Annotated in this window: 47 protein-coding genes (2 of these 47 running past the window's edge); 31 read left to right on the top strand and 16 right to left on the bottom strand. The window is 72.2% G+C overall.

What is annotated here, in order from left to right; translation table 11 throughout:
- Positions 1-626: the 5' portion of a TetR/AcrR family transcriptional regulator gene (locus BLT97_RS15290; protein ID WP_093610313.1), read on the bottom strand. 7 nt of this gene lie to the left of the window's left edge; the window shows 626 of its 633 coding nt (coding positions 1-626); its start codon is at positions 624-626; its stop codon lies off the left edge, out of view.
- Between the two features lie 114 nt (positions 627-740).
- On the opposite strand from BLT97_RS15290, the gene BLT97_RS15285 reads away from it, so the two are divergent.
- The 3 genes from BLT97_RS15285 to BLT97_RS15270 all read left to right on the top strand — a co-directional run bounded on the left by BLT97_RS15285 (position 741) and on the right by BLT97_RS15270 (position 5,506).
- Positions 741-1,715, top strand: a complete 975-nt coding sequence (locus BLT97_RS15285) for a quinone oxidoreductase family protein (protein WP_093610311.1) — start codon at positions 741-743, stop codon at positions 1,713-1,715.
- A gap of 202 nt (positions 1,716-1,917) precedes the next feature.
- On the top strand, positions 1,918-4,851 hold the full coding sequence (locus BLT97_RS15275) for an ATP-binding protein (protein WP_093610307.1): 2,934 nt from the start codon (positions 1,918-1,920) through the stop codon (positions 4,849-4,851).
- Positions 4,852-5,005: 154 nt separating this feature from the next.
- A complete protein-coding gene (locus tag BLT97_RS15270) occupies positions 5,006-5,506 on the top strand; it encodes a hypothetical protein (protein ID WP_093610305.1) in 501 nt (166 codons plus the stop codon).
- A gap of 99 nt (positions 5,507-5,605) precedes the next feature.
- Here the strand turns inward: BLT97_RS15270 and BLT97_RS15265 are convergent, their stop codons facing one another.
- Together BLT97_RS15265 and BLT97_RS15260 are read right to left on the bottom strand one after the other, a co-directional pair.
- Positions 5,606-7,537 (bottom strand): N-acetylmuramoyl-L-alanine amidase, encoded by a 1,932-nt coding sequence (locus tag BLT97_RS15265; protein ID WP_093610303.1) that lies wholly within the window; start codon positions 7,535-7,537, stop codon positions 5,606-5,608.
- Positions 7,538-7,837: 300 nt separating this feature from the next.
- A complete protein-coding gene (locus BLT97_RS15260) occupies positions 7,838-9,022 on the bottom strand; it encodes an ROK family transcriptional regulator (RefSeq protein ID WP_093610301.1) in 1,185 nt (394 codons plus the stop codon).
- A 315-nt stretch (positions 9,023-9,337) separates the two neighbouring features.
- On the opposite strand from BLT97_RS15260, the gene BLT97_RS15255 reads away from it, so the two are divergent.
- From BLT97_RS15255 to BLT97_RS15230, 6 genes are all read left to right on the top strand, one after another.
- On the top strand, positions 9,338-10,828 hold the full coding sequence (locus BLT97_RS15255) for a sugar ABC transporter ATP-binding protein (protein ID WP_093610894.1): 1,491 nt from the start codon (positions 9,338-9,340) through the stop codon (positions 10,826-10,828).
- A complete protein-coding gene (locus BLT97_RS15250) occupies positions 10,825-11,823 on the top strand; it encodes an ABC transporter permease (protein ID WP_093610299.1) in 999 nt (332 codons plus the stop codon). Before BLT97_RS15255 ends, BLT97_RS15250 begins: the two co-directional genes overlap by 4 nt.
- Before the next feature lie 34 nt (positions 11,824-11,857).
- Entirely contained in the window at positions 11,858-12,892 is a 1,035-nt protein-coding gene (locus BLT97_RS15245) for an ABC transporter permease (protein ID WP_093610297.1), read from the top strand.
- Complete coding sequence (locus BLT97_RS15240) at positions 12,889-14,100, top strand: ABC transporter substrate-binding protein (RefSeq protein WP_093610295.1); 1,212 nt, start codon at positions 12,889-12,891, stop codon at positions 14,098-14,100. Before BLT97_RS15245 ends, BLT97_RS15240 begins: the two co-directional genes overlap by 4 nt.
- The gene (locus tag BLT97_RS15235) at positions 14,097-14,972 is read left to right on the top strand and encodes a sugar phosphate isomerase/epimerase family protein (RefSeq protein ID WP_093610293.1); all 876 of its coding nucleotides are present in this window, start codon (positions 14,097-14,099) and stop codon (positions 14,970-14,972) included. The genes BLT97_RS15240 and BLT97_RS15235 overlap by 4 nt, the downstream gene beginning before the upstream one ends.
- A gap of 70 nt (positions 14,973-15,042) precedes the next feature.
- The gene (locus BLT97_RS15230) at positions 15,043-18,246 is read left to right on the top strand and encodes a ThuA domain-containing protein (protein WP_093610291.1); all 3,204 of its coding nucleotides are present in this window, start codon (positions 15,043-15,045) and stop codon (positions 18,244-18,246) included.
- 156 nt (positions 18,247-18,402) lie between these two features.
- On the opposite strand, the gene BLT97_RS15225 is transcribed toward BLT97_RS15230, so the two are convergent.
- Positions 18,403-19,566 (bottom strand): aminoglycoside phosphotransferase family protein, encoded by a 1,164-nt coding sequence (locus BLT97_RS15225; RefSeq protein ID WP_093610289.1) that lies wholly within the window; start codon positions 19,564-19,566, stop codon positions 18,403-18,405.
- A 232-nt stretch (positions 19,567-19,798) separates the two neighbouring features.
- Between BLT97_RS15225 and BLT97_RS15220 the strand changes: the two genes are divergently transcribed.
- Positions 19,799-21,295 carry a DNA-binding protein NsdB gene (locus BLT97_RS15220; RefSeq protein WP_093610287.1) on the top strand — a complete coding sequence of 499 codons (1,497 nt, stop codon included), beginning with the start codon at positions 19,799-19,801 and terminating at the stop codon, positions 21,293-21,295.
- A gap of 236 nt (positions 21,296-21,531) precedes the next feature.
- On the opposite strand, the gene BLT97_RS15215 is transcribed toward BLT97_RS15220, so the two are convergent.
- Complete coding sequence (locus BLT97_RS15215) at positions 21,532-22,968, bottom strand: PP2C family protein-serine/threonine phosphatase (RefSeq protein WP_093610285.1); 1,437 nt, start codon at positions 22,966-22,968, stop codon at positions 21,532-21,534.
- A gap of 479 nt (positions 22,969-23,447) precedes the next feature.
- On the opposite strand from BLT97_RS15215, the gene BLT97_RS15210 reads away from it, so the two are divergent.
- Positions 23,448-24,665 (top strand): beta-ketoacyl-[acyl-carrier-protein] synthase family protein, encoded by a 1,218-nt coding sequence (locus BLT97_RS15210; protein WP_093610283.1) that lies wholly within the window; start codon positions 23,448-23,450, stop codon positions 24,663-24,665.
- A 101-nt stretch (positions 24,666-24,766) separates the two neighbouring features.
- Here BLT97_RS15210 and BLT97_RS15205 read toward each other — a convergent pair whose 3' ends face one another.
- Both BLT97_RS15205 and BLT97_RS15200 read right to left on the bottom strand, forming a co-directional pair.
- The gene (locus tag BLT97_RS15205; protein ID WP_093610281.1) at positions 24,767-25,978 is read right to left on the bottom strand and encodes a low temperature requirement protein A; all 1,212 of its coding nucleotides are present in this window, start codon (positions 25,976-25,978) and stop codon (positions 24,767-24,769) included.
- A 96-nt stretch (positions 25,979-26,074) separates the two neighbouring features.
- Positions 26,075-26,446 carry an STAS domain-containing protein gene (locus tag BLT97_RS15200; protein WP_176953774.1) on the bottom strand — a complete coding sequence of 124 codons (372 nt, stop codon included), beginning with the start codon at positions 26,444-26,446 and terminating at the stop codon, positions 26,075-26,077.
- A 254-nt stretch (positions 26,447-26,700) separates the two neighbouring features.
- Between BLT97_RS15200 and crcB the strand changes: the two genes are divergently transcribed.
- From crcB to BLT97_RS15170, 6 genes are all read left to right on the top strand, one after another.
- Complete coding sequence (crcB, locus tag BLT97_RS15195; RefSeq protein ID WP_093610277.1) at positions 26,701-27,141, top strand: fluoride efflux transporter CrcB; 441 nt, start codon at positions 26,701-26,703, stop codon at positions 27,139-27,141.
- Complete coding sequence (locus tag BLT97_RS15190; RefSeq protein ID WP_093610275.1) at positions 27,138-27,494, top strand: fluoride efflux transporter FluC; 357 nt, start codon at positions 27,138-27,140, stop codon at positions 27,492-27,494. Before crcB ends, BLT97_RS15190 begins: the two co-directional genes overlap by 4 nt.
- Before the next feature lie 78 nt (positions 27,495-27,572).
- Positions 27,573-27,878, top strand: a complete 306-nt coding sequence (locus tag BLT97_RS15185; RefSeq protein ID WP_176953773.1) for a hypothetical protein — start codon at positions 27,573-27,575, stop codon at positions 27,876-27,878.
- A 423-nt stretch (positions 27,879-28,301) separates the two neighbouring features.
- Positions 28,302-32,234, top strand: coding sequence for a Pls/PosA family non-ribosomal peptide synthetase (locus BLT97_RS15180; protein WP_093610273.1), 3,933 nt, complete (start codon positions 28,302-28,304; stop codon positions 32,232-32,234).
- A 76-nt stretch (positions 32,235-32,310) separates the two neighbouring features.
- Complete coding sequence (locus BLT97_RS15175) at positions 32,311-33,636, top strand: M1 family metallopeptidase (RefSeq protein ID WP_093610271.1); 1,326 nt, start codon at positions 32,311-32,313, stop codon at positions 33,634-33,636.
- Positions 33,637-33,739: 103 nt separating this feature from the next.
- Positions 33,740-34,606, top strand: coding sequence for a hypothetical protein (locus BLT97_RS15170; RefSeq protein ID WP_093610269.1), 867 nt, complete (start codon positions 33,740-33,742; stop codon positions 34,604-34,606).
- On the opposite strand, the gene BLT97_RS15165 is transcribed toward BLT97_RS15170, so the two are convergent.
- Positions 34,572-35,015, bottom strand: coding sequence for a MarR family winged helix-turn-helix transcriptional regulator (locus tag BLT97_RS15165; RefSeq protein ID WP_093610267.1), 444 nt, complete (start codon positions 35,013-35,015; stop codon positions 34,572-34,574). The genes BLT97_RS15170 and BLT97_RS15165 overlap by 35 nt on opposite strands.
- Positions 35,016-35,149: 134 nt before the next feature.
- On the opposite strand from BLT97_RS15165, the gene BLT97_RS15160 reads away from it, so the two are divergent.
- From BLT97_RS15160 to BLT97_RS15140, 5 genes are all read left to right on the top strand, one after another.
- Positions 35,150-35,527 carry a cupin domain-containing protein gene (locus BLT97_RS15160; RefSeq protein ID WP_176953772.1) on the top strand — a complete coding sequence of 126 codons (378 nt, stop codon included), beginning with the start codon at positions 35,150-35,152 and terminating at the stop codon, positions 35,525-35,527.
- 84 nt (positions 35,528-35,611) lie between these two features.
- Entirely contained in the window at positions 35,612-36,118 is a 507-nt protein-coding gene (locus tag BLT97_RS15155; RefSeq protein ID WP_245769343.1) for a DUF6328 family protein, read from the top strand.
- A 136-nt stretch (positions 36,119-36,254) separates the two neighbouring features.
- Positions 36,255-36,650 (top strand): TOBE domain-containing protein, encoded by a 396-nt coding sequence (locus tag BLT97_RS15150; RefSeq protein WP_093610263.1) that lies wholly within the window; start codon positions 36,255-36,257, stop codon positions 36,648-36,650.
- A 159-nt stretch (positions 36,651-36,809) separates the two neighbouring features.
- Positions 36,810-37,595: a molybdate ABC transporter substrate-binding protein gene (modA, locus tag BLT97_RS15145; protein ID WP_093610261.1), complete on the top strand. Its 786-nt coding sequence runs from the start codon at positions 36,810-36,812 to the stop codon at positions 37,593-37,595.
- A 94-nt stretch (positions 37,596-37,689) separates the two neighbouring features.
- Positions 37,690-39,621: an ABC transporter permease gene (locus tag BLT97_RS15140; protein ID WP_093610259.1), complete on the top strand. Its 1,932-nt coding sequence runs from the start codon at positions 37,690-37,692 to the stop codon at positions 39,619-39,621.
- 107 nt (positions 39,622-39,728) lie between these two features.
- On the opposite strand, the gene BLT97_RS15135 is transcribed toward BLT97_RS15140, so the two are convergent.
- Positions 39,729-40,772 carry a hypothetical protein gene (locus tag BLT97_RS15135; RefSeq protein ID WP_093610257.1) on the bottom strand — a complete coding sequence of 348 codons (1,044 nt, stop codon included), beginning with the start codon at positions 40,770-40,772 and terminating at the stop codon, positions 39,729-39,731.
- A 174-nt stretch (positions 40,773-40,946) separates the two neighbouring features.
- Positions 40,947-41,894 carry an esterase/lipase family protein gene (locus tag BLT97_RS15130; RefSeq protein ID WP_093610255.1) on the bottom strand — a complete coding sequence of 316 codons (948 nt, stop codon included), beginning with the start codon at positions 41,892-41,894 and terminating at the stop codon, positions 40,947-40,949.
- A gap of 188 nt (positions 41,895-42,082) precedes the next feature.
- Here BLT97_RS15130 and BLT97_RS15125 point away from each other — a divergent pair, with 188 nt between their 5' ends.
- Complete coding sequence (locus tag BLT97_RS15125) at positions 42,083-42,616, top strand: CchlQ (RefSeq protein ID WP_093610253.1); 534 nt, start codon at positions 42,083-42,085, stop codon at positions 42,614-42,616.
- 289 nt (positions 42,617-42,905) lie between these two features.
- Complete coding sequence (locus tag BLT97_RS15120; protein ID WP_093610251.1) at positions 42,906-43,196, top strand: hypothetical protein; 291 nt, start codon at positions 42,906-42,908, stop codon at positions 43,194-43,196.
- Between the two features lie 22 nt (positions 43,197-43,218).
- Here the strand turns inward: BLT97_RS15120 and BLT97_RS15115 are convergent, their stop codons facing one another.
- The gene (locus BLT97_RS15115; protein WP_245769342.1) at positions 43,219-43,698 is read right to left on the bottom strand and encodes a DUF2000 domain-containing protein; all 480 of its coding nucleotides are present in this window, start codon (positions 43,696-43,698) and stop codon (positions 43,219-43,221) included.
- Positions 43,699-43,747: 49 nt separating this feature from the next.
- On the opposite strand from BLT97_RS15115, the gene BLT97_RS15110 reads away from it, so the two are divergent.
- Positions 43,748-44,548 carry an AraC family transcriptional regulator gene (locus tag BLT97_RS15110; RefSeq protein ID WP_093610247.1) on the top strand — a complete coding sequence of 267 codons (801 nt, stop codon included), beginning with the start codon at positions 43,748-43,750 and terminating at the stop codon, positions 44,546-44,548.
- A gap of 49 nt (positions 44,549-44,597) precedes the next feature.
- On the opposite strand, the gene BLT97_RS15105 is transcribed toward BLT97_RS15110, so the two are convergent.
- Both BLT97_RS15105 and BLT97_RS15100 read right to left on the bottom strand, forming a co-directional pair.
- Positions 44,598-45,437: an SRPBCC family protein gene (locus tag BLT97_RS15105; RefSeq protein WP_093610245.1), complete on the bottom strand. Its 840-nt coding sequence runs from the start codon at positions 45,435-45,437 to the stop codon at positions 44,598-44,600.
- Positions 45,434-45,751, bottom strand: a complete 318-nt coding sequence (locus tag BLT97_RS15100) for an ArsR/SmtB family transcription factor (RefSeq protein WP_093610243.1) — start codon at positions 45,749-45,751, stop codon at positions 45,434-45,436. The genes BLT97_RS15105 and BLT97_RS15100 overlap by 4 nt, the downstream gene beginning before the upstream one ends.
- A gap of 150 nt (positions 45,752-45,901) precedes the next feature.
- On the opposite strand from BLT97_RS15100, the gene BLT97_RS15095 reads away from it, so the two are divergent.
- The 3 genes from BLT97_RS15095 (at position 45,902) to BLT97_RS15085 (ending at position 48,606) form a co-directional block, all read left to right on the top strand.
- Positions 45,902-47,116 (top strand): cytochrome P450, encoded by a 1,215-nt coding sequence (locus BLT97_RS15095; protein ID WP_093610241.1) that lies wholly within the window; start codon positions 45,902-45,904, stop codon positions 47,114-47,116.
- Between the two features lie 12 nt (positions 47,117-47,128).
- On the top strand, positions 47,129-47,614 hold the full coding sequence (locus tag BLT97_RS15090; protein ID WP_093610239.1) for a nitroreductase family deazaflavin-dependent oxidoreductase: 486 nt from the start codon (positions 47,129-47,131) through the stop codon (positions 47,612-47,614).
- Positions 47,615-47,703: 89 nt separating this feature from the next.
- A complete protein-coding gene (locus BLT97_RS15085; protein ID WP_093610237.1) occupies positions 47,704-48,606 on the top strand; it encodes a bifunctional helix-turn-helix transcriptional regulator/GNAT family N-acetyltransferase in 903 nt (300 codons plus the stop codon).
- Between the two features lie 93 nt (positions 48,607-48,699).
- Here the strand turns inward: BLT97_RS15085 and BLT97_RS15080 are convergent, their stop codons facing one another.
- Positions 48,700-50,301 (bottom strand): MFS transporter, encoded by a 1,602-nt coding sequence (locus BLT97_RS15080; RefSeq protein WP_093610235.1) that lies wholly within the window; start codon positions 50,299-50,301, stop codon positions 48,700-48,702.
- Between the two features lie 122 nt (positions 50,302-50,423).
- Between BLT97_RS15080 and BLT97_RS15075 the strand changes: the two genes are divergently transcribed.
- On the top strand, positions 50,424-51,038 hold the full coding sequence (locus tag BLT97_RS15075; protein WP_218137306.1) for a helix-turn-helix transcriptional regulator: 615 nt from the start codon (positions 50,424-50,426) through the stop codon (positions 51,036-51,038).
- Between the two features lie 31 nt (positions 51,039-51,069).
- On the opposite strand, the gene BLT97_RS15070 is transcribed toward BLT97_RS15075, so the two are convergent.
- Both BLT97_RS15070 and BLT97_RS15065 read right to left on the bottom strand, forming a co-directional pair.
- The gene (locus tag BLT97_RS15070; protein WP_245769341.1) at positions 51,070-53,139 is read right to left on the bottom strand and encodes an MDR family MFS transporter; all 2,070 of its coding nucleotides are present in this window, start codon (positions 53,137-53,139) and stop codon (positions 51,070-51,072) included.
- Between the two features lie 61 nt (positions 53,140-53,200).
- Positions 53,201-55,447 (bottom strand): arylsulfatase, encoded by a 2,247-nt coding sequence (locus tag BLT97_RS15065; protein ID WP_245769340.1) that lies wholly within the window; start codon positions 55,445-55,447, stop codon positions 53,201-53,203.
- 159 nt (positions 55,448-55,606) lie between these two features.
- On the opposite strand from BLT97_RS15065, the gene BLT97_RS15060 reads away from it, so the two are divergent.
- A complete protein-coding gene (locus BLT97_RS15060; protein ID WP_093610227.1) occupies positions 55,607-56,653 on the top strand; it encodes a type III polyketide synthase in 1,047 nt (348 codons plus the stop codon).
- On the top strand, positions 56,650-57,671 hold the 5' portion of the coding sequence (locus BLT97_RS15055; RefSeq protein ID WP_093610890.1) for a cytochrome P450. Its footprint extends 223 nt past the window's final position; only the first 1,022 of its 1,245 coding nucleotides appear in the window; it begins with the start codon at positions 56,650-56,652; its stop codon lies beyond the right edge, outside the window. The genes BLT97_RS15060 and BLT97_RS15055 overlap by 4 nt, the downstream gene beginning before the upstream one ends.

Genomic DNA, 57,671 nt, shown 5'->3' with positions numbered 1-57,671 from the left:
CTCGGCCGCGACTGCCGGAGGCCGAGCAACGGGAGCCACACCTCGTCGACGATCTCCACGAGCGACTCGTCCGGCACCGCGCCCATCTTCAGGAGCATGTCGTGCCGGACGAGATCGAACGGCAGGTCCAGGACGCGGGGCGAGCGGGGCGCCGCCGGCAGCTCGCCGCGCTCGACCGCGCGCCCGACGATCGTCCGGAACGGCGGCTCGCCCTGCGGGCGGAGGCGGTTGCGCAGGTCCTCGAAGCTCGAGCCCGTATCGCGGAAGTAGTCCGTCAGCTGGACCCGCAGCAGGATCACCAGGCGGCCGCGCTCGGCGTTGAGCGTACGCAGGAGGGTGAGCGCGTCCTCGCGGAGGCTGCCGGTGTCGGGGACCGGCAGCGGCCGCCAGTGCTTCGCGAGGGAAGCGAGCAGCAGGTCCTCGCGTGTGGGCCAGCGGCGATAGAGAACGGGCCGGCTCGTACCGGCGCGGGCGGCGACCGCCTCGAAGGTGAAGCCGCTGTACCCCTGCTCGACCAGCACCTCCCAGGCCGCGTCGAGGAGCGCGCCCTCGAGCGCCTGCCCGCGCCGACGCGTCGCCGTCGCGCCGGCGCGGCCGCGAGTGGTCCCGCTGCCGTCCTCACCCATGGCGCCTCACCCCTTTTAGGTGCGTTTGCGCATCTTATCCCGGAGTCGTACCGTCGAAACTAGATACAGGTCCGTATCTTAAGTTCCGTGCCCGTCGTCCAGGAGCGCAGCCCCATGAGCACCACCGCCAAGGCCACCGCCACCGTCAATGCCGCCGTCATCGAGTCCTTCGACGAGCCGCCGCACTACCGGGTCATCCCGGAGCCGCAGCCCGGACCCGGCCAGGAGGTCGTGGACGTGCTCGCCGTCGGAGTGCACCGGGCCACGAAGGGCATCGCGGCCGGCAAGCACTACACGAGCCCCACGGCGCTGCCGGCCCTCGCCGGCGCCGACGCCGTGGTGCGCCGGGCCGACGGAAGCCTCGGCTTCGTGATGGTGATGGGCGCCGGCACCCTCGCCGAGCGCATCGCCGTCGATCCGGCCGTCGTGATCCCGGTACCGTCCGAGGCGGACCCCGCGACCCTCGTGGCCACGATGAACCCGGCGCTGTCGTCCTGGGTAGCGCTCAAGGCCCGCGTGCCGGACATCACCGGCAAGTCGGTGCTGATCATCGGCGCCACCGGGAACGCGGGATCCATGGCGGTCAAGGTCGCCCGGCATCTTGGCGCCGGCCGCGTCATCGCCGCCGGACGCAACCGCGCCCGCCTCGACCAGCTCCGGTCCGAAGGCGCCGACGAGGTGATCGCACTGACCGACGACGCCGACGCCACCGCGAAGGCGTACGCCGGGGCCGCGGCCGAGGTCGACGTCGTCCTCGACTACGTCTGGGGCCCGCCCACCGAACTCGCCATGCAGGCCGTACTCTCCGCCCGTACCGAGCACACCCGGCTCCTCGACTGGGTCCAGATCGGCGGAATGGGCGGCCTGGACATCACGCTGGCCGGCCACTTCCTGCGCTCCAACGCGTTCCGCGTCCTGGGCAGCGGCTTCGGCTCGGTCGCCATGGAGGACTGCGCTTTCGACGAGCTCGCAGCCGCGATCACCGCGGGCGCGATGACGGTGCGGCCGCACCCCTTCCCGCTGGCGGAGGTCGAGGCGGCGTGGGCACACGAGGACGCGCAGGGCGAACGTACGGTCATCACGCTCTGAGCCTTGAGCGGCATCGATTTCCGATCCCTAGGGCCCGTCGCGCTCCAAGTCCCAGAGTTCGTCACACTCCGAGTCCCGGTGGAACCGAGAATCGAACTCCCGGGGCCCGCACCCCCCCGACCGGCGTACGCTGAGGTCCCTGAAGGCCACGGCGTGCACCGGCTCCCCGCGCCCGCGCACCACCGCGGCAGGGGGGTGCACCATGAGCGAGCACGGCATACCTCCGGGACGGCGCGGCCCCCTGGCCGGCGTGGCCCGGACGCGGCGCACGCTGTTCGAGCGCGAAGGCGAACTCGCCGCCGTGGACGAGGCGTTGAGCGAGCTGGCCGGACTCGAACCCGAAGGGGTCGACCCGCTCGACCGGCCGCGCGGCGCGCTGCTCGCGTTCTCCGGGCGGGCCGGGATCGGCAAGACCAGCCTCATCGCGGAAGTGCGCCGACGCGCCCTCGCCAAGGGTTGCACCGTGCTCGCCGCACGCGGCGGCGACCAGGAGCAGCACGTCGCCTTCCACGTCGCGCGCCAGCTCGTGCAGCCGCTGCTCGCCGGGGCCTCCCAAGAGGAGATCCGCTCGACACTGGGCAGTTGGTACGACATCGTCGGCCCCGCGCTCGGCCTGTGCGCCCCGGCGGAAGGCGCACCGCCCGACCCCCAGGGCCTGCGCGACGGACTCGACTGGGTGCTCACCCACCTCGCCGTGCAGCGGGCACCAATGGTGCTCGTGCTCGACGACGCGCACTGGGCCGACCGCGAGTCCCTCAGCTGGCTCGCCGCCTTCGCGCCCCGCGCGGAACAGCTGCCGCTGCTGCTCGTCGTCGCCTACCGGCCGGATGAACTCCCGGATTACGCCGAGGAGTTCAGGGGCCTGCCGGGGCGGGCCGGACAGCGGCCCATCGACCTGGAACCGCTCAGCGCGCACGCCATCGCCCGGCTCGTCCGCGCCTCCGTGGGCGCGCACGCCGACGACGCGTTCTGCCGCGAGACCTGGGCCGTCACCGCGGGCAACCCCTTCGAGGCCGTCGAGGTGACCGCCAAGGTGCGCGACCGCGGCCTCGAACCGAACGAGGCCTGCGCGCACCTGCTCCGCGACCTGGCCGCCGCGGTCAAGGGCAGCGGCCTGGTCGCCCGGCTCGAACGGCTCGGCACCTCCACCGTGCGCTTCGCCTGGGCCTGCGCCGTGCTCGGCACCGAGATCTCACCGCACCTGGCCGCCGCCGTCGCCGGACTCGGCGGCGAAGAGGCCGGGGACTGCGCGGACCGGCTGCGCGGCGCCCGTATCCTCACCGGCGCAGACACCCTCGAATTCGTGCACCCCCTGATCGCCACGGCCGTCTACCGCGCCATCCCCGGCGGCGTCCGCGTGGCCCTGCACGGGCAGGCCGCCTGGGCGGTCATCAACGAAGGACTCGGCGCCGGCGCCGCGGCCCGCCACCTCATGGAGACCCACCCCGACGGCGATACCTGGGTGGTCGACCAACTGCGCGCCGCCGCAAGGGAGGTGCAGCGCGCGGGCGCCCCCGACGCCGCCCGCCGCTACCTCGCCCGCGCCCTGCGCGAACCGCCGCCCGCCGAGGAACGGGCCGCCGTGCTCTACGAGTTGGGGTGCGCCTCCCTGCTCACCGAACCGGCCACCACCGTCAACCACCTCAGGGCCGCACTGGCCGAGCCGATCGGCGACCCCGCCCTGCGGCACGGCATCGTCTACCGGCTCTCGCAGGTGCTCGCCCACTCCGACCGCCTCGCCGAAGCCTCCGCCACCCTGGAACAGGGCACACGCCTCGCCCAGGACGCCCGCGTACGGCTGCGGATGCAGGCCGAGCAGTTCATGTGGGACGCCTTCCGGTCCGACGAACCCGACTCACCGGCCCGCTCGCGGCGCCTGGCCCGGCTCGCCGACCGGCTCACCGGCCGGGACCTGACCGAGCGCTACATCATCGGGCTGCGCGCCTGGGACGCCACGCTGCGCGCCGAACCCGCCGAGGTCGCCGTGCACCACGCCGAGCGCGCCCTCGTCGGCGGGCTCGGCTGGGCCGAGGAGGACCGCGGCTTCGAGGTGCCGGTCCTGGTGGCCCTCGCCTTCCTCTACGCCGACCGGCCGGGGCGGGCCGAGGAGCTGTTCGCCGCGGGCATCGCCGACTTCGAGCGCCAGGGCTGGCGCGGCGCCCACCTCTCGTTCGGCTACACGCTGCTCGGCTACGTCCGGCTGCGCCGCGGCCGGCTCGCCGAGGCCGAGGACTTCGCCCGGGCCGGGCTGCGGCTGGCGGAACGCGTCGGCCGGCGCACCCCCGTCCACTGGTATGCGGTGAGCATCCTGATCGAGATCCTGCTCGCCCGGGGGCGGGTCACCGAGGCCTCCCACATCGGCGAGGAGTGCGGGTTCGGACCGCCGTTCCCGGCCGCCGTCACCTTCCCCGACGCGCAGACCGTGTACGGCGAACTCCTGCTCGCCCGAGGTGAGTTGCGTGCCGCCGCAGCCGAACTCGCCGCGGCGGGACGGCGCCTGGACCCGCGCGGCATGCGCAACCCCGCCTGGTGCCCCTGGCTCCTGCACCTCGCCCGGGCCGAGGCCCACGAGGCACCCGCCCGCGCCGCCGGCCTCGCGCAGGAGGCGGTGCAGCGCGCCCGGCAGTACGGCACTGCGTCCGCCGTCGGCCAGGCCCTGCGCATCACCGCCGAGGTCGGCCCGTCCGGAGAGCGGGCCAAACTCCTCGAGGAGTCGGTGTCCCAGCTCGAACGCTCACCGGCCGGCCACGAGCTCGCCTGCTCCCTGGTCGCGCTCGGCGCGGAGCTGCGCCGTACCGGGCAGCCCGCCGACGCCGCCGACCACCTCTACCGCGGACTCGACGCGGCCGTGCAGTGCGGCGCGGACGGCCTGGTCGAGCAGGCGCGGGACGAGCTGGCCGCCATGGGGCAGCGCCCGCGCCGCCTGCACGTCACCGGGACCGACACCCTCACCGCACGCGAGCGCGCGGCCGCCGCGCTGGCCGTGCGCGGGGAGACCACCGCGGCCATCGCACAGGACCTGCGCCTGGACGAGCCCACCGTCGTCCGCCTCCTGTCGGCCGTGTACCGCAAGGTCGGCACGGACCTCGGCGGCCTGGGCACGGCCTTGGGGGAGCCGCCGGCCGACCGGACATGAGGGGCGCGTACGCACTCCGGAGATCACCTCCGCCGGACCCGCGGTGAGCGGAGCGCACGGGTTCCGGGACCGCTCCCGCCGCACCCGCCCCGGGCCTTCCGACGAGCCCGGTCCCCGGCGTCGGGAAACCCGCGCAGCCACGTACCATGGGCGCATGTCCTTCCTCCGCCGCCGCAGCGCTCCCACCCCCGCCGGGCCGGACTTCGACGTCCTCGCCATGGACCCGGGAGACTGGCCGGGCAACCTCGGCGCGGGCCTGCTGCCCGCCCCCGACGGCAGCTGCCAGGGCGTCTTCCTGCGCTATGACCTGTTCGGCGGCCGCGGCCCCGCGATGGTGATCGGGAACCTGCCCGAGGGCTCCCCGGCCCGCGAGCTGGGCGAGAAGCAGGTCCCGTTCGAGGTCGCGCAGCTGCTGCTCGCGCTGGAGAACGAGGAGGAGGTCGAGGTCCTCGAGACGGAGGACGTGCCGGTGATGCAGGGGGACAACCTGCTGATCGTGCGCCGCCTCAAGCTGTCCGAGAGCCGGATCTCCTGCGTGCAGTTCGACCGCAGCGACAATGTGCTCGTGACGATCGCGGCCTGGGACCGTCCCATCACGGACGACCTGTACGCGCTCCTGAAGCCGCTGCCGGCGGAGATGTTCCAGCAGGGCTGAGTCCGGAGGGCTCGGAGCACACCCGAGACACCGAAGGGGCCGCGGCACACGCCGCGGCCCCTTCGCATGCTGCCCATCCGCTTGCCGGTCAGGCTGCCGTCAACCGCGCGAGGACTTCACCTCCACGTCGGCCGCCCGCACGAACGCCACCCGGTGCCCGAACTGGATCTCGTAGTACTCGTCCTTGCCGCGCACCACCTTGTGCCCGGAGGTGTCGAAGACCGGCGCGAAGTAGTACTCGCCGGGCGTTTTGCCGCCCACCGCGTACTCCTGGCCGGCGAGCAGCTTGTACGGGAGCGGCGAGACCGGCTGCGGGGGGATCCCCGTGCCCTCGTACGCGGCCGCCTCCGGGTAGGCCCGGCCGTACACCGGCACTTCCGCACGCCCGGCCTTCGGCGTGATCACGGTGCCCGCCGCGTCCACGGCAGTCGGCTGCTTCTTCGGGTTCTCGAACCAGGCCTTCTGGCCCAGATACCAGATCGCCGTCCAGTCGCCCCGGCGCTCGGCGACCGCGTACTGCTGACCGGTGGAGACCCGCGAGCCGAGGTCGTTCACGCCGATCGTGGACGGGCTGCCGTCCGGCCGCAGACCGATGTCCTTGATGAGGGGCGCGTCCTTGCGCGGCTCGGTGTACAGCCGCACCGCGCTCGACCCGTGCGCCGGGCACTTCTCGCCGGCCTTGGTGCAGCCGGTGAACTCCGGGGTGTGCTCCTCGTACTCCGGCAGGATCGTCACCAGGCCGCCGCTGGGCGGGGCGCTGCGGTGGAAGGGCTTGCCGAGCAGCGTGAAGTAGTGCTGCCAGTCCCAGTACGGGCCGGGGTCGGTGTGCATCTGGCGGATGTTGGCCGTGGTCGGGCCCGGCACGGTGTCGTGGCCGAGGATGTGCTGACGGTTCAGCGGGATGTCGTACCGCTTGGCCAGGTACTTCACCAGGCGGGCCGACGACCGGTACATCGCCTCCGTGTACCAGGTGTCGGGCTGGGTCAGGAAGCCCTCGTGCTCCAGGCCGATGGACTTGCTGTTGATGTACCAGTTGCCCGCGTGCCAGCCCACGTCCTTGAGCTTCAGATGCTGGGCGATGTGCCCGTCGGTGGCGCGCAGCGAGTACTGCCAGGACACGTACGTGGGGTCCTGGACCAGCTTGAGCACCGTGTCCCAGCGGCCCTCGGTGTCGTGCACCACGATGTAGTCGATCGACTGGTCCACCGGCCGGTTCGCCTTGTCGTGGTTGCCGTAGTCGCCCTCGCCGAACTCCTCGTACGGAGCCGGGATCCACTCGCAGGACACCGTGGGCGGGCAGTCGGTCGCGCCCTCCGCCGCGCGTCGCAGACCGAGCCCTTCGAGCTGCGCGGCATCGGGCGTGGCGGCCTCGGTCGCCGCGAGCGTGACGCGGTCGCCGGAGTCCGTCGTGCGCGCGGCGCCGTCGCGGATCACGGCCATGACCTCGTTCGCGTACGAGGCGGCCGTGGCCTTGTCGTCGGCGCCGGAGTAGGCGGCGATGGCCCCGTACCAGTCCGAGGGGTCGTCGCTCAGCGGCTTGCCGGCCTTCTTCTGCGCCTCGGCGAGCAGGGCCGCACCGCCGCGCAGGTTCGCCGCAGGGTCGGTGCGCAGCTGCTCGGGGGAGATGCCGGTCAGCTCGGCCGCGCGGGTCAACGTCTTGAGCCGGTCGGGCAGTTCGGAGGCGTCGGGCAGCTTCGCCTCCGGGACGCGCGCGGGGCGGGAGGAGTCCCCACGCGCGTCCTCGTCGCCGTGGCCGTGATGCGGAGCCTCGGCCTTGAGGGCGGTGGCGGCGTCCGTGAGGTGCATCGGACCGTAGCCACCGGCCACACTCGGCGCACCGCCGTGCCCGTCCCAGCGCGACTGCAGATACGCCACGCCGAGCAGGACGCTCTGCGGGACCTGGTACTCGGCCGCCGCCGCGCCGAACGCCGACTGGAGCCGGCTCTGCGGCGCCTGCTGCCCGGACGGCGCGGCCGCCACGAGCGGAAGCAGCAGCGCGGCCGTGGCGACCGCACCCGCCTTCCTCGGCACTCGTCTGCGGACGGCAGCGGCCTGGGCGGGGTGGGGTCGTCGTCGCAAAGCAGCCTCCGGGACGGTGGGGCGCCAAGGGCGCGTGGGGCGTACGGGGCCGGGCGAGGACAGTGGTACCGCTTGCCCGACGATCCGTCAATCATGCGACAGCGCACGGGATTTCCCACGTCAGCGCGTGGTTCGGCGGTTTCCGTCCCGGTGGTCGCGCGGCCTGCGCCGCGTCAGTGGAATGGACCAATGCGCGCCGTTGAGCAGGCAGGATGACGAGCCGCCACCTCGGTGTGGCGTCTCGCTATGCGGTCAGCCGGCGACCGCTGCCAGGGCGCGGTCCACCTGATCGGGCGACAGGGCGTGTTCGATGGCGAGGATGCCCGCGCCGACCGCCGCGGCGTTCTCGCCCGTACGGCTCGGCTCGATCCGCAGCACGTGCGTGGCCAGCGGGTGCGAACGCCGGTACACCGCCTCGCGCACCCCGGCGAGCAGCTGGTCGTGCACGGCGGCGAGCGCACCGCCGACCACCACGGTGTCCGGGTTGAAGAAGTTCACCAGTCCGGCCAGGACCTCGCCGACCGCGCGTCCGGCCTCGCGGACCATCCGTACCGCGTCCCGGTTGCCGGACTTGACCAGCCGGACGACATCGCTGCCGCTCGCGGCGTCCACGCCCAGTTCGGTGAGGCGCCGCGCGAGCGCCCCGCCGCCGGCCACGGCCTCCAGGCAGCCGGAGTTCCCGCACCGGCAGGGCTCGGTGTCGTCGGCCACGCGGATGTGGCCGATGTCGCCGGCGCTGCCCTGGGCCCCGCGGTGCAACCGGCTGTCGGCGATGATGCCGCAGCCGATGCCCGTGCCGACCTTGATGTACAGCAGATAGCGGGTCTCCGGGAAGGCGAGGCGCTGCTCGGCGAGTGCCATCACGTTCACGTCGTTGTCGACGAGGGCGCGCACGCCGAAGCGGTCGGCGAAGAACTCCGGGATGGGGTAGTGGTGCCAGCCGGGCATGATCGGCGGGTCGACCGGGCGGCCCGTGGTGAACTCCACCGGGCCCGGCACCCCGACGCCGATCGCCTGCAGCGTCTCCGGGGCGTGCGCGGCCTCCTTGAGCAGCGCGTGCAGCGTCTTCTCCACATGCCCGAGCACCGCCTGCGGCCCGTCCGCGATCGACAGCGGGTCCTCGCGCTGGGCGAGTGTGGCGCCGGTGAGGTCGAGCAGTGCGACCCGGCAGTGTGAGGCGCCCAAGTCGACCCCCGCGACGGCGTGTTCGCCCCGGCGCAGCTGGAGCCGGCGGGGCGGTCTGCCGCCCGTGGAGCCGCCGTCGGCGTTGTCCTCCAGGACGAACCCGTGGGCGATCAGGGCGTCCACGCGCTGCGACACCGTGGAGCGGGCCAGGCCCGTCAGGCGCGCGATGTCGGCCCTCGTCTCCACGGAGCCCGAGCGGATCAGCGCGAGCACAGCGCCCGCGGAGGCGGAGGATTCGGGGGCCGTCGGCATGGCGTCACCATAGAGGCCCTCTTCCGCTGCTTACAAGGCTGCTGGTGTTCGACCATCGACATAAGTCCCCGTCAAAAACCTTGTGCAGAACGTTACTTGGACCCTTGACAGGTAGAAGCGCGGCCAGGACATTGCTCGGCGGTGGGTTGCAGAAACCGCTATCTGTCGCATGACGCCGAGCGACCGCCGAGAACCGCGAACGACCGCCGCACGACTGCCGAACGTCCGTCACGGGTTTGCCGAAGGACTGCCGAGGGAGATCTGCATATGCCGGCCACGCGCGAGGCCCCGCCGCCGGGCGGGGGAGCGGCACCACTGCTCACGATGCGGAACGTGTCCAAGAGCTTTCTCGGCGTACGGGTGCTCCACGACGTGAGCCTCGACCTCGCCGCCGGCGAGGTGCACGCCCTCGTGGGCGAGAACGGCGCGGGCAAGTCGACCCTGATGAAAGTGCTGGCCGGCGAGCACGTGCCGGACAGCGGCACCATCGAACTCGACGGCACGACCCATGCGTTCACCCACCCGCAGCAGGCGCAGGCGGCCGGAGTGGGCATCATCCACCAGGAGTTCGCGCTCCTGGAGCACCGCACCGTGGCCGAGAACGTCTTCCTCGGCCGCGAGCCCACCCGCTACGGCATGGTCGACCGCCGGGCCATGGAACGCCGCACCGGCGAACTCCTCGCCGAGCTCGGGGAGAGCGGTGTCTCGCCGCGCGCCCATGTCCGCGACCTGTCCGTGGCCCGCCGGCAGACCGTGGAGATCGTGAAGGCGCTCGCCTCCGACGTCCGCGTCCTTGTGATGGACGAGCCGACGGCGCCGCTCGCCGAGCACGAGGCCCGGCTCCTGCACGCGCTCGTGCGGCGGCTCGCGGACCGCGGTCTCGGCATCCTCTACATCTCGCACCGCCTGCGCGAGGTCTTCGAACTCTCGCACCGCATCACGGTGTTGAAGGACGGCCGGCACGTCACCACCGTGCCGACCGCCGACACCGACACCGACACGATCGTCCGCGCCATGGTCGGACGCGAACTCGGCGCCTACTACCCGCCGCGTGCCAGGCCCGGCGAGACGGGCGGCACCGCCCTGACGCTGCGCGGCGGCGGCAACCGCCGGCTGCACGGCATCGACCTGGACCTGCGCTCCGGCGAGGTCACCGGGATCGCCGGCCTCCAGGGCTCGGGACGCACCTCGCTCGCACGGGCCCTGTTCGGCGCCGCACCCTTCACCGAGGGCGACATGACTGTCGGCGGCCGCACGCTCCGGCCCCGCAGCCCCCGCGAGGCCATCCGCGCCGGCATCGCGCTCGTCACAGAGGACCGCAAGGGCGAAGGGCTCGCACTGCGCCAGTCCGTACGCGACAACGCCCTGCTCGTCACCCGCGCCGTCCCCGGACAGCAGCACGCGAGCGCCGCGCGCGGTCTCGCCGGCCTCCTCGACCGCGTACGGCTCCAGGCCCGCGGCGGCTCCGACCAGCAGGTGCAGTTCCTGTCCGGGGGCAACCAGCAGAAGGTCGTCATCGCCAAATGGCTCGCCGCCGCCCCCAAGGTGCTGCTCTTCGACGAGCCCACCCGCGGCGTCGACGTCGGCGCCAAGGCCGCCATCCACACCCTCGTACGCGACCTGGCCAAGGAAGGCCTCGCCGTCCTGATCATCTCCTCCGAACTGCCCGAACTCATCGGCATGAGCGACCGCATCCTCGTGATGAGCGACGGCCGGCTCGCCGGTGAACTGCCCGCCGGCGCCCCGGAGGAGGACATCATGCGCCTCGCCACGGGGCCCGCAGACGAAGGGACGGCCGCCGCATGACCCCGACGGCACTCGCCCCGGCCGTGGCGCAGCCCGGCCCGAAGCCGCGCCGGGTGAAGCTCACCGATCCGGCCGTCGGCGTCTGGCTCGCGGCCGCCGTCGTGATCGTGCTCGGCTGGCTGATCGTCACGCTCGACGGCGGCAGCTTCTTCGCCCGCGCCAACATCACCACGATCCTGTCGAACTGCGTGGCACTTGGCCTGGTCGCCGTGGGCCAGAGCGCGGTGATCCTCACCGGATCGCTCGACCTGTCCGTGGCGTATCTGATCTCGCTCGGCACGCTCGTGGCCGCCGAGACCATGCAGGACGGCAGCGTGGTCACCGGCGTCCTCGCCGTCCTGGCGCTGTCCGTGGCGGTGGGCCTGGCGAACGGCCTGATCGTCACCGGGCTCAAGGTGAACGCCTTCATCGCCACCCTCGGCACGGCGTTCATCCTGCGCGGCTGGATCGAGGACAACTACACCGGGCCGGCAGGCCAAGTACCCGCCTCCTTCCGGCACTTGGGGTACGACCGCATCGGACCCGTGCCCGTCTCCGTCTTCCTGCTCGCCGCCGTCGCAGCCGCGGTGTGGTTCCTGACCCGCCGCACCCGCCTCGGCCACCACATGTACGCCACCGGCGGCGACGAACACGCGGCCCGCCTCTCCGGGGTCCGCACCCGCCGCACCGTGGTCGTCGCACACGTCATCTGCTCGCTGTGCGTGGGCGCCGCCGCGCTGTTCCTCGCCTCCCGGCTGGGCGCGGGCGCTCCCTGGGCCGGCACCGAGGCGCGCTACGACCTGGAGTCCATCGCGGCCGTGGTGCTCGGCGGCACGGCGCTCGCGGGCGGCCGCGGGGGAGTGGCGGGCACGCTCGGCGGGGTGCTGATCCTCGCCGTCCTCGACAGCGTCTTCAACCAGCTGTCCGTCGACCCCTTCTTCAAGAACGTCGTACGCGGCGTCGTGATCATCGCGGCCGTCGCCCTGTACGCCCGGCGCGGAAGGAAGACCGCATGACCAGCGAAGCGGCCCGGCGCGGAAAGGGGACGGCATGACGACCGCGACCGCAACCCCCGCCCCGTACAAGCGGATTGCCGCCGCGCTCGGCACCGGCATCCCCGTCTACGCCCTGCTCGTGGTGCTCCTGCTCGCCCTCGCGGTCACCGATCCCGGCTTCTACGAACTCGACCGCTTCCTCGCCTTCGTCAAACGCGCCGCACCGCTCGTGATCCTCGCGGCCGGCCAGTACCTGGTCATCGTCAGCGGCGAGTTCGACCTGTCCGTAGGGGCGATCGTGACCGCCGGCGTCGTGGTCGCCGCCCAGCTGTACGGCTCGTTCCCCGACGCGCACTGGCTGGTCATCAGCCTCGCCCTGGTGCTCGCCGGAGCGGTCGTGGGCCTGGCCAACGGGCTGATCACCACGGCCCTGCGCGTGCCGTCGTTCATCACCACGCTCGGCATGATGCTGATCCTCGAAGGCGCCGTCTTCTACTGGACCGGCGGCTCGCCGAAGGGCGTGCTGCCCGAGGACTTCCGCGCCCTCGGCCGCAACTCGGCCTTCGGCTGGCTCCCCTGGGCCGTCCTCGTCTGCCTCGCCGTCGGCGCGTTCGCGGTCTGGCTGATGCGCCGCGACTACGGACGCACGCTGCTCGCCACGGGAGACAGCGAGCGCACGGCGGCCCTCGCGGGTGTACGGGTGCACCGCGTCCGCGTCCTCGCCTTCGTTCTGTCCGGGGTCGCCGCCGCGCTCGCCGCGGTCCTCGTCGGCGGCTTCTCCGGGGTGTCCGCCCAGGCCGGGCGCGGCCTGGAGTTCGAGGCCATCACCGCCGTCGTGCTCGGCGGTGTGGTGCTCGGCGGCGGGCGCGGCTCCGTGGTGGCCGCGATGGCCGGCGCCTTCTCGTTGCAGGCCCTGTTCACCCTGCTCAACCTCCAAGGCGTCTCCGGCGCCCTGGAGTCCACCGTCCAGGGCGTGATCGTCATCGCCGCCGTCGGTCTCGGGGCCGCCAACTGGTCCCGTGTCCGCGGCGCCGCCGACCGCTCGCGTCTCCGCCGTCGTGCCGACTCCCCGGGAGGGACACCCTCATGACACCCCTCAGGAAGCACAGACTCCTCGCGCCGGGCGCCGCGGTGTTCGCCGCCGTCCTGCTCGCCTCCTGTTCCAGCGACGCACCGCCCGCATCCCCCGGCGCCTCCGCCTCGCAGAGCCAGGACGACAAGGCCACCGAGCAGTCCAAGTTCTTCGAACAGGACGAGTACGAGCGGCAGATCAGGCTCGCGGACGTCACCCCCGAAGGGCCGGCGGACAAGCCCTGGGAGCAGATGCTCGAGCCGGAGATGCGGGACACGGCCGAGTTCAAGAAGAAGGGCGGCCTCGCCGGCACCCATCTCTGCTTCTCCAACGCCGGTGTCTTCAACCCCTGGCGGCAGGTCGGCCTGAAGAACATGCAGGCGGAGGTGAAGCTGCACAAGGAGATCACCAAGTTCACCGTCCTGGACGCGCAGGGCAAGGACGACAAGCAGATCTCCGACATCGAGGAGCTCACCGGCAAGGGCTGCGACGCCCTGATCGTCTCGCCCAACACCACCGCCACCCTCACCCCTGCCGTCGAGGCCGCCTGCGCGAAGGTCCCGGTCATCGTCTTCGACCGCGGCGTGCAGACCGACTGCCCCGTCACCTTCATCAACCCCATCGGCGGATACGGGTACGGCTCGGTTGCCGCCGACTTCCTGGTCGAGAAGGTGAAGCCCAAGGGCAAGATCCTGGCCCTGCGCATCTCGCCCGGCGTGGACGTCCTGGAGAACCGCTGGTCGGCCGCCAAGGTCGCCTTCGACAAGAGCGAACTCGACGTCGTGGAAATCAAGTTCACCGAGGGCGACACCGCCAAGACCAAGTCGATCGTCGCCGACGCCATCTCCCGGCACGGCCAGATCGACGGCGTCTGGATGGACGCGGGCGCCACCTCCGTCGCCGCGATCGAGGCCTTCGAGGACGCGGGCGTGGACGTGCCGCCGATCACCGGCGAGGACCAGCAGGACTTCCTGAAGGCATGGAAGGACAAGAAGCTCACCGCGATCGCCCCGACCTACCCCACCTTCCAGTGGCGCACCCCCGTGATCGCCGCCCTCGACATCCTCGCCGGCAAGCAGGTGCCCAAGGAGTGGAAGCTCCCGCAGCCCACCGTCACCGAGGAGAACCTGGACGACTACCTCCAGGAGGGCATGCCGCCGCTGCACTACGCCATGTGCGGCTGCGAGGACCTGCCCGGCTTCCCGAAGGACTGGGGCGGCAAGTGACAGCTCCCGTACGGAAGATCGGCGCCAACCCGTGGATCTGGCATTCCCCGGTCGGGCAGGCGGCACTCGCCGAAGTGCTGCCCCGCCTGGCCGGGTGGGGCTTCGACTGCGTGGAACTGCCCCTGGAGCAGGCCGCGGACTGGGAGCCCGCCGCGGCCGTGAAACTCCTGGAGGCCGCCGGCCTGCGCCCGGCCGCGGTGATCGCCGTGATGCCGCCCGACCGCAACCTCGTCCGCGCGAGCGGCGAGACCGTCCGCGCCACCCAGGACTACCTGCGCCGCTGCGTGGACGCCGCGCACGCGATCAGCGCGCCGGTCGTCGCCGGGCCCGTCTACACGGCGGTCGGGCGCACCTGGCGAATGGACCGCTGCGAGCGCGAGGCGGCGTACGAGGAATGGCGCGGGAACATCGCACCCGTCGTGGAGTACGCGCAGCGCGCGGGCGTCCGCATCGGCGTCGAGCCGCTGAACCGGTACGAGACCAGCCTGTTCAACACCGTCGGGCAGACCCTCGAAGGCCTGGACGGACTGCCCGCGCAAGGCATCGGCATCGCGCTGGACACGTACCACCAGAACATCGAGGAACACTCCCTGCCCGCCGCCGTCCGCGCGGCGGCCGGGCGCATCGCCCACGTCCAGGTGTGCGCCAACGACCGGGGAGCGCCCGGCAGCGACCACCTCGACTGGAGCGGGTTCCTCGACGCCCTCGACGACGTGGACTTCCACGGGCCGCTCTGCATCGAGTCCTTCACCGCGCACAACGAGACCATCGCGGTCGCCGCCTCCGTCTGGCGCCCGCTCGCCCCGACCCAGGACACCATCGCCACCGCGGGCCTGGGCTTCCTGCGCCGGCTGCTCGCCGCGCGCTCCTGAACCCCCACACGCACCACCGCTCTGACAATCCGGCACCCCCGCAAGGCCGTTACGACAGAGAGGAACCCTCATGGGATGTCATGCGGGTGACACCCGATCGGCCGGGACGGAACCGTCCGGCACCCGGTCGCCCTCTTCGCCCGACCCCCGAAGAGCCCGCCGTCACCGCCGCGCCCGCAGAGGCCTGATCGCCGGACTCGGCGGACTGCTCCTGGTCGGGGGCGTGCTGCCCGCGACCGCCGCCGAGACGGAGGACCGCAAGGCCCCCGCCTTCCGCGCGCTCGTGTTCACCGAGGCCGTGGGCTACGTCCACGGCTCGATCCCCGACGGCATCAAGATGTTCGAGGAGGAGGCCGCCGAGCACAATTTCGAGATCGTCAAGAGCGCCGACTCCAAGATCTTCGCCGACCCGGCCCTCAACGACTTCGACGCCATCGTCATGCTCCAGAACTCCGGCATGGTCTGGGACACCGAGGCCGAGAAGGAGGGGCTCCAGAAGTTCGTACGCTCAGGCAAGGGCGTCGTCGCGATCCACAACACCCTCGACATGGGCGTCGAGAACGAGTTCCCGTGGTGGGACGAGACCATCAACGCCGGCGCCCACATGCCCTCGCACTCGCCCGGCGTGCTCCAGGGCACCGCGAAGGTGGCGGACCGCGTGCACCCCTCCACCAAGGGACTTCCCGAGCGCTGGGAGCGCCCGGAGGAGTGGTACAACTTCGACAAGAACCCCCGGGGCGACGTGCACGTCCTCGTCACCGCCGACGAGACCACGTACAACCCCGGCGGCGACGCGATGGGCGCCGACCACCCGATTTCCTGGTGCCGCGGCACCGAGGGCGGCCGCGTCTGGGCCACCGCGATGGGCCACGACAAGGCCTCGTACACCGAGGAGTTCTTCCGCGACCACGTGGTCGGCGGGCTCAAGTGGGCCGCGGGCACGGCGGCCGGCGACTGCGGCGGCACCGTCTGGAACGCGTACGAGAAGGTCACCCTCGACGACAACACCGCCGACCCGATGGAGCTGGACGTCGCCAAGGACGGCAAGGTCTACTACGCCCAGCGCAGCGGCGAGGTGAAGGTCTTCGACCCCGCGACCCACACCACCACCGAGGCCGGCAAGCTCGACGTCTACACCGGCGGCGAGGACGGCCTGGTCGGCCTCGAACTCGACCCGTCCTTCACCGAGAACCACTGGATCTACCTCTACTACGCACCCGCGGGCGCGACCGAGGACATCAACCGCCTCTCCCGCTTCACCGTCAAGGACGGCAAGCTGGACCCGGCCAGCGAGAAGAAGCTGCTCGACGTCCCCGCGTACCGCGACCGCTCCTTCCCCGAGCCCGGACACACGGGCGGCGCCGTCGAGTTCGGCCCGAACCGCACCCTGTACCTGTCCACCGGCGACGACGTCCCGCCCAACCTCGACCCCGATTGGCAGGGCTACGCGCCCATCGACTGGCGCCCCGGCAAGGGGCGCCTGGACGCGGCCCGCACCGCGGGCAACACCAACGACCTGCGCGGCAAGATCCTGCGCATCAGGCCCAAGGACACCGGCGGTTACACCATCCCGAAGGGGAACCTCTTCGCCCCCGGCACGGACAAGACCCGCCCCGAGATCTACGCCATGGGCTTCCGCAACCCCTTCCGCTTCACCGTCGACCCGAAGACCGGCTACGCCCACGTCTCCGACTACGGGCCCGACCGCGGCGCCCCCACCACCGACCGCGGACCCGAGGGCCTGGTCGAGTACAACGTCATCAAGAAGGCGGGGAACTTCGGCTGGCCGTTCTGCCACGGCAACAACCAGGCCTACGCCCCGTACAACCCGGACACCGGTGAGGTCGGCGCCAAGTTCGACTGCGCCAAGCCCACCAACCCGTCCCCGAACAACACCGGCCTGAAGGACCTGCCGCCGCTCCAGCAGCCCGAAGTCTGGTACGGATACGGTGAGTCCGAGGAATTCCCGGAGATGGGCACGGGCGGCTCCGCGCCCATGAGCGGTCCCGTCTACCGCTACAACGCCGACAGCACCTCCGAGACCAAGTTCCCGGCCTACTTCGACGGGGCGAGCTTCTTCTACGAGTGGGCGCGCAACGACGTCAAGGAGATGCGCTTCGACCGGGACGAGAAGCTGCTCAAGATCAACGACCTGTTCACCTCCATGAAGTTCGCCAAGCCCATGGACATGACCTTCGGTCCGGACGGCTCGCTCTACGTCCTCGAATGGGGTTCGGAGTTCGGCGGCGGCAACAACGACTCCGGTCTCTTCCGCATCGACTACGCGCAGGGCAAGCGCAGCCCGGTGGCCAAGGCCACGGCCTCCGCCACCAACGGGCCCGTCCCGCTGAAGGTGGACTTCTCCAGCGAGGGCACCAAGGACCCGGATGGTGACGCACTCACCTACTCCTGGGACTTCGACGGAGACGGCACCTCCGACTCCACCGAGGCGAACCCGTCCCACACCTACACCACCGCGGGCGACTTCAACGCCCAGCTGAAGGTCACCGACTCCACCGGCAAGGAGGGCTTCGCCAACATCCCCATCACTGCGGGCAACACCGCACCCGTGGTGAAGATCGAGACCCCGGTCGACGGCAAGCTGATCACCTTCGGCGACAAGATCCCGTACAAGGTCACCGTCACCGACCCGGAGGACGGTCCGATCGACTGCACCAAGGTCACCGTCAACCCGGCGCTCGGCCACGACGACCACGAGCACCCGACCACCGACATCCCGGGCTGCGAGGGCACGGTGGACACCGGGGACCTCGGCGGTCACCCCGAGGGCGCGGACCTCACCTACGTCCTCAACGCCAAGTACACGGACAAGGGAGGCAATGGCGCGAGCGCGCTGACCGGCTATGGCCGTTCCGTCATGCACCCCAAGCACAAGCAGGCCGAGTACTACGACGACCAGTCCGGCACTCGGATCGTCTCGCAGGCCGGCGCCGAGAACGGCAAGCGCATCGGTGACATCGGCAACGGCGACTGGGTGGCCTTCGAACCGATGAGCGTCGAGGGCATCGCCTCGATCAGCTACAAGGTGTCCTCGCCCTACGGCGTCGGCGCGATCGAACTGCGCGCGGACGCCCCCGACGGCAAGCTGCTCGCCACCACCCCCGTACAGAACACGGGTGGTTGGGACACCTACCAGGAGACGGTGAAGACGCCGGTGGAGGCGCTGGCCGGCACACACAAGCTGTACCTGGTCTTCACCTCGCCGCAGGCCAGTCCGTACGACCTGGACGCGGTGACCTTCCACAGCGAGTAGCCCGTACGACAGCTGCTCGGCGTTTCGTGCGGAGCAGCCCGGAGCGGTCCCGGCTCCTTTGCTTCCCCCTGATCACCAAGGGAGCCGGGACCGCAGGCAAAGGCCCCTCGATACGCCCCTGTGCGGGGGAGTAACGAGGGGCCTTCGCGCTCCCCGTCAGCGAGTGCCGACCGCCGCCCTCACGGCCCGGCGGGCCAGAGCGCAGTCGTCGTGCAGCCGCCTGAGCAGCAGCCGCTGTTCCTCGCCGGACGGCGCGGCACCAGGATGGGCCGGGCCCGGTGCCGCCGGGGTCGCCTCGCGCATCGTGCGCTGCACCGCCATCTCGTAGGTCCTTATCTCCCGGGTCAGCACCAGCATCAGGTTGACCAGGAAGGCGTCACGGGCCGCCGGGCCCGCGGACTGGGCGAGCTGGCTGATCTGACGGCGCGCGACCGGTGCGTCGGCGAGCACCGCCCACAGCGTCGCCAGGTCGTAACCCGGCAGGTACCACCCGGCGTGCTCCCAGTCGACGAGCACCGGGCCGGCGGGGGACAGGAGCATGTTGGACAACAGGGCGTCGCCGTGGCAGAACTGGCCCATCGAGCCGCTGCCCGCGGACTTGGAGATGCCGTGCAGCAGCTTCTGCAGATCGCCCAGGTCCCGGTCCGTGAGCAGACCCAGCTCGTGGTACCGGTTGATCCGCGCCGCGTAGTCCAGCGGGGCGTCGAACATCCCGGCCGGCGGCCGCCATGCGTTGAGCCGGCAGATCGCCCCGAGCGTGGCCCTGATGTCGGCACGCGGCGGCGCCTCGGCCGGATGGCGTTGCAGGGCCGCCACCCGGCCGGGCATCCGCTCGATCACCAAAGTGCCATTCTCGGGATCGGCGGCGATCAGCCGCGGCACACGGACCGGTGGCCGGTGCCTCACAAAAGATCGGTACGTGGCTATTTCATGGCGGATCCGCTCCGACCACGCCGGCGAGTGATCCACTAAGCACTTCGCGACCGCAGTCATACGTCCCGTCGTACCGACGAGCAGAACGGAGCGTCCGCTGCGGCGCAGCACCTGCACCGGGTTGAACTCCGGGCAGATCCGGTGCACCGACGCGACAGCCGTACGCAGCTGGGCGCCCTGGGGGCCGGACAAGTCGAGTCTCCCGCTGAGCGGTTGAGTGCCGAACCCCGCGGCCCCCCGAGCGCCTGGTGCGCCCGGAGCCCGCAGCGTCCGACCGGTGCCCGGCACGACGCCCGCCGGGCGGGCGGGGGCGAGGTAGGGGCCCCCGGACTGCCGGGTGGTGGACGGCCGGGGCGGGGCGGACACGGAGGACGATGCTGTGTACATGGGCGAGACAGATCCCTTCGTGCGCCGACGAGTCACTTGCGCTGCCCGGCCCGACTGCCGCTCGCACCCTGGGGAATGCGGTGCGGCCGCCGGGTCGGGGTGGCGCATTCCTACCTGACACCCGAGCGGGTGTGGCGAACCAGCGAGTGCACCCTGGCGAACCCTGGCGAATAGTCGCTCAGCAACTGACAGAGGGTTACTGTCAACTCAGCCGAGAACCTGGGGGCTTGACGTGAGCAGCGGACCAAATGCCCGACTGAGTGACCTGTTCGGCCTGGCCGGCTGGTCCAAGGGAGAGCTCGCGAGGCTGGTCAACCGGCAGGCGGCGGCCATGGGCCACCCGCAGCTGGCGACCGACACTTCGCGTGTGCGCCGCTGGATCGACATGGGAGAGATCCCGCGCGATCCGGTGCCGCGGGTACTTGCCGCATTGTTCACCGAGCGTCTTGGCCGTGTCGTGACCATCGAGGACCTCGGTCTGGTCCGGCACGGGCGCATGGGGAAACGGCAAGGCGGCCGGGAGGCGGAACACCCCGACACACTGCCGTGGGCGCCCGAGCGGACTGCTGCGGTCCTCACCGAATTCACGGGAATGGACCTCATGCTCAACCGACGCGGCTTGGTGGGCGCGGGCGCCGCGCTTGCCGCGGGCTCCGCACTCACCAGCGCCATGCACGACTGGCTGCACACCGATCCGGCCCTCTCCGCCGACGCGCCCAGATTCCACGACCCCCTGCACGCCGACCCCGCTGGGTACGACCGCTATGAGGCCGCCCCCATCGGGTCGCAGGAGATCGAGGAACTGGAGCGTTCGGTCGAGGTCTTCCGCGCCTGGGACGCGGCCCGCGGCGGCGGGCTGCAGCGCAAGGCAGTGGTGGGCCAGCTCAACGAGGTCGGCGGGATGCTCTCGTACCGCCACCCCGACCATCTCCAGCGCCGCCTGTGGGGCGTCGCTGCCAACCTGGCCGTGCTCGCGGGATGGATGTCCCACGACGTCGGCCTCGAACCGACCGCCCAGAAGTACTTCGTCATCGCGGCCCACGCGGCCCGCGAAGGCGGCGACCGGCCGCGCGCCGGCGAAGCGCTCTCGCGGGCGGCCCGCCAGATGGTGCACCTGGGCCGGCCCGACGACGCTCTCGACCTGATGAAGCTCGCCAAGTCGGGCTCGGGCGAGGAAGTCCTGCCCCGCACGAAGGCGATGCTCTACACCATCGAGGCCTGGGCACAGGCGTCCATGGGCAAGGGCCAGGCCATGCGCCGCACCCTGGGCGAGGCGGAGGACCTCTTCGTCTCGGACAAGGGCGATGTGCCGCCGCCGAGTTGGATGCAGATGTTCGACGAGGCGGACATGCACGGCATGCAGGCCCTGGCGTACCGCACCCTGGCGGACCATGACCCCTCGGCCGCCGCGGTCGCGCAACGCCACGCCAAGGAGGCACTGGAACTGCGCGCCAAGGGCCGCCAGCGCTCCCAGATCTTCGACTACATCTCCCTCGCCTCGGCCTGCTTCATCGCCGACGACCCCGAACAGGCGGACCGCTACGCACGGTTGGCGCTGATGTCCATGGGCGAGACCTCCTCGCACCGGACCTGGGACCGGCTGCGGGAGATGTACCGGCTCACTGGTCAGTACGCGGGCTATCCGAAGATCGAGGACCTCCGCGAGGAGATCCAGCTGGCGCTGCCGAAGCGGGCGAAGTCGGGGGGTGCGGGGACGGCGCGGGCCTGAAGGGCCGCTCGACTGCGGGGTGGTGTCGTCGGGGTGCCGTGACGCGGAGGTGGTGCGGCGCACGGGGGCTCAGTGCTGAGTGCCCTTGCGGCCGTGGTTCGTTACGGGTGCGTGCGGCGTTTTGCCCTGCCTGGTTTCGGCCTGGCTTCCAAAGTGGCGTACGCCTGCCCGCACTTGGTGGGGGGTCGTGTGCCGGTGCGTGCTGCGCAGATGCCGGGGCGGTGCCGGAGGTCACCTCACCCGCCGACCAGCCCCACCAACACACAGGCGTCGTCCTCCCGTTCGCCCCGCTCGCCGAACTCCTCCACCACGGCCCGGACGCAGTCCTGTGCCGTGCGGGCGGTGGCGAAGCGGGGGGCCAGGGACAGGAGCCGTGCGCGGGACGCCTCGCCGTCGCGGTGCGGAGCGAGGCCGTCGGTGTGCAGGACCAGGAGGTCGCCCGGCTCCAGCTGCTCGCTGGCCTGCTCGTAGACCGCACCGGACGTGGCGCCGAGGAGCACGCCGTCGGGGGCGTCGAGGGCGCGCCCCGTGCCGTCGCGGAACAGCAGCGGCGCGGGGTGGCCGGCCTGGGACCAGGTGAGGGTGCGGGTGTGCGGGTTGTAGCGGCAGCACACCGCGCTGCCCAGGGCCGGCTGGACCGAGGCGTCAAGGAGCTGGTTGAGCCAGCCCATCAGCTTGCCGGGCTCGGCGCCCGCCACGGCCATGCCGCGCAGCGCGCCGAGCAGCATCGCCATGCCCGACGTGACCGTCACCCCGTGGCCGGTGAGGTCGCCGACGCTGAGCAGCGTCTCGCCGTCGGGCAGGGCGAGTGCGTCGTACCAGTCGCCGCCGATCAGGGCGCTGCTCGAGGAGGGGAGGTAGTGCGCGGCGAGGTCCAGGACGTCGGGGGAGCCGTGCGGGAACCGCAGCGGGCCGCGCCAGGGAGGCAGCACGGCCTCCTGCAACTCGACCGCCAGCCGGTGCTCGGTCTGCGCGATGTGCCGCTGCCGCTGGAGCGAGTCACGGGTCTCGCGCAGGGCCAGCTGGCTGCGGCGCAGCTCGCTGACGTCACGCAGGACCGCCCACATGGAAGCGGTGCTGCCGTCGGCGTCGAGCACGGGCTCGCCCATCATGTGCAGCGTGCGCACACTGCCGTCGTCGCGCACGATCCGGAACTCGCCGTCGATGGGACGGCCGTCGATCAGGCAGTCCGTGACCATCTGCGTCAGCAGGTCGCGGTCCTCGGAGAAGACGAACGTGGGCAGCTCGTCGAGGGTGAGCGGCGGCTGCTCGGGGGAGCGGCCGAAGATCGCGTAGAGCTCGCCGGACCACACCACCTCGTCCGTCAGAAGGTTCCACTCCGCGCTGCCCACGCGGCTCAGGAGCGAGCCGCGGCCCGGCTGCGGCGCCAGCTCCGCCTCGAGGTTCTCCAGGATCTCCTGCTGGTCGAGGTCGGCCGGCCCCCCGTCGCGCAGCTGCGCCAAGTGGTCGTCCAGGTCGTCGAGTTGATGCACGGCCAGCTCGCACAGGGCGCGCTGCCAGCGGCCCTGGGGGTCGTCCTCGTCCGTCACGGCGTCCCGGCGCACCGCGTCGACCTCACCGCGGAGCCGGCGCGTCTGCTGGATCAGCGCGTCGACGGTGCCGCGCTCGGGCGGCTGTGCGGCGGGGCGGTCCGCGAAAATATGGGACGGCATCTCGTACTCCGATACAGGCGCGGTACAACCAAGTCTGACGGAAGGGCCGGTTATGACTCTTGCACAGGTCAGTGGGCCCCGTAAGGGATTTGGCAAGACACGATACGGTGGTGCTTCTGGCATATGTCAAAGTCCACCTGCCCTGCTGGCCGTTGTGATGGCCGAAAGCCAATCCCCCTGTTCCTTAAGGGAGTTGTAAGCCGCCGCTCCCGGCGGGTGGCGCGGCGCGGTTTGGTGTCGCGCATCTGGCCGGATCGGCGCCTCGGTCCCGCGTGCCCCGCACGCACCCCTTCATGCCTGGTCGGACTGGTGTACGCATTGTCGTAACCCTACAAGATCCTCTCGGCAGGCTCTGCGGCCGACAGCATCCGTAAGCGCCCCTGTTGTCTGGAAGTGTCGAGTTCAGGTGATCAAGTTCCCGGCTCCCGGGCGGGGCCGGGTCTTGTGGACCTCCTACTCACCCCGAGAAGAGGCGCGATATGTACGACGATGCGGTGGCCGTCACGGGACTCGGAGCACTGACTCCGCTGGGCATGGACGCGGCGACGACCTGGGAGGGCCTGCTCGCGGGCGATTCGGGTGTGCGGCGGATCGAGGAGGAGTGGGCGGGCGAGGTGCCCGTCTCGGTCGCGGCGCCTCTGCCGGGCGACCCGGCCGAGCTGCTCGGCCGGGTGCAGGCGCGCAAGCTCGACCGCTGCGAACAGGTCGCCCTGCTCGCCGCCCGGGAGGCCTGGCAGCACGCCGGGGCCCCGCAGGTGGAGGGGACGCGGCTCGCGGTGGTGATCGGCACCGGCACGGGCGGGGTGCTCACCACGCTCGGTCAGGACGACACGTACGAGCGCTCCGGCGCGCGCCGGCTGTCCCCGTACGCCGTCCCCATGCTGATGCCCAACGGGCCCGCGGCCTGGGTGAGCATGGAACTCGGCGCGAAGGCGGGTGCCCACACCCCGGTGAGCGCCTGCGCCTCCGGATCGGAGGCCATCGCGGCGGGCCTCGACCTGATCCGGGCCGGGCGCGCGGACGTGGTGGTGGCCGGGGGCGCGGAGGCCTGTCTGCATCCGTTCACGCTGTCCGCCTTCGCGCAGATGAAGGCGCTCTCGGTGGACGACGGCGAACCGGCGGCCGTGTCACGCCCGTTCGACGCGGGGCGCAGCGGGTTCGTGATGGGGGAGGGCGCGGGGATCGTGGTCCTGGAGCGCGCTTCCTTCGCCCGGGCCCGTGCGGCGCGGGTGCATGCATGGCTCGCGGGTGCGGGCGTCTCGTCGAGCGCCGCGCACATCACGGCGTCCGACGCGGAGGGCCAGACGCAGGCCATGCGGACGGCGCTCGCCTCGGCCGGAGTCACCGCGGCCGACATCGGCGTGGTGCAGGCCCATGCGACCTCGACTCCGTCCGGTGATGTGGTGGAGGCGGAGGCGATCGCGACCGTGGTCGGCGACGGGGCGGCCGTCACGGCCGTGAAGTCGCAGATCGGGCACCTGTGCGGCGCCTCCGGTGCGGTGGCCGCGGTCGCCGCGGTGCTCGGACTGCGCGAGGGCGCGGTGCCCGCGATCCGCAACCTGGACCACCCCGACCCCGCGGTCTCCCTCGATCTGGTGAAGGGCGGCCCGCGGAGGGGCAGTTGGGGCGCGGCGCTCACCAATGCCTTCGGGTTCGGCGGGCACAACGTGAGCCTGGTGTTCCGCGCGGCCGCGTGAGGGCAGGGGGCGCTCCCGTCTGCCGGGGGAGCGCCCGTGCCCACCGCGGCCGACTTCGTGGACGCCGTGGCGGGACGACGTGCCCGGCGCCGTCCGGGCGCTCAGGCTTCGCCGGGCGCCGCCCCCAACGCGGGCCGCGCCACCCGCGAATGCAGCGCCGCCATCCCCGCGACGGCCGCCGCGAGCAGGGCCAGCGCGACGAGCGCGGGCACCGCGGCCACCACCGGACCGCTCACCAGGCAGACCCCGCCGCCGACGAGCAGCACCAGTGACCCCTGCCCCGACACCCGGGCCAGAACAGCGGCCGAGGCGAGCAGGAACAGCCCCACGCCGCCGGACAGCGCCCACGCCACGATCCCGTGCAGGGGCTCGGACAGCTCGTAGTGCCCGGTGTCGGCTATCTGGTGCATCGCGGACTTGGCGCCGAGCGCGGTCAGGACGATGCCCGCGATGACGGGCAGGTGCAGATACGTGTACACCTCGCTCGCGAGCTTGGTGCGCTCCTCGTTCTGCACCTGGGCGAGCCGGTGTTCGGCCGGTTCGCTGACCTTGCGGAAGTACATCCACCACAGGCCGGCCGCGACCATGAGGCCGCAGACCGCCGCGGCGATCAGCGGCCACGTCAGCGGATAGCCCGCCATGCCGACGCCCATGGCCACGATGGACTCGCCCAGCGCGATGATCACGATGAGGCTGTGCCGCTCCGCGAAGTGCGCCGGCGAGGCGACCCGCCAGCCGGAGCCGCGCGTCAGGAACACCATCGCGTAGTCGAGCAGCATCGCCGCGGCCCAGATCAGGATCTGCACCGCGCCGTCGAAGGCCGCACCCACGAGGAGCAGGGCGAACGGCGGTGCCACCGAGGTGAGCGCGATGCGGCGCACGGTCGCCCGCAACCGGGCGTCGCCGGGCGCCGATATCCAGTACGAGACCAGGTGCAGCAGCCGCACGGCCCCGTAACAGAGAACGAACACCAGCGGGGCGTCCACGCCGCCCACGCGGTCGCCGTACACCTCGGGGATCGCGAACGCCACCACGAGCATCACGGCCATCACCGCGACGAGCACCGCGAAGAGGGCCCCCGCGTCCGCGCGCACCACGTTCCCGAGCCACGCGAAACAGCACCAGCACCACCACAGCAGCGCGAGGACCACGAGGGAGCCCGCGATCCGGCCCGCCGAGGTGCGGTCCGCCATCAGTGCGGTCACCTGCGTGATGGCATAGACGAAGACGAGATCGAAGAACAGCTCGGCCGGGGTGACCCGATGGTCGTCCCCGGTCGGAATCAGACGCGATGAACTGCTGCCCGCCGGCACTGGCCCCCCACTTGGCACTCGATGCGGCCCCCACCGGCCGCGCTGCGGGCACCCTACAACTCGCCGGTGACACTCCGGCCGACCGGCCGCCGGCGCTCAGGCGGGCACGGCCGGTCCGTGTCCCGCCTGGTCGTCGGGCTCCCCGTCCCAGAGGTCGAACCCGTTCTCGAGTCCCGTGATCCGCAGCACCCGCAGCGGCTGGCCGTGCGCCCGGACGAGGCGCACTGTCCCGTGCCGCCCCCGCACCCGCTGCCGTATCCCGAGCAGCAGCCGCACTCCGCCCGCGTCGAGGAAGGTCACATGGTGCAGATCCACCACGACCGCGGGTCTCGCGCTCGGGATCAACCGGGCCGCGCGCGGCGCCAGTTGCTCGTCGGCCCAGATGTCGAGTTCTCCGCTGAGCAGGAGGAAGAGGGTGCTGCCGGCCGTGCGGTGCTCCAGGCCGAACGTGAAGTCCGCGGTCCCCATGGCCACTCCCGAGGCCCCCATCCTGTGACGCGGAGTGACGAATATCCTCCGCGGGCTGCGTCGGTACGGGCGCCGGCCGTCACAAGCGGAAGCTGCGGCGGTGCGGCGCCATCCGTGTCATCCCCGCTCAGGGCGGTCCGTACCCCCAACCGTACGATGAATAACGGAGGTTGGTGGCCAGTCTGGCTTGAATCGTGATGGTGACGGTGCGTTAGTTTCCGTGCGGTGGGGAGACGGCCGGATAAGGTGCCGCAGTGCAGCACGATCCCGACACGGCCGCCGCATCCCGGCAGAAGCCGCACCAGGCCTCCGTCCTCGCGGCCGTCGCCCTCGGCGGCGGCATCGGCGCCGTCGCGCGCCACGCGGCCTCGCGCGCCTGGCCGACGGCCATGGACGCCTTCCCGTGGACCACGCTCTGCGTCAACGTCGTCGGCTGCGCGCTCATCGGCATCCTGATGGTCACGGTCACCGAGACAGGCCGGCGGGTCCCGCCCCTCGTGCGTCCCTTCCTCGGCACGGGCGTCCTCGGCGGCTTCACCACCTTCTCCACCTACGCGGTGGACGTTCAGCACCTCATCGAGCGCGGCCACCCGGCGACGGCGCTCACCTACCTCGCCGGCACGCTCGCCGCGGCCCTCGCTGCCGTGTGGCTCGCCTCCGCCGCCACCCGCAAGGCCCTGGGAGTCCCCGTATGACCTGGCTGCTCGTCCTGGCCGGCGGCATGCTCGGCGCCCCGCTGCGCTACCTCACCGACCGCGCGGTCCAAGCCCGTCACGCCACGGGCTTCCCATGGGGCACCTTCACGGCCAACATGGCGGGCTCCGTGCTGCTCGGCTTCCTCACCGGCGCCGCGCTGTCCAGCCACGCGCTGCTGTTCCTCGGCACGGGCCTGTGCGGCGCCCTCACCACGTACTCGACCTTCTCGTACGAGACGCTCGCACTCGCCCGCGGCGGCGCCGGCCTCCAGGCGGCGGCCAACGCGCTGGGCAGTGTGCTCGCGGGCCTCGGCGCGGCGTACGTCGGCCTGACGCTGGCCCAGGCCTTCTGAGCGGCCTTCGTGGCCCGGGCCCCTTGAGCTGCCCGGCATCCGCCCCAGCCGTCGATTCGCCTGCCTAAGCTGACCACCATGGCCGGGCTGCTCGCGTACGCCCTCCTGTCCGCCGGATTCGCCGCCGTGCTCGGCCTGTGCGCGCTGCTCGCCCGCCATGTCCGCAGGCGCGGGACAGGTGGCGCGGGGGTCGCGGCGGCGATGGCCGCGTACGACGAGGCCTTCCGCGTGACCGCCTACGAGGCGCACCAGGGGATCACCGCCCAGGCGGAAGGCGCAAGGCGCCGCTCCTGTGCCCGGACGACCTGGGCGATCGGGCGGCATCCCCGTATCGCGCTGGCGCCGTCACGGCCGCCACGCACCGCACCCCACGCCGCGGCATGAGAGCACTCCTGCGCAGGCTGCGCCACGCGCGCTGAGCCGCACGCGCCTGAGCTCCCCTCGTACGGCGCCGCCCTCGCCCGACCTGCGCCTCGTACGGAGCCGCCCTCACCCGACCTGCTCCTCGTACGGAGCCGGACCCGCCTGAGCTGCCCCCGTCCCGAGCCGCCCTCGCCCTGGGCCGCGCCCGAGGGCCCGCCCAGCCCCGTATCGCCGACGTGGCCGCAATCACGCCCCCCGCCCCGCATTCCGCCAGGCCCGCCCACCGGCGGCCGACTAGGATAAGCCGGTTGTTCGGCGTCAGGCCGGACAACCCCGGGCAAACCAGGGACGCATCGGCACCACCCGCCGTACGACCGGCACCGGCACCCCGCCGCGTCGGACGGCACCACCCCTGGGCAGCCGTGGCCTCGACGATGGGACCCGATGGACGTCACCCGTACGAACGCCCAGCTCACCGGCGAGGAGTTCGCCGGCTCGGAGTTCACGAGCGCGGAACTCACGCTGCTCGACGCGGAGCTGAGCGAACCGTTCGACGACCTGGCCCACTTCACCGCCGGACCGGCCGCCCCGGCCCGCACCCTCGTCGACGTCCTCGACGCCACCGTGCGCACCCACCCCGACGAGCTCGCCCTGGACGACGGCACCCGCCGCCTGACGTACCGGGCCCTGGCCGCGGAGGTGGAGCAGCTACGGCAGCGGCTCGACGAGGCGGGCGTAGGCCTGGGCGACCGCGTCGGCGTACGCGTGCCGAGCGGCACCAACGACCTGTACGTGGCGATCCTCGCCGTGCTCGCCGCGGGCGCCGCCTACGTCCCGGTGGACGCCGAGGACCCGGACGAGCGCGCCGAGTTGGTGTTCGGCGAGGCGGACGTGCGGACCGTGATCGGCGCGGGCCACACCTTCACCGTGGACAAGCCCGCCGACCACCCGGCCGCTCGCCCCGGCACCGGCGACGACGCGTGGATCATCTTCACCTCGGGTTCGACGGGCAAGCCCAAGGGCGTGGCCGTCAGCCACCGCAGCGCCGCCGCGTTCGTGGACGCCGAGGCCGCGCTGTTCCTGACCGACGACCCGATCGGCCCGGGGGACCGCGTCATGGCCGGTCTGTCCGTGGCCTTCGACGCCTCCTGCGAGGAGATGTGGCTCGCCTGGCGGTACGGCGCCTGTCTTGTGCCCGTGCCGCGCTCGCAGGTCCGCAGCGGCGCCGACCTCGGCCCGTGGCTGATCGAGCAGGAGATCACCGTCGTCTCCACGGTGCCCACGCTCGCCGCCCTGTGGGAGCCCGAGGCGCTGGCCGACGTCCGCCTGCTGATCTTCGGCGGTGAGGCCTGCCCGCCCGAGCTCGCCCAGCGCCTGGTCACCGAGGGCCGCGAGGTCTGGAACACCTACGGCCCGACGGAAGCGACCGTGGTGGCCTGCGCCGCCCTCATGACCGGCGAGGAGCCCATCCGGATCGGACTCCCGCTGAACGGCTGGGAGTTGGTGGTCGTCGATGAGCAGGGCCGCCCCGTCCCGATGGGGGAGAGCGGCCAGCTCGTGATCGGCGGCGCGGGCCTCGCGCGCTACCTCGACCCCGAGAAGGACGCCGAGAAGTACGCGCCCCTGGAGTCCATGGGCTGGCAGCGCGCGTACCGCAGCGGCGACCTCGTGAAGGCCGAGCCGGAAGGCCTGGTCTTCCTCGGCCGCGGCGACGAGCAGATCAAACTCGGCGGCCGGCGCATCGAACTCGGCGAGGTGGACGCCGCCCTTCAGGCCCTGCCCGGCATCGCCGGCGCGGCCGCCGCCGTCCGCACCGCACGCAGCGGAAACCAGCTGCTCGTCGGCTACATCGTCACGCAGGACGGCTTCGACCACGCCCGCGCCGTCGAGCGGCTGCGCGCCGAACTGCCCGCCGCCCTGGTCCCGTTGCTCGCCCCCGTCGACGACCTGCCCACCCGCACCTCCGGCAAGGTCGACCGCAACGCCCTGCCGTGGCCGCTCCCCGACGTGGAAACCCCCGGCGGCAGCGAGCAGTTGTACGGCACCGAGGCCTGGCTCGCCGAACAGTGGGCCGAGACCCTCGGCATCCCCGTCACCGGCGCCACCGACGACTTCTTCGCGATCGGCGGCAACAGCCTCGCCGCGGCCCAGCTCACCACGCGGCTGCGCGAGCGCTATCCGTCGGCCGCCGTCCTCGACATCTACGAGCGGCCCGTCCTGCGCAAACTGGCCCGGCGCCTGGAGAAGTCGGTCCAGGAGGACAGCACGGCGCGGCGCATCGAACCGCTCCCGGTCCGCGCCCAGGCCGTACAACTGCTCCTGATGATCCCGCTGTTCACGCTCGTCGGACTGCGCTGGACCGTGGCGCTGGCCGCGCTCGGCAACGCCCTTCAATGGTTCGGCCCGTACGCCTGGGCGCCGACCGCGTCCTGGTGGCTGATCGGCGCGGGCACCCTGCTCCTGTTCACCCCGCCGGGCCGCCTCGCGCTCGCCGCAGGCGGTGCCCGGCTGCTCCTGCGAGGCGTGCAGCCCGGCACGTATCCCCGCGGCGGCAGCGTCCACCTGCGGCTGTGGACCGCCGAGCGGCTGGCCGAGTGCACCGGGGCCACCTCCCTCACGGGCTCGTGGCTGGAGCGGTACGCGCGCGCCCTCGGCGCGAAGGTCGGACCCGACGTCGACCTGCACTCGCTGCCGCCGGTCACCGGGCTGCTCAAACTCGGCCGCGGCTGCGCGGTGGAGACCGAGGTGGACCTGTCGGGCCACTGGCTGGACGGCGACCGGCTGCACATCGGCACCGTCAAGGTCGGCGCTCGCGCGGTGGTCGGCACGCGCAGCATCCTGTTCCCGGGAGCCCGCGTGGGCAAGCGCGCCGAGGTCGCCCCCGGTTCGGCCGTACGCGGTCAGATCCCCACCGGGCAGCGCTGGGCGGGCTCGCCCGCCGAGAAGACCGGCAGGGCCAAGCGCGACTGGCCCGCCCAGCGGCCGCCGCGCGCCGTGCACTGGCGCGTCATGTACGGCCTGACCGGTATCGCGCTCGGTCTGCTCCCGGTCGCCGCCGCCGTGCCCGCCCTGCTCGTCGCCCGTGCCTTCCTGCCCGCCGAGGCCGCGTTCGCCGAAGCCGTACGGGGCGCCGCACTCGCGCTCGTCCCCGCGACCCTCGCCTTCGGCCTCGCGTACGCCCTCCTGATCCTGTGCGGGGTACGGCTCCTGAGCCTGGGGCTGCGCACCGGCACCCACCCCACGCACAGCCGCACCGGCTGGCAGGCGTGGACCGTCACCCAGCTGATGGACCTGTCGCGGCAGGTGCTCTTCCCGCTGTACGCGGGCCTGGTGACGCCCGTGTGGATGCGGCTGCTCGGCATGCGCATCGGCCGCGGCGCCGAGGTCTCCACCGTCCTCGCCCTGCCGAGCCTGACCACGGTCGGGGAGGGCGCGTTCCTCGCGGACGACACGCTCACCGCCCCCTACGAACTCGGCGGCGGCTGGGTGCGGATCGGGCGGGCCGAGATCGGCCGGCGCGCCTTCCTCGGCAACTCGGGCATGACCGCGCCCGGCCGCAGCGTGCCCGACGACGGGCTGGTCGGCGTCCTGTCGGCCACTCCGAAGAAGGCCAAGAAGGGCAGTTCGTACCTCGGCCTGCCGCCGGTGAAGCTGCCGCGCGCGGCCGCCGACGCCGACGACAGCCGCACCTACGCGCCGCCGCCCGGCCTGCGCCTGGCCCGCGCCCTCGTCGAACTGTGCCGGATCGTCCCGGTGCTGTGCTCGGCGGCCCTGCTCCTGCTCACCGCCGCGCTGCTCACCGCCTTTGCCTCGTACGGGCTCTGGCTCGCGGCGCTGCTCGGCGGCTGCGTCCTCATCGCCGCCGGAGTTCTGGCCTGCCTTGTGTCGGTCGGGGCCAAGTGGGCACTCGTGGGACGGCATCGCACCGGCGAGCATCCGCTGTGGTGCGGCTTCGTCTGGCGCAATGAACTCGCCGACACATTCGTCGAGATGCTGGCCGTCCCGTGGCTCGCCGGTGCGCTGCCCGGCACCCCCGTGATGAACCTGTGGCTGCGGGGCCTTGGCGCGCACATCGGCCGGGGCGTGTGGTGCGAGAGCTACTGGCTGCCGGAGACCGACCTGGTCACCCTCGAGACCGCGACCAGCGTGAACCGCGGCTGTGTGCTCCAGACGCACCTCTTCCACGATCGGATCTTGAGGACGGATACTGTGGTCCTCCGCGAGGGCGCCACCCTGGGCCCGGGCGGAATCGTGCTGCCCGGCAGCGAGGTCGGCGCCCGGAGCACCCTGGGCCCCGCGTCGCTGGTGATGGCCGGCGAGTCGCTGCCGGCGGACACCCGCTGGCTCGGCAACCCGATCGAGGCCTGGCGCCCCTGAGCCGGCTCCACGCGGAGCTGCGGGAGCAGCACCGCGGACGAGCGACGAGTGCGACAGGGAAGCGAGCACACCAGGCGTGAGCGGGCACCAGAAGACGGCGGCGGACCCCTACTTCCCGGACCACGGAGACCTCCGCTACCGGGTGCACCGCTACGAGCTGGACCTCGACTACCGCCCGGGACCCAACCGTCTGGCCGGCACGGCCCGCATCAGCGCGATCGCGGGCCGCGCCGCGTTGAGCGAGTTCCAGCTCAACCTGGGCGACTTCCGTATCGGCCGGATCCGCGTCGACGGGCGCGCCGCGCACTACGCGCACCGGGGCGGGCGGCTGCGCGTGAAGCCCGCGAAGGCGCTGCCCGCCGGCAAGGCCTTCACGGTCGAGGTGCACTACTCCGGCAATCCCAAGCCCGTGAACAGCCCGTGGGGGAGCCTCGGCTGGGAGGAGCTGACCGACGGCGCGCTCGTCGCCAGCCAGCCGGTCGGCGCCCCCTCCTGGTACCCGTGCAACGACCGGCCCGCCGACAAGGCCGCCTACCAGATCTCGGTCACCACACCCTCCGCCTATCAGGTGGTGATCGGCGGCAAGCTGCTCACCCGTACGACCAAGTCCTCCACCACCACCTGGCTGTACGAGCAGCCCGCCCCCACCCCCAGCTATCTGGTCGGCCTGTCCATCGGCAAGTACCAGACCGTGCTGCTCGGGGACCCGGGCCTGGCGGGCGTTCCGCAGACCGGGCACTTCCCGGCACATCTGCTCGCGGAGTTCTCGCGCGACTTCGCCCGCCAGCCGCAGATGATGACCCTCTTCGAGGAGCTCTTCGGCCCGTACCCCTTCGGCGAATACGCGGTGGTCGTCGCCGACGAGGAACTCGACGTGCCGGTGGAGGCCCAGGGCCTGTCGCTGTTCGGCACCAACCACGTGGACGGGGCGCGCGGTGCGGAGCGGCTCGTGGCGCACGAACTCGCCCACCAGTGGTTCGGCAACAGCGTCACCATCGCCGACTGGCGGCACATCTGGCTGAACGAAGGCCTCGCCAAGTACGCGGAATGGCTCTGGTCGGAGCGCTCGGGCGGACGTACGGCCGAGGACCTGGCCGCCGCCGCCCACCGCCTGCTCGCCGGGAAGCCCCAGGACCTCACCCTCGCCGACCCCGGCCGCAAGCTCATGTTCGACGACCGGCTCTACGAGCGCGGCGGCCTCGCCGTGCACGCGGTGCGCCGCGCCCTGGGCGACGAGGACTTCTTCCGCATGCTGCGCGCCTGGCCCACCCTGCACCGCGGCGGCGTCGTCACCACCCAGATGTTCACGGCCCACGTCGAACGCCATACGGACCGGCCGCTGGACGAGCTGTTCCGTGCATGGCTGTACGAGGGGAAGCTGCCCCGACTGCCCGCGCGCTGAGGCGAACTGCCCATGCGTTGAGGGGAACGGTCCGTACGTCCCGCACGTCACACCTCCGACACGGCACCCTGCCGTGACCGCGGGCCTTTGCGAGGGCGGATTCATGCGTACGCGACAACTCCTCGGCGCACTCACCCTGTTGCTGGCCCTCGCGGCCTGCGGGGAAGACGCCACCGTGAGCACGCCGCCGCCGAGCGGAGGCGGCGCGGAGCAGCAGCGGGCGCAGGAGGTGGCCGACGCGTGGCGCGGCTCGGACGCGGCCCGGCAGTGGCGCGAGGGGTTCTTCCCGCTCGACGAGATGATCTGGACCCCGCAGGACGCCTGGCACTCCGCGCAGGACAAGAGCGCCTACGGCGATGGGCGGTTCGAGGTGGCGGGCGCGCTGCCCGACGAGACCGGTAAAGGGGGGATCACCTGGGAAGGCGGTGCCGAGCCGCTGGACGTCGAGGTCCTTTCGGCGCGCGACACTCTGGAGCTCTTCGGCTCCTCGAAGCAGCCCGGCGAAGGGCCGCGGCTTACGGTCACCGGCGCGGAACTCGACAGCCGCGAGGTCAGGACCAGCAGGGGCCCGGCCCGAGTGCCCGTCTGGCACTTCACGTTGAAGGGCTACGACCAGCCGCTGATCCGCGCGGCACTCGCCCCGGACGCGGTCGCGAAGGCGCCGATCGGGCCGGTCCTGCACCAGTCCTACGAGCAGATGCCGCTGGAAGGCCTCAAGTCCGTGGCCCGCGAGGGGCGTTCGCTCGTGGTCCTCGCGGGCCACGGGGCGTGCGACGACGGTCCGGCGGTGCAGGTCCTGGAGACCGGTGAGAGCGTGGTGCTCTCGGCCTCCGTGCGCGGGGCGAGCGACGATCCGTGCACGGCGCAGCTGTTGGTCGAGAAGGTCACCGTACGGCTGAAGCAGCCGCTGGGGGAGAGGGTGCTGCTCGACGCGTTCAGCGGGCTCCCCGTGGAGATGGCGCCGCGCTGAGCATCGCGGCGAACACCGCGCGGGCCGCGCGCACCGCCTCGTCGCCCAGCTCGGCGACGAGGCGCTCCTCGTACGCCTGATGGAAGGCGTGTCCGGCCGCGAGCAGGCCCCGGGCCCGCTCGGTGAGCTCCACGCGCCTGGCCCGCCGGTCCTTGTCGTCCGGTACGCGCTCCACGTACCCGGCCCGCACCATCTCGTCCACCGTCTTCGCCGCGCCCTGGTGCGTGATGCCGAGCCGGCCGGCCAGCTCGCCGATCGTCAGCCGCTCGCCGGCCAGGACCTTGAAGGCGAAGCCGAAGCTCTCCTTGGCGTCGCCGTATCCCGACTCCGCCAGGTGCGCGTGGAGCTCGTCCACCATGCTCCGGAACGCGAAGCCGAGCAGCACGCCGAAGTCGTCCTGACCGTCCATGTCCCTGTGCCTTCCGCTCGATGCCGCGCCCGCGACTCCGCGTCATGAACCCAACACCCTCGCGCCAAAAGCCCCTTGACGCACACCCGTGGTTGTACAACTCTAGTTGTACAACCACAGTTGAGGAGTTGCGGATGCCCATCGTACAAGCCGTCGACGCGCCCACCTTCACCCTGGGGCAGGCCACCTTCACCGGCCTCGCCGCGCCCAGTCGCGGAGCGCGGGAGACCTGCGTCTGGCGCACGCGGGCCGAGCCCGGCGGGGCGGGTGCCGAGCACTGGTTCGACCGCGAGGAGATCCTCGTCGTGCTCTCCGGCGCGGCCGTCGCGCGCTTGGGCGGCGTGGAGACCCGGGTCGAGGCCGGGGGCGCGATCATCGTTCCCGCAGGCTGCCGCTTCGCCGTGACCGCCGAGGGTGGTGCGGCCGTCGAGATGCTGGCCGTCCTGCCGGTCGGTGCCAAGGCGCATATGGTGGAAAACGGCGAACCGTTCGTTCCGCCGATGGCCATGTAGCCCGACGCCCCCTTTGCGAGGTATCGCCTCCCCCGGGCCGGGTACTCGTGAACGCCACCGGACCCGGCGGAGGGAGTGCAGGACGTGGCGACCCAGGAAAGCGGTACGAGAGCGGAGCTGCACAACGGGCGCAATGAGACGCCGGAGGAGCGCGCCGACCGGCAGTGGGCCGAACTGCTGCAAGAGGTGCGGGTCGCGCAGACCGGCGTACAGGTCCTCTTCGGCTTCCTCCTGACCGTCGCCTTCACCCCGCGCTTCGCCGAACTCGGCGATGTCGACCGCGGCATCTACCTGGCGACGGTGCTCCTCGGCTCGCTCGCCACGGGCGCGCTGATCGGCCCGGTCTCCTTCCACCGGATCGTCTCCGGGCGGCGCATCAAGCCGCAGACCGTCACCTGGGCCTCGCGGCTCACCTTCACCGGCCTGATCCTGCTGCTCGGCACGCTGGCGGCCGCCCTGCTGCTCATCCTGCGCGTGGTGCTGCACGACGGGATCGTGCCGTGGCTCGTGGCCGGCGTGCTCGCGTGGTATCTCGCCTGCTGGTTCGTGCTGCCCCTGTGGGCCCGCTACCGGCTCACCTCGCGGGACTGACCGCGACTCGGACGCCTCGGGCCTTTGTCCGATCCTCCAGGGTGCCGTCGGGGGCTCTGGAGGAAGCTCGTATCTGCGGGGCCAGAATGCGGACCGGCCTTGCAGATGCGAGCCTGACGGGCCTACTTTGTCGCACATGCAGTCGTACACCATCGGCCAGGCCGCCCGGCTTCTCGGCGTCAGCGCCGACACCGTCCGCCGCTGGACCGACGCCGGACGCGTCACCACGCACCGCGACGAAGGCGGCCGGCGGATGATCGAGGGGCGCGACCTGGCCGCGTTCGCGGTCGAGGTCGGCCAGGGCGCGCACAGCGACGACGAGGCGCCCTACACCTCGGCGCGCAACGCGTTCCCCGGGATCGTCACCGCTGTGAAGCTCGGCGACGTGGCCGCCCAGGTCGAGATCCAGGCCGGGCCGCACCGCCTGGTCTCGCTCCTGACCCGCGAGGCAGTGGAGGAGCTCGGCCTCGAAGTCGGCATGCAGGCCACCGCCCGCGTGAAGTCGACGAACGTCCATATCGACCGCACCTGAGCCGCTCTTCATCGCCCGTCGGCCCGGCACCTTGTCCGGACCGCCGGCCCACCCGCTCACCCTCACCCCGCCGTCCGTCCCCGGCGCCCAACCGCTACCCGCCGCACCGGCCGCGTCCGCGCCGCCTGTGCCGCCCGTGCCGCCCAAGGAGTGCCACCCATGACCATCGCCCTCACCCCGCGCCGTACCGCGGCCGCGGCCCTCACCGCGGCGCTGCTCGTTCCGCTCGCCGCGTGCGGCAGCGAGGCAAGCGGCGGCACCAAGGACGAGGCCGGGAAGAAGACCGAGCTGACCGTGCTCGCCGCCGCCTCGCTCACGGACGTGTTCAAGACCGCGGGAGCGGCCTACGAGAAGGCCCACCCCGGCACCACGCTGAAGTTCTCCTTCGCCGGCTCGCAGGACCTCGCCGCCCAGGTGAAGCAGGGCGCCCCCGCCGACGCACTCGTCACCGCGGACGAGAAGACGATGGACGGGCTGAGCGACGACACCGGCTCCCCGAGCGTCATCGCCAGGAACCGCCTCGTCATCGCCACCGCCAAGGGCAACCCGAAGAACATCAAGGAGCTGAAGGACCTCGAGAAGAGCGGCCTCAAGGTGGTGCTCGCCGCCCCCGAGGTGCCCGTGGGCCGGTACAGCGAGCAGGTGCTCGAACGGCAGGGCCTCACCGTCAAGCCGGTCTCGCAGGAGCCCAACGTGCGCGCGGTGCTCAGCAAGGTCGAACTCGGCGAGGCCGACGCCGGCATCGTCTACAAGACCGACATCACGGCCGCCGACGGCAAGGCCGAGGGCATCGACATCCCCGACGACCAGAACGCCGTGGCCGCCTACCCGGCCGCCACCCTCAAGGTCTCCGAGCATGCGGACGCCGCCGCCGAGTTCGTGAAGTGGCTCAGCGGCAGCGAGGCGCAGAAGATCCTCGCGGACGCCGGCTTCCAGAAGCCGTAAGGCCCACCCGGCCGTACCCGTACGGCCGGACCACACTGCACCGCACGACCGGTCCCCGCACGAGGGGGCCGGACCGCACCCCTCGGACGACGCCATGAGCCGCCAGCACCCGTCAACTCCCCGCCGACGCGCACCCGTTGCGCTGGCAGTGCCCGCCCTGCTCGCGATCGCCTTTCTGCTGATCCCGCTGATCGGCATCCTCGTTCGCACCTCATGGGGCGAGCTCGGGGCGCATCTGAGCAGCCCGGGCGTCACCGAGGCGCTGCGGCTCTCGCTCGTGGTCTCGCTCTGGTCGCTGGTGCTCTCGCTCCTGCTCGGCGTGCCGCTCGCCTGGCTGCTGGCCCGCGTCGACTTCCGCGGCAAGGCCCTCGTCCGCTCGCTCGTCCTGCTGCCGATGGTGCTGCCGCCCACCGTGGGCGGTGTCGCGCTGCTGCTCGGGTTCGGGCGGCGAGGGCTGCTCGGACCGTGGCTCGAGGACTGGTTCGGCATCACCCTGCCCTTCCACACCTCGGGCGCGGTGGCCGCAGCGACCTTCGTGTCGATGCCGTTCCTCGTCATCAGCCTGGAGGGCGCGCTCGCCGGGCTGCGTCCTTCGTACGAGGAGACGGCCGGGTCGCTCGGCGCCTCACCGCTCAGGGTGTTCTGGACGGTGACGCTGCCGATGGTCGCACCCGGCCTGGTCGCGGGCGCCGCCCTCACCTGGGCGCGTGCGCTCGGCGAGTTCGGCGCCACCATCACCTTCGCCGGCAATCTGCCGGGCACCACCCAGACCCTGCCGCTCCAGGTGTACCTGCTGCTCCAGGACCAGCCCGAGGCGGCCACCTCCGTCTCACTGCTGCTGCTCGCCGTGGCGATGGCCGTGCTCGTGTCGCTGCGCGGACGGTTCACCGGGGCGCCGCTAGGCGGCTCGCGCCGGCGCGTGGCGGCGGAGGACACCAACGGGAGCGGTGTGGCGGAGCAGCCCGGACCGCCCGCCGTGGCCACGGCCAAGTGGCCCCTGCACGCCGAGGTCACCGGCTTCGACCAGCTCACCCTCGACGCCGGTCCCGGCACCACCATCGCCGTCGTCGGCCCCAACGGCGCCGGCAAGACCACCCTGCTGCGCGCCCTGCTCGGACTCACCCCGCGAGCGCGCGCGGACCTGCGGCTCGGCGACCTCGACGTGACCGAGCTGCCCCCGCACCAGCGGGGGGTCGCCTGGGTGCCCCAGGACGGTGCGCTCTTCCCGCACCTCAGCGCCCTCGCCAACACCGCGTACGGGCTCAGGGCCCAGGGCATGGCGCGAGGCGAGGCGAGGCGCACAGCGCAGCAGTGGCTCGACCGGCTCGGCGTCGGCCACCTCGCCCACCGCAAGCCGGGCCAGCTCTCCGGCGGTCAGGCCCAACGGGTCGCCCTGGCGCGCGCGTTGGCGCCGAGTCCGCGGCTGCTGCTGCTCGACGAGCCGCTCGCCGCCCTCGACCAGACCACCCGCGCCCACGTCCGCCACACCCTGCGCACCCACTTGGCCGGGTTCGGCGGCGTCTGCCTGATCGTCACGCACGACCCGGTCGAGGCCGTGTCGCTGGCCGACCGCGTCCTCGTCCTGGAAGACGGCCGCACCTTGCAGGACGCGCCGCCCGCCGAGGTGTCGCGGCACCCGCGCTCCCCGTGGGTGGCACGGATGCTCGGCCGCAACGCGCTTCCCGGAACGGTCGCCGAGGACGGCAGCCTCACCCTCACCGACGGCGGGCGTCTGGTCCTCGCCGACCCCGCGGAGAAGGGCACGGAGGCGCTCGCGATCATCGCGCCCGAGGCGGTGTCCCTGCACCGGGAACGGCCCGAGGGCAGCCCCCGCAACGTCTGGAGCGGCACCGTACGGGAGATCACCACCGTCGGCAGCCGCATGCGGATTCTCGTCGGGGGCGAGCAGGCGCCCGACTTGGTCGCGGAGATCACCCCGCAGGCGGCGGCCGAACTCGGCCTCGCGGACGGGGTGTCCGTTTATACGAGCGTGAAGGCGACCGAGGTCACGCTGGTCACCACCTGACCAGCGCCCACCTCGGCCGCCTCATGGAGCCGAGCCGACACCGCTGAGGTCCGGCCTCAGCGGACCGCCTCGGTATTCAACCTGCGGGCTTGCTCAGCGCCTCGCCCTCAGCCCGCCGCCTTGCGCAGCGCCTCGATGCACGCCGAGAGCGCGCCCTGCAGCTCCTCCAGGCGCTTCACCATGTCGTCCTCGTAGAACTCGCCCGCGTCGTCGAAGGTCAGCTCCTCGAAGACCTTCGTCGCCTTCGTGATGCTGGAGTAGAACTTCGTGCGCCGCTCGGCCACCCGCAGCTCCGGGTCCGCCTCGACGGTCTCCTGGATCAGCGTCTTCACCGTGCCGTACGCCTCGGCCGCCCACTCGCCGGCCTCCTCGCCCTCGTCCAGCTCGTCGAGCAGCGAGAGGTGGCGCTCGGCCTCCTGACGCAGCTCGGCGGGGGCTTCGATGACCTGCCCCGCGGGCGTCTTGACCTGGCCGCCCTCGGCGACCTGGCGGACGAACTCGATCCGGTCCGAGACCTTGGTCTCGCTGGCGACGGCCTTCTTCAGCTCCTCGCGTGCGGCCACATCGCGCGCGAGGACGCCGCGCAGCTCCTCGTCCTCCTCGAGCCGGTCGAGCAGCGCGGACCGGGCGGCCTGCGCGGTACCGGGGTCGGCGAGGATCGCGGCCCGCAGCGCGGTCGGGTTCTCGGCCACCTCCAGTGCCTTGGTGGGGCGGATGCCCTCGGCCTCGGCCGCCGCGGTGATCGCCGTGCCGCGCACGGAGGTCGCGCTGGAGCGGGAGCTGTAGTAGCTCAACCAGACGTCGGCTTCCGGGAGTTCGACGTCGACGCCCGGCTGAAGCGCCTCGAACTGCGGCACCAGGCCGTCGTCCGCCGCCACGTCCCAGGCCTTGTAGAAGCGCATCACGCGCTCGGGCGAGCAGCCGGCGAGCTCCGCGAACCGCTTGGCCGAGACCTTGTCGCTCTCGTCCGCGCCCTGGCCGCCCGGGCGCACGCTGCGCGCCACCTTCAGGGCGAAGGTCCAGCCGCCGGTCCGCGCGTACGCGCCGAACTCGCGCGCGTCCCGCGCGATGGTCTCCGGCACGGCGTCCGCGCCGGCGGAGGTCTCGGCGGTCTGTGCGGGTACTTCGGGAGCGGGGATGGCGAGCGTCACCGGTGCGTCTCCTGCGGGTCGTAAGGGTCGTACACCCGCCGTCGTGGCGGGCAAACCCGCAGCATATCGGGCGGACGGGGCGCACCACGCAGTACGCGCGGCGCGCCCCGCGAGCAGCGCGCCGGTGCCGCGCGCCGCGGTGCCGCGAGGGGCGCCCCGCCCGGCCCCCGGCTCTCAGCAGCTCGGCTTCACCGCGTGCTCCGGGTCGAGGGCGTTCAGCGCGAGCCGCAGCGCCAGCGGGTCCTCGTCGAGGTTGCTGTGCGTCGCGAAGTTCCACGGACAGACGTCCTGCATCAGGATGTTGGTGACGCCCGGGCCCTTGAGGTACTGCCCGTTGTACGGCGTCACGCCGGTGTCGTAGCGCGAGGCGATGACCGTGTACGAGACGCCCGGCAGCGTGTCGCCGCCGGCGTTGAGCTTCTGCAGGAAGGGCGAGCCGGCCATCTGGTCGCCGCAGGCCGGGCAGGTGACGTCCGAGACCACACCCCCGATCAGGTTGAGCAGGGCTGCCAGCCACGGCTGGTCCTTGAGGAGGCCGGAGACGATCGGCGACTGCGAACCGTGGTTGGAGGGACCGAGCCCGACGAGGGTGTGCACCTTCGACTGCCCGCCCTCGAACTTCATGTACTGACGCGGCATCATCCCGCCCTGCGAGTGGCCGACGACGTCCACCTTCTTCGCGCCCGTGGCCGCGAGCACCCCGTCCACGAACACACCGAACTGCCTGGCGGACTGCGCGACGGGCGCCGTGCCGCCGCCGACCAGCGACAGGACACCGCCGCCCTTGCCGTAGTCGAGCGAGAAGACGCAGTAACCGGCCGACTTGTAATGGGGCGCAGTCTTGGCCCACACATGGCCGTTGGCGAGCGTGCCGTGCGCGAGGATCAGCGGACGCGGATGGGCGGGAGTCGGTTTGCAGGACCAGTCGTTGGCGCCCGTCAGGCCCACGGTCGCGAGCTTCTTGGCCTCCGCGACCGGATCACGCTCGGCACCGGAAGCACCGGAAGCACCGGAAGCACCGGTGGCGCCCGAGGCATCGGGTGAGGCGGCAGCGGGGGAGAGGGCCGGCAGGGACAGGGCGAGTGCGGCGGCGAGGACGGTGACCATCCGGGGGAGACGCATCGGAGCTCCAGGTGCATCCAGGTGCAGGGCGGGGACAAGGTGATCACCACGCGTGGTCGGTGATCACCGCACATCTATGACCGCGCTGCCACACCAGGCCGCACTTCCGCCGCCCGCGCTGCTCCGACTGGCGGTAGATTCGACCGCCGGATCTTCGTGACGGATCCGGTACGGGGAACGGGGGACACGTGGACTGGGGCACGCTCATCGCCGCCGTCAGCGGCGGCACACTCGCCATGGCGGGCACCGTACTGGCCGACCATCTGCGCCATCGGCACGAGCAGGACCGCGGGCTGGGGGAGCGGCGCCGGGCCGTGTACCTGGACTTCATCGCCGCCGCCGAGGGCTGCCACGCGAAGCTGCGCGCCCTGCGGCCGGACGCCGAACCGGAGGTTCTGGCGCGCGAGGCGCGGGCCGCGCTCGCCGATTCGGGGATCTACGAGGCGCGCGAACGGCTCTTCATCGACGCGAGCGCCGCTTCGGCGAGCGCGGGGCAGGCCATGTTCGAGCAGCTGCGCCGCTTGCAGCGGACGGTGGGCGAGGGCGCGCGGCCCGAGTCCGCCGCGTACCACGACGCGTACCACGCGTACATCGGCTCGGTCTGGGCCTACCGGGTCGCGGTCCGCGGGGAGCTGGACGGCAAGGCGCTCGGGCCGGGGGAGTTCGGGTGGCAGCGGTGGGACGGGCGAGACCGCTGCGAGCTGTGCGGGGCCTCGGCGTAGCGGCGAATCCTTTTTGCGTTTTGTTGCGTGGATGTGCAAGTATTGCGGAGCGCTCGGTCGAGGGTGGAAACACCTCCTGAGCAGTACGGACGTACGCATGCGGCCTGATCGGCAGGCCCGCACCAGGCCCGGGAGAGGAGGCGGTCATGGATTCCAGCAGTCCGAGTCGGTATCGGCTCCGCGCAGTCCCCATCACCCCGCTCCCGGCCGGGCGGCTCCCTCTGAGCTGAGCCCTCGCACCTCCGCGTGCGCACGGCCGTGAGCCGAACGCAGTCACGGAGGTGCCGTCATGGCCGCCCTCTTCCCGCACACCATCCGTCTCAACTCCCGCTTCACGCCCGCCGCTTGGCGCCGCGCCCTCGTCCGGATCATCGACCGGCTGGCCGACGCTCCGCTCGACCAGAGCGTCGTCCAGGCGGCGCCGACGAGGAACGCGACCGCCGCGCGCCGCGGGTGCCCGCCCACGCGGAGCGCGGCGCCCGCCCGCCGCGGATTCGCCAAGCCGCGGGCCCGCTGGTACACGGTCACCGGCGCCGACGGCAGGCCGCACCTCGTGGCCGAGTGGCGCCGCGAGGACTGACGCGAGGGTCGGGCCTGCCTCCTCAAGGATGCTTGCGGGCCCCCTTGAGTGCCTTGTCCACCGCGTTGCGCGGGCCGTACACCGCGATCCCCACCAGATCGAGCTGATCGCCGGGGACCGCGCGTACGGCCGCGCGATTGGCGTCGTCGTGGCCGGTGCCGAACAGGTCCGCGGTGAACACCGCCGTCGTCAGGCCGCGCGCGAGCGCCTTGGCGTGCGCTGCGGCCATGGTCTCCTTGCCGCCCTCGAAGACCATCACCGGCTGCCGGAACATCGGCAGATACGCGGTCCCGTCCGCGTCCTCGTACGGCTCGCCGATCACCTCGCCGGCCGTGCTGCCGAGTCCGCTGACCAGGAACGCGGTCACGTTCAGGCGCTGCCAGCTCTCCAGGTCCTCGCGCAGCAGCACCGCGATCTTCGTATCGAAGCGGACGGGCGCGACGGGCGGCACGGACCCGGCGGCCGTACCGCCGGCGGCACTCGGATTGATCTCGTTGTCCATGCCCTGAGACTGCCGAACGCCTGCCGGGCAGGTCTTGTACGTTCCTTGCATGGCGTCCGGTCAGCAGATCACCGCTTGGCGTCCCGAGGTCGCGGGCGTCGTCGAGGTCTTCCACGCCCGCTTCACCGAGCACGCGTATCCGATGCACGTGCACGAGGCCTGGGCCCTGCTCATCGTCGACGAGGGCGCGGTCCGCTACGACCTCGACCGGCACGAGCACGGCATCCCCAGCGACACCGTCTCGCTGCTGCCCCCGCACGTCCCGCACAACGGCTCCGCGGCCACCCCGCAGGGCTTCCGCAAACGGGTCCTCTACCTCGACGAGTCCCAGCTCGACCGCTCACTGATCGGTGCCGCGGTGGACAGCCCCGAGCTCCGCGACCCCGTACTGCGGCGCAGGATCGGCCAGTTGCACACCGCGCTCGGCCGTCCCGGCGACGAACTGGAGGCCGCGAGCCGGCTCGCCCTGATCGGCGAACGGCTGCGCGGCCATCTGCGCCCCCGGCTCGCCGACTCCCCGCGTCCCGCGGACCGGACGCTCGCCCACCGGCTGCGCGAACTCCTCGACGCGCACCAGGTCGAGGGCATCGTCCTGGAGGAGGCGGCGGCCCGGCTCGGCGCCCATCCCACCCATCTCATCCGGGCGTTCGGCGCCGCGTTCGGCATCGCGCCGCACCAGTACCTCATGTCCCGTCGCATCGACCACGCCCGCCGGCTGCTGCTCGCCGGGCACACGCCGGGCGAGACCGCCGTGACGGCCGGCTTCTACGACCAGCCGCATCTCACCCGGCACTTCAAGCGCGTGGTGGGCACGACCCCGGGACGGTACGTGCGCTCACGCCGCGCGTGACGCGAACGGTCTCCCGGACTCCGGTCAGGACGAGAGGAGCGAACTCCGTTCAGGGCGAGGCGAGTTCGAGCAGCCGGGCCGCGAGCCGCTCGATCCGCTCGTGCCAGACGTCCCGGGCCCGCCCGGGGTCGCCGGACCCGTCCACGGTGAGGATCAGCCGGGCGCCGTGCCCGGTCCCCTCGGTGAACTTCCAGCGCACCAGCTCGCCCAGGGGCGTCCGGTACGCCAGCACCTCGGGTTCCCGCACCTCCGTGATGTGGCCTTCCTCGTACGAGGCGGCCGTGAAGCCCCGCGGAACCGCAACCCCTTCCGACACCCGCTCCCCACCGGCCAGTTCGGACCAGACCACATCCGCGGGCCGCAGCAGCTGACGCTCGAAGCGCACGAGCGTGCCCTCGATCTCGCCGCGGCCCAGGTCGAACTGCTCGAGATACGCCTCGTGCAGATCGCCCCGGTCCGCGTCCACGTCCACGGGCTCGCCGTCGAGCAGCTGGCCGAGCGCCGTGAGGCACAGATGCCAGCCCGAGGCGAAGCTGGCCCCGCCGAAGCGGTCGCCGAAGGTGTGCGTGAGCGTGAGCAGCGAGCCCTCGCCCTCCGGCGTGATCTCCCAGCGCAGGTGGTCCTCGCCCCACTCGAAGGCGAAGACGTGCGGCTCGTCGGCGTCGGTGACCCGTCCGGTCATCCCCGGCCCGTCCTCGCCGGGGAAGTGGAAGCCCATGGCGCCGCCGGGCTTCAGCTCCACGGAGACCTCGGACGGGAACCACTGGGCCAGCTGCTTCGGCTCGGTGATCGCCGACCAGACGGCGGCCGGCGGATGGGCGAGGCGGCGGCGCATGACCAGGGCGGTGCGGCCGTCGCCGGTGGTGAGGGTGTCGGCTTCGGGGTTCATGACGGATCGTCCTTCAGCTGGTCCAGATGGCGTTCGAGGCGGTCGAAGCTGGCCGACCACAGGTGCCGGTAGTGCGCGAGCCAGGCGTCGAGCTCGGCGAGCGGCTCGGGCCGCAGCTCGTACCGGCGGCGCTGCCCGTCCTGCCGTACCCGCACCAGGCCCGCCTCGCGCAGCACCCGCAGATGCTTCGAGGTATTGGGCTGGCTCAGGCCGAGCTCCGCGGTCAGCTCGCCGACCAGGCGCGGCCGCTCCAGGAGCAGGTCCAGGATGCGCCGGCGCTGCGGCTCGGCCAGGACGTCGAACGGTATGGGCATATCTCCAACATACGCCGTGGGTTATATAACTGCAACGGCATGTATGGGTGGTGGCCGAGCCGCTCTGCTCATCCGGCGTAACCCAGCGCGAGCCCCGCCCGTGGTGCGCGGGAGCGTGAGGGGACACGGACGAACGGACGGAGCCCTCGCATGATCGACGACGCCCCCGCCGCACCCCCGGTGCGCACCTGGCCCGCACAGGACCTCACCGGCCTCGACTTCGACCCGGTCCTGGGCGAGCTGATGGACGCGGGGCCGCTGCACCGGATCCGGCTGCCGCACGGCGAGGGCTGGGCCTGGCTCGCCACGCGGCACGAGGACGTCCGGATGATCACCAACGACTCCCGTTTCGTGCGGGGCGCGGTGACCGAACGGCAGATCACCCGGCTCGCCCCGCACTTCAAGCCAAAGCCGGGCTCGCTCGCCTTCGCCGACGGCGCCGACCACCACCGGCTGCGCCGCATCGTCGCGCCCGCGTTCACCGCCGCCGGTGTGGAGCGCGTCCGCGTCAAGGCGCAGCCCATGCTCGACGGTCTGGTGGACGCGCTCCTGGACGAGGGGCCGCCGGCCGACCTGGTGGCGCGCGTGCTCGCGCCGTTCCCGGTCGCCGTGGTCTGCGAGGCGATGGGCGTACCGCCGGGGGACCGGGCCCAACTCACCGACTGGACCGACCAGATCGTGTTCCCGTCCGCCGACCCGCGCACCACCGGTCAGGTCAAGGAGCAGTTGTACGCGTGGCTGGCCGATGCCGTCCGGGCGCGCACGGACTCCGCCGGCGAGGACATCCTCTCGCTGCTCGGCGCGGCCGTGGCGCGCGGTGAACTCACCGCAGAGGAGGCGGCCGGTGTGGCCGGTCCGCTGCAGATCGGCGGCGAGGCCGTCACCAACAACACCGGCCAGATGCTCTACCTCCTGATGACCCGCCCCGCCCTGCTCGCCCGCCTCGTCGACGAACCCGCGCTGCGCCCGCGCGCCCTCGACGAACTCCTGCGCTACATCCCGCACCGCAGCGCCGTCGGCCTCGCGCGGATCGCCACCGAGGACCTCGACCTGCGCGGCCACCGCATCAGGGCGGGCGAACCCGTCTACGCCTCCTACCTCGCGGCCAACCGCGACCCCGAGGTGTTCTCCGCACCCGAGGAGATCGACTTCGACCGCAGCCCCAACCCGCATGTCTCCTTCGGCTTCGGCACGCACTACTGCACCGGCGGACTCCTTGCCCGCCTCCAGATCGACCTCCTGATGAACACGCTCCTCGACCGCCTCCCCGGACTGCACCTGGCCGTACCGCCGGAGGAGGTCACCTGGCGGCGCCACGCCCTCATCCGCGGCCCGCGGAACCTGCCGGTCGCGTGGCAGGCGTAGAGTCCCGCGGTCATGGAGCCCACCCGCCGTCCCGCGCCCCCGACTGGACTGCGCCGCGCCCTCTTCCGTGCCCCGATCCGCTTGTACCGCATGGGACTCGGCAGGCTCGTGCCGAGCCGGCTCCTGCTGCTGCATCACACCGGCCGTGTGTCGGGACAGCCCCGGCAGGTGGTGATCGAGGTCGTCGAGCACGAGCGGTCCACCGGCTCGTACATCGTGTGCTCCGGCTTCGGTCCGAAGTCGCAGTGGTACCGCAATCTCCTCGCGCACCCCGACGTCACCATCCAGGTCGGCGCACGCCGCCTGGCCGTCACGGCCGAACCGCTCGGCCGCGAGGAAGGCGGCGCGGTCATGGCTGGCTATGCGGCCCGCCACCCCCGCGCCGCCCGCAGGCTGGCGGCGTTCATGGGCTTCCGCGTGGACGGCTCCGCGGAGGACTACCGCGCGGCCGGACGCGAGCTGCCGTTCGTCCGGCTGCGGCCCCGATCCCGCCGTTGACCCGCACGCGGCCCGATCCCGCCGCTGCCCCCTGGCCCGATTCCGCCGTTGACCTACCCCCGGGTCCATTCTCTGACTAAAGTCAGAGAATGGACCGCGAATCGATCGACCGAGTCCGGCGCTTCAACCGCACCGTCGGTGAGCGCATCGGTGTGCTGCACGATCACTTCCTCGGCACCGACCGCCCCGTCGGCGAGGCCCGGCTGCTGTGGGAGATCGGGGAGGAAGGGCGGGACGTGCGGCGGCTGCGGGACCGCCTCGGGCTCGACTCCGGCTACGTGAGCCGGCTCCTGAGGTCCCTGGAGCGCGACGGCCTCGTCACGGTGGAGCCCCAGACGCACGACCGGCGGGTCCGCACCGTCCGGCTGACCGCGGCCGGGCGCAAGGAGCGCGCCGTCCTGGACCGACGCAGCGACGAACTGGCCGAGTTGATCCTCACCTCGCTCAACGAGAAGCAGCGCACCCGGCTCACCGCCGCCATGGAGGAGGTGGACCGGCTCCTGACCGCGGGCACGGTGAGCGTGGAGCAGCTCGATCCCGGCCACCCGGACTCCGCGGCCTGTCTGCGGGCGTACTTCGCCGAGCTGGGCGAGCGCTTCGAGGGAGGCTTCGACGCCGCCCTGAGCGCGGTGCCCGACGCGGGCGTCCTCGGGCCGCCGCACGGGGTGTTCGTGGTGGCGCGGCTGCACGGCGAGCCCGTCGGCTGCGGCGGCATCCACCTCGACGGGGACGAGCCCCCGTACATCAAACGCATGTGGGTGGCGAAGTCCGCGCGCGGCCTCGGGCTCGGCCGCCGGCTGCTCGCCGAACTCGAGGGGTACGCCGTGCGCTCCGGGGCGCGGACCGTGCGCCTGGAGACCAACTCCGCACTGCGCGAAGCCATGGCGCTCTACCGGTCCGCCGGATACGAGGAGGTCCCGGCGTTCAACGACGAGCACTACGCCCACCATTGGTTCGAGAAACGGCTGGACGACGGCGCCGCCACGGCCTAGCCGGGTGCACCGCGAGGTCGCGGTGCACCCGACGGCCTGCCGCCTCACGGGTCACGTCGTAATCCGTACGCCCGCACAGATTCCGCGGCAACGTCAGCGAGCGGCGACGTTGTCCGCGAGGCCGGTCTCGGCGGCTGCTTCGGCTTCGGGCCGCCGGGGTGCGGTGTTCTTCGGGCCCCGCAGGGCGACGTAGACGAGCAGGGCGGCCATGACGGCGGCGCCCACCCACATGGACTGCTGCCAGCCGTCGACGAAGGACTGGCGCGCGGCGTGCACCAGATCCTGGGCACGGCCTCCGGTGGTGGGCGCCACCTCGATGGCGTTGGCGATGCCCTCGCGCGCGGTGTCCGCGGCTCCGCCGGGGATGCCGTCGAGCCTGCCGTCGATGGCACTGCGGTAGCCACTGGCCAGGAGCGCCCCGAGCATCGCGATGCCGAGGGCGGTGCCGAACTCGCGGGTGACGTCGTTGAGCGCGGACGCTACGCCCTGCTTGGCGCGGGGCAGGGAGCCCGTGATGGCCTCGGTGGAGGGCGTCATCGAAAGCCCCATGCCGACACCCATGACGATCATCCCGGCCAGGATGGACAGGTAACCGCCCTCCACCGACACGAACAGCGCCATCAGGGCCAGGCCGAGCGCCGACAGGGCGACGCCCGCCGTCATGGTGGAGCGGGCACCGATCCTGGCGGCCACCTTGGGAGCCAGGCCCGAGCCCGCCATCATCATCACGGCCATCGGCATCAGCGCCACGGTCGACAGCAGCCCCGACATGCCGAGCACAGCTTGGAAGAACGGGAAGAGGACCACGGCGATACCGGCCTGGACACCGAAGACCACCAGCAAGGTGACCGAGCCGCCGGCCAGGCCGCGCTCGCGGAACAGGCGTACGTCAAGGAGCGAGGCATCCCGGCGGCGCAGCTCCCAGGCCACGAAGGCGAGGGTGGCGGCGGCGCCGACGACCAGACCGACCAGGGTGATGGGAGCGGTCCAGCCGCGCTCGGGGCCTTCCTGGAGGACGAAGATGAGTCCGGTCACGGCGATGACGGAGAGCAGCGCGCCGATGGTGTCGAAGGAATGGGCGGAGCGTTCACGGGAGTTGGGCACCGACTTCAGGGTCATCGCCAGCGCCACGGCGCCCAGGACCACGGGCAGCACGAACAGCCAGCGCCAGTCGGCCACATCGACCAGCAGGGCGGACAGGAACATGCCCACGATGCCGCCGCCACCGGCGACACCGGTCCACACCCCGATCGCCTTGCCGCGTTCCTCCTCGGGGAAGGTGGAGGTGATGACGGCCAGCGTGATCGGCATGATCATCGCGGCGCTGACGCCGGCGGCCACCCGGGCGGCGATCATGATCCCGGCCGACGGGGCGAGTCCCGCGAGGACGCCGGCGGCGGCGAACACGACCAGCCCCGCGATCAGCATGGGCTTGCGGCCCACGCGGTCGCCGATGGCGCCGAGCGGCAGCAGGAGCGCGGCCAGGGCGAGGGTGTAGCTGTTGATCATCCACAGGACGGTGTTCTGCGAGACGCCGAACTCCACGGCCAGCTGGGTCTGGGCCACGCTCAACCCCGACACCGAGGCGATCACGGCCATCAGAGCGATCGAGACGGTGATCAGGATCGCGCGCAGCTGACGCGCATCCGGCGCACCGCCTGTGTCGGCCGGGTGGGGAGGCTGGTGGGTACTCATGGGTTCCTTCCGAAAGGGCATGCGGATTCAGCGCCGGGGCAGGGCCGGTCGCGAGTGGGTGGGATGGGTCATCCGGATTCGACGCTAAGCCCGCGTTGCACCATGGGCATACGATGTTGCCTATGACGCAAGAAGATGGTCAGCTCGACAGCCTCGTACGCAAACGGATCCGTGCCCTGCGCGTCGCACAGGGGTGGTCCCTGGAGGAGCTGGCCGGCCGGGCCAACCTCAGCCAGTCCTCGCTGAGCCGTATCGAGAACGGTCAGCGCCGCCTCGCCCTGGACCAGCTCGTCACCCTCGCACGCGCCCTGGACACCACCTTGGACCAGCTCGTGGAGAACGCCGCCGACGATGTCGTCATCAGCCCGATGATCGACGGCAAGCACGGTGCGATGCGCTGGCCCGTCAAAGCGGACCCCGGCATGACGGTCATGCGGCAGCGGATGACGAGCCCTCCGCCCGAGAATCCGGCGCGCATGCGCGCTCACCCCGGCCGGGAGTGGCTGGTGGTGCTGTCCGGCACCGCCGTGCTCGTGCTGGGCGGCCGGCGCATCCGTATCGAGACCAACCAGGCCGCCGAATTCCCGACCATGATGCCGCACGCCATCGGCGCCGAGGGCGGCCCGTGCGAGATCCTCGGCATCTTCGACCGTGACGCCCGCCGGGGCCACCAGAGGGATGCCGGCGCCGAGGATTCCGAGGCGGACTGCTCAGGCGCCACGGGTCCCTGCACATGACGAGTCGCGGCCCCCGGCCAAGTGCGCCTGCCTAACGCGCCCCCGACGGCAGCCGCTCCGCCAGGCTGTGCTGGAGGTCCTCGGCGAGCAGCCGCTTCGCGATCGTGTCCACGGCCGCGCGCAGTTCGGGGCCCGCGGGGCGGCCGATGTCCGCCTCGACCTGGTCGCCCAGCCAGTCCGACCAGGCCCTGCCGATGGTCTCCGCCTCACGTTCGCCCGCCGCGGTGAGGGAGAGAAGGCTGCCGTCGCGGGTCACGTACCCCTCGTCGACCATGCGGTCGAACACCGGGAGCACCACCTCGGGCGGCACGTTCTTGGCCCGGCCGATCAGGCCCAGGCTCGCGTGCCCGACCATCCGCGTCATCAGCGCCACCTGCATCACGGCCCAGGCGCCTGCCATGTCGAGCCGCGTGTCCGAGGCGGCCACCACCTGGCGGGCGTCGGACAGGCCCTTCTTCTGGAAGACCTTGCCGACGGCGAGTTCGAGCAGCCGCTGGGAGTCCGCGTTGGCGGCCGGCGAGGAGAAGCCCTCACCCATGTCGGAGGAGGCGGAGCGCGCGGTGTCGCGCAGCTTGACCTCCTTGAGGAACAAGGCGACCACGAAGCTCAGGACCGCGACCGGCACGGTCCACAGGAACACGGACTGAAGGGTGTCCGCGTACGACTCGATGATCGGTGCGGCCTGGTCGGCGGGCAGCCGGTGCAGCCCCTGCGGACTGCCCGCCGCCTCGCCCGCCTGCGCCGGATCGGCACCGAGCCGCGCGGCCGCGGCGATGCCCTCCTTCAGGTTCGGCTCCAGGGTGTTGGCGTAGATCGTGCCGAACACCGCCGTGCCGAAGGCGCTGCCGAGCGTACGGAAGAAGGTCACACCCGAAGTGGCCGTGCCCAGGTCCGCGTACGCCACGGTGTTCTGCACCGCGATCGTCAGCACCTGCATGCACAGACCGATGCCGACGCCCAGCACGAACATGTACAGCGACTCCAGCCAGGCGCTGGTGCTCGGCGTCATCCGCGACATCAGGAACAGGCCGAGCGTCATCACCGCGGAGCCGGCGATGGGGAAGACGCGGTACCTGCCGGACTTGCTGACCACGTTGCCGCTGTAGATCGACGCGAGCAGCAGACCGAAGACCAGGGGGAGGGTGCGCACACCGGAGACGGTGGCCGAGTCCCCGTCCACGTACTGGAGATAGATCGGCAGGAAGGTCATCGCACCGAGCATCGCGAAGCCCACGATGAAGCTCAGGACCGAGCAGACCGTGAACACCGGATTGCCGAACAGCCGCATGGGCAGCATCGGTTCGGCCGCCCGCGTCTCCACGAACGCGAACGCGGCGAGCGCCAGCGCACCACCCACGAACAGGCCGATGATGACGCCCGAGCCCCACGCGTACTCGTTGCCGCCCCAGCTCGTCGCCAGAATCAATGCGCTCGCGCCGGTCGCGACGAGGCCGATGCCGAGATAGTCGATCAGCGGTTTCGCGGCCGAGCGGACGCTCGGGATCGTGCGTGCGGCGGCGACCAACACCGCGATCGCGATCGGCACGTTCACGTAGAACGCCCAGCGCCACGACAGGTGGTCCGTGAACAGACCGCCGAGCAGCGGCCCGATGACCGTCGAGACACCGAAGACCGCGCCGATCGCGCCCTGGTACTTGCCGCGCTCGCGCAGCGGGATGACATCCGCGATCAGCGCCATCGCGGTGACCATCAGGCCGCCCGCGCCGATGCCCTGGATGCCGCGGAAGAGCACCAGCATCAGCATGTTCCCGGCCAGGCCGCACAGGAACGAGCCGAGGATGAAGACGATCGCCGACACCTGGAAGACGATCTTGCGGCCGAACAGGTCGCCGAACTTGCCGACCAGAACGGTCGAGACGGTCTCCGCGAGCAGATACGCGGTCACCACCCACGACATGTGCGCCCCGCCGCCGAGGTCCGCCACGATCGTGGGCAGCGCGGTGCCGACGATCGTCTGGTCGAGCGCGGCGAGCAGCACGCCCAGCATGATCGTGACGAAGACGATGTTCTTCGTCCGGTTGTCGAGCACCGGGGGTGCGGACGCCGGGACGGGGGCTGCGGTTTCGGTGGCTGCGGTCACACCTGTCACTGTCGTCGTGGCGGCAGGCGGGTGCATGCGCGGTAGGCCGAACAGGCGACCCTCAGTCCGCGTGGATCGCGGCCTCGATCTCGTCCTTGAGCGCCCGCCGGGCCGCCGCGGCGCGCCCGTGCGGCGTCTCGATCACCACCTGGTGCAGCACTCCCGTCCAGGGATACGGCGGCCGGTACCCGTGCTCGACCGGCAGCCCCCGGTCCCGGCCCATGCACAGCCCCGTACCGCCGTGCTGGAACGTGAACGGGAACGGGCCGCCGAGCGCGCAGCCCGCCACGTCCTTGTCGTCCACGAGCAGCGTGTACGTGCCGGGGTCCGCGTCGAAGCGCACCCCGAGCGACCGCCGGCCGGGCGCGGGGGCCTGCGGGGCGACCACCCGGTCCAGGTCGCCGGCCCGCGAGCAGGCGAAGACCAGCCGCCCCTCGGCGTCGGCGTACAGCACGAACCCGCCGGTCAGATCCCCGAGCGCACACAGCACCCCGGCCGCGCCCTCCGCGGGCACCTCCACGTCCGCGGTGAGCGTGAACCCGCCGAACAACAGGGGCAGCGCCTCGTCGTGCACCGGCGAGCCGCCCGGCAGATAGACCGCGCGGTCGGGCAGCGGCCAGGCGGGGCCGATCATCGCGCTCAGCCGTTCCTGCATCCGGTCGTCCAGGGGAAGCACCTGGTTGGCGGCCGCCTCCGCGTCCCAGCGGGCCGCCAACTCCTTCACGACATCGGGGTGTTCGTCCGCGAGATCGTGGGCCTCCGCGAAGTCCTCGTGGAAGCGGAACAGCGACCAGCGGTCGGCCGCGAAGTCCCGGCTGCCGGGCAGCAGCCGCTCCTCGTCGGCCACCCCGTGCGAGACGTGGTCGGTGGTGGCCTTCCAGCCGTCGTGCACGAGCGAGCGCGAGCCCAGCATCTCGAAGTACTGCGTGTCGCGCGGCGCAGGGGCCTGCGGGTCGTCGAGGACGCCGAGCAGGCTGCGCCCGTCGAACGGCTCCTGTGCCACCCCGTCGACCTGCTCCGGGCGCCCGACCCCGCACGCGTCGAGGATGGTGGGCATCAGGTCCACGGCGTGCGCGAACTGGCCGCGCAGCGCGCCCTGTTCGCGGATCCGCCGCGGCCAGTGAGCGATGAGCGGCGCACGCGTCCCGCCGAGCCAGGTGTAGCGCTTCCACAGCCGCAGGGGCGTATTGCCCGCCCAGGCCCAGCCCCAGGCGTAGTGCGGATACGTGGCGGGCCCGCCCCAGTCCTCGTACGCGGCCAGGTTCGCCTCGACGGTGTCGCCCGAGCGTGCCGTGAACCGGTGCTCGTTCGGGGTGCCGAGCTGCCCGCCCTCCGCGCTCGCCCCGTTGTCGGACAGGAGCAGCACGAGGGTGTTGTCCAGGCGCCCGATCCGTTCCAGGAAGGCCAGGAGCCGGCCGATCTGGGCGTCGGTGTGGGTGAGGAAGCCCGCGTACACCTCCTGCATCCGGGAGAACAACCGCCGTTGGTCGGAAGGGAGTTCACGCCAGTCGGGGATCCATGGGGGACGCTCGGACAGGGTGGTCCCGGCCGGGACGACCCCGGACGCCGTCTGCCGGGCGAAGGTCTCCTCGCGCCAGCGCTCCCAGCCCTGGTCGAAGCGACCGCGGTAGCGCTCGATCCACTCGGGCGCCACATGGTGCGGCGCGTGCATCGCGCCGAGCGGGAAGTACAGGAAGAAGGGCTTGTCCGGGGTGGCCTGGTGCTGGTCCTGGATCATGCGGATCGCGCTGTCGGCGAGGTCCTCGCTCAGGTGGTAGCCCTCGTCCGGCCCCGCGGGCGGCTCGGTGTAGTGGTTGTCGCGGACCAGGTGGGGCGCCCAGTGGTTCGTGTCGCCCTGGAGGAACCCGTAGAACCGCTCGAAGCCGTAGCCGAGCGGCCAGCGGTCGAAGGGGCCCGAAGCCGTACGCTCCCAGCGCGGGGTCAGGTGCCACTTGCCGACGGCGAGCGTGGAGTAGCCGGCGTCGCGCAGGACGCGGGGGAGCGGGGCCGCCGATTTCGGCAGGCGGGCCGTGTAGCCGGGGTACGAGATCGGCAGGTCGACGAGGAAGCCCATGCCGATCGCGTGGTGGTTGCGGCCGGTGAGCAGGCTCGCGCGGGTCGGGGAGCACATCGCCGTCACGTGGAAGCGGTTGAACCGCAGGCCGCCCGACGCCAGCCCGTCCATGTGCGGGGTGTCCATGTCGGAGCCGTAGCAGCCCAGTTGGGCGAAGCCGAGGTCGTCGAGGACGATCACCACGACGTCGGGGGAGCCGGGGGCGGGACGCGGAGCGCTCTCAGGCCGGTGCACGGCGGCAGTGTGCGGTGCGGGGCCGGACATGACAAGAGCCACGGCCCGGCGTGTGCGTCACCGGTTCGGCCCAGTTGAACTGGGGGCCGCACCGGGTCCCGGGGGGATGGTGAGTGCACGCATCTCGCGCACCTCGGCGACACAGAAGGGTCCCTCCCCATGGCGACGATCTGCAGACCGGCGGTCTCCGTACCCGAGCATGTGATCACCATGGAGCAGACCCTCGATCTGGCCCGCGAGCTCCATGCCGACCACGCCCAACTCGATCTCGCGCTGCGCCTGATAGAGAACACCGGGGTCAAGGAACGGCACATCGTCCAGCCGATCGAGGAGACGCTGCGCCACCCCGGGTTCGAGACCCGCAACGCCGTCTACGAGGCCGAGGCCAAGCGGCGCGTGCCGGAGGTCATACGCAGGGCGCTCGCGGACGCCGAACTCCGCGCCCAGGACATCGACGTGATCATCTACGTGTCCTGCACCGGCTTCATGATGCCGTCGCTCACGGCCTGGCTGATCAACCGCATGGAGTTCCGCAGCGACACCCGGCAGATCCCCATCGCCCAGCTCGGCTGCGCCGCGGGCGGTGCCGCCGTCAACCGGGCCCACGACTTCTGCACGGCGTATCCGCAGGCCAACGCGCTGATCGTGTCCTGCGAGTTCTGCTCCCTGTGCTACCAGCCCACCGACCTGGGCATCGGCAACCTGCTCTCCAACGGACTCTTCGGCGACGGCATCGCGGCCGCCGTGGTCCGCGGCACCGGAGGCACCGGCATCACCCTGGAGCGCAACGCCTCCTACCTCGTGCCGGACACCGAGGACTGGATCTCGTACCAGGTCCGCGCCACCGGCTTCCACTTCCAGCTCGACAAGCGCGTGCCCGGCACCATGGAGCCGCTCGCGCCCGCGCTCAAGGAGATCGCCGGCCAACACGGCTGGGACGCAGCCCAGTTGGACTTCTACATCATCCACGCCGGCGGCCCGCGCATCCTCGACGACCTCAGCAAGTTCCTCGGCGTCGCCCCCGAGGCCTTCCGCTTCAGCCGGGCCACCCTCACCGAGTACGGCAACATCGCCAGCGCCGTCGTCCTGGACGCGCTGCGCCGGCTCTTCGAGGAGGGCGGCCCGCACGACGCGGCCACCGGCATGCTGGCCGGCTTCGGCCCCGGCATCACCGCGGAGATGTCCCTCGGCCGGTGGTCGCGATGACCACGGTCGCCGGACTGCCCGCGTCCTCCGGAGCGGAGGCCGCTGCAACAGGGGACGGGCTTCCTCCCGTACGGGACTGGCCCGCCCCCGAGCTCAAAGGCACCGAATTCGACCCGGTCCTGGCCGAGTTGATGCAGGAGGGACCGGTCACGCGGATCAGGCTGCCGCACGGCGAGGGCTGGGCCTGGCTGCTGACGCGCCACGACGACGTGAAGGCGTTCACCAACGACCCGCGCTTCAGCCGCGCCGCCGTGATGGAGCGCGACGTGACCCGGCTCGCGCCGCACTTCATCCCCAGCAAGGAAGCCGTCGGCGTCCAGGACCCGCCGCACCACACCACGCTGCGCCGCGCCGTCGCCCCCGCCTTCACCTCCAGGGGCGTGGAGCGCCTGCGCGAACGCGCCCAGGCCATGCTGGACGAGCTCGTCGACCGGCTCGTCGCGCAGGGCCCGCCCGCCGACCTCACCGAGCAGGTCCTCGCCCCGTTCCCGCTGGCCGTGGTGTGCGAGGTCATGGGCGTGCCCGAGGCCGACCGGCCGCGCATGCACGCGTGGACGGTGCGCATCCTGTCCTCCGCCGAAGGCGCCGAGCGCAGCGAGGAGGCCAAGCGCGCCATGTGCGGCTACTTCGCCGAACGGCTGCGGACGCAGCCCGAGGGCGAGGACGTGCTCGGCCTGCTCGCGGCCGCCGTCGCGCGCGGCGAGGTGAGCGCCACCGAGGCGGTGGGCCTCGCGCTGCTCATCCAGATCGGCGGCGAAGCCGTCACCAACAACACCGGCAACATGCTCTACCTCCTGCTCACCCGGCCCGAGCTGGCAGACCGGCTGCGTACGGACCGGGACCTGCGCCCCGCCGCCATCGACGAGCTGCTGCGCTACATCCCGCACCGCAACTCCGTCGGCCTGTCCCGGATCGCCATGGAGGACATGGAGATCCGCGGCGTGCGGATCGCGGCCGGGGACGCGGTGTACGTCTCGTATCTCGCCGCGAACCGCGACCCGGAGGTCTTCCCCGACCC

This window comes from Streptomyces indicus, assembly GCF_900100315.1.
Lineage (GTDB): Bacteria > Actinomycetota > Actinomycetes > Streptomycetales > Streptomycetaceae > Streptomyces > Streptomyces indicus.
This window is presented reverse-complemented; position numbering and strand designations above follow the sequence as displayed.

Bases quoted from the DNA above. Each gene is read 5' to 3' on its own strand.
- BLT97_RS15285 (WP_093610311.1), top strand. From the start codon at position 741: ATGAGCACCACCGCCAAGGCCACCGCCACCGTCAATGCCGCCGTCATC.
- BLT97_RS15275 (WP_093610307.1), top strand. From the start codon at position 1,918: ATGAGCGAGCACGGCATACCTCCGGGACGGCGCGGCCCCCTGGCCGGC.
- BLT97_RS15270 (WP_093610305.1), top strand. From the start codon at position 5,006: ATGTCCTTCCTCCGCCGCCGCAGCGCTCCCACCCCCGCCGGGCCGGAC.
- BLT97_RS15260 (WP_093610301.1), bottom strand. From the start codon at position 9,022: ATGCCGACGGCCCCCGAATCCTCCGCCTCCGCGGGCGCTGTGCTCGCG.
- BLT97_RS15250 (WP_093610299.1), top strand. From the start codon at position 10,825: ATGACCCCGACGGCACTCGCCCCGGCCGTGGCGCAGCCCGGCCCGAAG.
- BLT97_RS15245 (WP_093610297.1), top strand. From the start codon at position 11,858: ATGACGACCGCGACCGCAACCCCCGCCCCGTACAAGCGGATTGCCGCC.
- BLT97_RS15240 (WP_093610295.1), top strand. From the start codon at position 12,889: ATGACACCCCTCAGGAAGCACAGACTCCTCGCGCCGGGCGCCGCGGTG.
- BLT97_RS15230 (WP_093610291.1), top strand. From the start codon at position 15,043: ATGGGATGTCATGCGGGTGACACCCGATCGGCCGGGACGGAACCGTCC.
- BLT97_RS15225 (WP_093610289.1), bottom strand. From the start codon at position 19,566: ATGTACACAGCATCGTCCTCCGTGTCCGCCCCGCCCCGGCCGTCCACC.
- BLT97_RS15215 (WP_093610285.1), bottom strand. From the start codon at position 22,968: ATGCCGTCCCATATTTTCGCGGACCGCCCCGCCGCACAGCCGCCCGAG.
- BLT97_RS15210 (WP_093610283.1), top strand. From the start codon at position 23,448: ATGTACGACGATGCGGTGGCCGTCACGGGACTCGGAGCACTGACTCCG.
- BLT97_RS15200 (WP_176953774.1), bottom strand. From the start codon at position 26,446: ATGGGGACCGCGGACTTCACGTTCGGCCTGGAGCACCGCACGGCCGGC.
- BLT97_RS15190 (WP_093610275.1), top strand. From the start codon at position 27,138: ATGACCTGGCTGCTCGTCCTGGCCGGCGGCATGCTCGGCGCCCCGCTG.
- BLT97_RS15185 (WP_176953773.1), top strand. From the start codon at position 27,573: ATGGCCGGGCTGCTCGCGTACGCCCTCCTGTCCGCCGGATTCGCCGCC.
- BLT97_RS15180 (WP_093610273.1), top strand. From the start codon at position 28,302: ATGGACGTCACCCGTACGAACGCCCAGCTCACCGGCGAGGAGTTCGCC.
- BLT97_RS15170 (WP_093610269.1), top strand. From the start codon at position 33,740: ATGCGTACGCGACAACTCCTCGGCGCACTCACCCTGTTGCTGGCCCTC.
- BLT97_RS15165 (WP_093610267.1), bottom strand. From the start codon at position 35,015: ATGGACGGTCAGGACGACTTCGGCGTGCTGCTCGGCTTCGCGTTCCGG.
- BLT97_RS15160 (WP_176953772.1), top strand. From the start codon at position 35,150: ATGCCCATCGTACAAGCCGTCGACGCGCCCACCTTCACCCTGGGGCAG.
- BLT97_RS15150 (WP_093610263.1), top strand. From the start codon at position 36,255: ATGCAGTCGTACACCATCGGCCAGGCCGCCCGGCTTCTCGGCGTCAGC.
- modA (WP_093610261.1), top strand. From the start codon at position 36,810: ATGACCATCGCCCTCACCCCGCGCCGTACCGCGGCCGCGGCCCTCACC.
- BLT97_RS15140 (WP_093610259.1), top strand. From the start codon at position 37,690: ATGAGCCGCCAGCACCCGTCAACTCCCCGCCGACGCGCACCCGTTGCG.
- BLT97_RS15130 (WP_093610255.1), bottom strand. From the start codon at position 41,894: ATGCGTCTCCCCCGGATGGTCACCGTCCTCGCCGCCGCACTCGCCCTG.
- BLT97_RS15120 (WP_093610251.1), top strand. From the start codon at position 42,906: ATGGCCGCCCTCTTCCCGCACACCATCCGTCTCAACTCCCGCTTCACG.
- BLT97_RS15115 (WP_245769342.1), bottom strand. From the start codon at position 43,698: ATGGACAACGAGATCAATCCGAGTGCCGCCGGCGGTACGGCCGCCGGG.
- BLT97_RS15110 (WP_093610247.1), top strand. From the start codon at position 43,748: ATGGCGTCCGGTCAGCAGATCACCGCTTGGCGTCCCGAGGTCGCGGGC.
- BLT97_RS15105 (WP_093610245.1), bottom strand. From the start codon at position 45,437: ATGAACCCCGAAGCCGACACCCTCACCACCGGCGACGGCCGCACCGCC.
- BLT97_RS15100 (WP_093610243.1), bottom strand. From the start codon at position 45,751: ATGCCCATACCGTTCGACGTCCTGGCCGAGCCGCAGCGCCGGCGCATC.
- BLT97_RS15095 (WP_093610241.1), top strand. From the start codon at position 45,902: ATGATCGACGACGCCCCCGCCGCACCCCCGGTGCGCACCTGGCCCGCA.
- BLT97_RS15090 (WP_093610239.1), top strand. From the start codon at position 47,129: ATGGAGCCCACCCGCCGTCCCGCGCCCCCGACTGGACTGCGCCGCGCC.
- BLT97_RS15085 (WP_093610237.1), top strand. From the start codon at position 47,704: ATGGACCGCGAATCGATCGACCGAGTCCGGCGCTTCAACCGCACCGTC.
- BLT97_RS15080 (WP_093610235.1), bottom strand. From the start codon at position 50,301: ATGAGTACCCACCAGCCTCCCCACCCGGCCGACACAGGCGGTGCGCCG.
- BLT97_RS15075 (WP_218137306.1), top strand. From the start codon at position 50,424: ATGACGCAAGAAGATGGTCAGCTCGACAGCCTCGTACGCAAACGGATC.
- BLT97_RS15060 (WP_093610227.1), top strand. From the start codon at position 55,607: ATGGCGACGATCTGCAGACCGGCGGTCTCCGTACCCGAGCATGTGATC.